This is a genomic window from Microbacterium gorillae, assembly GCF_050990725.1.
Taxonomy (GTDB): domain Bacteria; phylum Actinomycetota; class Actinomycetes; order Actinomycetales; family Microbacteriaceae; genus Microbacterium; species Microbacterium gorillae_A.
Genome location: NZ_CP158844.1, coordinates 3,762,493 through 3,820,163 on the forward strand (window position 1 = coordinate 3,762,493; position 57,671 = coordinate 3,820,163).

Annotated in this window: 44 protein-coding genes (2 of these 44 only partly in view); 11 read left to right on the forward strand and 33 right to left on the reverse strand. The window is 68.6% G+C overall.

Annotated features, from left to right (window positions below; translation table 11 throughout):
- Positions 1 to 186, forward strand: the end of a protein-coding gene (locus ABTV68_RS17460; RefSeq protein WP_433674944.1) for a GNAT family N-acetyltransferase. Its footprint begins 876 nt before the window's first position; 186 of the gene's 1,062 nt are visible here — the last part of the coding sequence; its start codon lies beyond the left edge, outside the window; it ends in the stop codon at positions 184 to 186.
- 96 nt (positions 187 to 282) lie between these two features.
- Here the strand turns inward: ABTV68_RS17460 and tuf are convergent, their stop codons facing one another.
- The 4 genes from tuf to rpsL all read right to left on the reverse strand — a co-directional run bounded on the left by tuf (position 283) and on the right by rpsL (position 4,675).
- On the reverse strand, positions 283 to 1,476 hold the full coding sequence (gene tuf / locus ABTV68_RS17465) for an elongation factor Tu (protein ID WP_433674945.1): 1,194 nt from the start codon (positions 1,474 to 1,476) through the stop codon (positions 283 to 285).
- 161 nt (positions 1,477 to 1,637) lie between these two features.
- A complete protein-coding gene (gene fusA, locus ABTV68_RS17470) occupies positions 1,638 to 3,752 on the reverse strand; it encodes an elongation factor G (RefSeq protein ID WP_433674946.1) in 2,115 nt (704 codons plus the stop codon).
- A 78-nt stretch (positions 3,753 to 3,830) separates the two neighbouring features.
- Positions 3,831 to 4,301, reverse strand: a complete 471-nt coding sequence (gene rpsG, locus ABTV68_RS17475) for a 30S ribosomal protein S7 (protein ID WP_231091546.1) — start codon at positions 4,299 to 4,301, stop codon at positions 3,831 to 3,833.
- Positions 4,302 to 4,306: 5 nt separating this feature from the next.
- Entirely contained in the window at positions 4,307 to 4,675 is a 369-nt protein-coding gene (rpsL, locus tag ABTV68_RS17480; protein ID WP_433674947.1) for a 30S ribosomal protein S12, read from the reverse strand.
- 379 nt (positions 4,676 to 5,054) lie between these two features.
- On the opposite strand from rpsL, the gene ABTV68_RS17485 reads away from it, so the two are divergent.
- The 5 genes from ABTV68_RS17485 to ABTV68_RS17505 are packed head-to-tail and all read left to right on the forward strand — an operon-like array spanning position 5,055 to position 8,142.
- Complete coding sequence (locus tag ABTV68_RS17485; protein WP_433674948.1) at positions 5,055 to 5,387, forward strand: hypothetical protein; 333 nt, start codon at positions 5,055 to 5,057, stop codon at positions 5,385 to 5,387.
- Entirely contained in the window at positions 5,384 to 7,009 is a 1,626-nt protein-coding gene (locus ABTV68_RS17490) for a hypothetical protein (protein WP_433674949.1), read from the forward strand. The genes ABTV68_RS17485 and ABTV68_RS17490 overlap by 4 nt, the downstream gene beginning before the upstream one ends.
- Positions 7,006 to 7,485 (forward strand): hypothetical protein, encoded by a 480-nt coding sequence (locus tag ABTV68_RS17495; protein ID WP_433674950.1) that lies wholly within the window; start codon positions 7,006 to 7,008, stop codon positions 7,483 to 7,485. Before ABTV68_RS17490 ends, ABTV68_RS17495 begins: the two co-directional genes overlap by 4 nt.
- A gap of 2 nt (positions 7,486 to 7,487) precedes the next feature.
- Positions 7,488 to 7,859: a YbaB/EbfC family nucleoid-associated protein gene (locus ABTV68_RS17500; protein ID WP_433674951.1), complete on the forward strand. Its 372-nt coding sequence runs from the start codon at positions 7,488 to 7,490 to the stop codon at positions 7,857 to 7,859.
- On the forward strand, positions 7,849 to 8,142 hold the full coding sequence (locus ABTV68_RS17505; RefSeq protein WP_433674952.1) for a hypothetical protein: 294 nt from the start codon (positions 7,849 to 7,851) through the stop codon (positions 8,140 to 8,142). Before ABTV68_RS17500 ends, ABTV68_RS17505 begins: the two co-directional genes overlap by 11 nt.
- A gap of 59 nt (positions 8,143 to 8,201) precedes the next feature.
- On the opposite strand, the gene ABTV68_RS17510 is transcribed toward ABTV68_RS17505, so the two are convergent.
- The 5 genes from ABTV68_RS17510 to ABTV68_RS17530 all read right to left on the reverse strand — a co-directional run bounded on the left by ABTV68_RS17510 (position 8,202) and on the right by ABTV68_RS17530 (position 12,249).
- Positions 8,202 to 9,521 carry a S8 family peptidase gene (locus tag ABTV68_RS17510; protein ID WP_433674953.1) on the reverse strand — a complete coding sequence of 440 codons (1,320 nt, stop codon included), beginning with the start codon at positions 9,519 to 9,521 and terminating at the stop codon, positions 8,202 to 8,204.
- Positions 9,522 to 9,540: 19 nt separating this feature from the next.
- Positions 9,541 to 10,995 carry a hypothetical protein gene (locus ABTV68_RS17515; RefSeq protein ID WP_433674954.1) on the reverse strand — a complete coding sequence of 485 codons (1,455 nt, stop codon included), beginning with the start codon at positions 10,993 to 10,995 and terminating at the stop codon, positions 9,541 to 9,543.
- Between the two features lie 48 nt (positions 10,996 to 11,043).
- Positions 11,044 to 11,487 carry a hypothetical protein gene (locus tag ABTV68_RS17520; protein WP_433674955.1) on the reverse strand — a complete coding sequence of 148 codons (444 nt, stop codon included), beginning with the start codon at positions 11,485 to 11,487 and terminating at the stop codon, positions 11,044 to 11,046.
- A gap of 126 nt (positions 11,488 to 11,613) precedes the next feature.
- Positions 11,614 to 11,904, reverse strand: a complete 291-nt coding sequence (locus ABTV68_RS17525; RefSeq protein ID WP_433674956.1) for a WXG100 family type VII secretion target — start codon at positions 11,902 to 11,904, stop codon at positions 11,614 to 11,616.
- Between the two features lie 33 nt (positions 11,905 to 11,937).
- On the reverse strand, positions 11,938 to 12,249 hold the full coding sequence (locus ABTV68_RS17530; RefSeq protein WP_433674957.1) for a WXG100 family type VII secretion target: 312 nt from the start codon (positions 12,247 to 12,249) through the stop codon (positions 11,938 to 11,940).
- Between the two features lie 331 nt (positions 12,250 to 12,580).
- Here ABTV68_RS17530 and eccD point away from each other — a divergent pair, with 331 nt between their 5' ends.
- From eccD to ABTV68_RS17545, 3 genes are read left to right on the forward strand one after another with little or no spacing between them, the layout of a single operon-like run.
- Positions 12,581 to 13,924 carry a type VII secretion integral membrane protein EccD gene (eccD, locus tag ABTV68_RS17535; protein WP_433674958.1) on the forward strand — a complete coding sequence of 448 codons (1,344 nt, stop codon included), beginning with the start codon at positions 12,581 to 12,583 and terminating at the stop codon, positions 13,922 to 13,924.
- Between the two features lie 2 nt (positions 13,925 to 13,926).
- Complete coding sequence (gene eccB / locus ABTV68_RS17540) at positions 13,927 to 15,252, forward strand: type VII secretion protein EccB (RefSeq protein WP_433674959.1); 1,326 nt, start codon at positions 13,927 to 13,929, stop codon at positions 15,250 to 15,252.
- Positions 15,249 to 16,547 (forward strand): S8 family serine peptidase, encoded by a 1,299-nt coding sequence (locus ABTV68_RS17545; RefSeq protein ID WP_433674960.1) that lies wholly within the window; start codon positions 15,249 to 15,251, stop codon positions 16,545 to 16,547. Before eccB ends, ABTV68_RS17545 begins: the two co-directional genes overlap by 4 nt.
- 98 nt (positions 16,548 to 16,645) lie before the next feature.
- Here the strand turns inward: ABTV68_RS17545 and ABTV68_RS17550 are convergent, their stop codons facing one another.
- The 24 genes from ABTV68_RS17550 to ABTV68_RS17665 form a co-directional block, all read right to left on the reverse strand.
- The gene (locus ABTV68_RS17550) at positions 16,646 to 17,563 is read right to left on the reverse strand and encodes an FHA domain-containing protein (RefSeq protein WP_433674961.1); all 918 of its coding nucleotides are present in this window, start codon (positions 17,561 to 17,563) and stop codon (positions 16,646 to 16,648) included.
- Positions 17,560 to 21,534 (reverse strand): type VII secretion protein EccCa, encoded by a 3,975-nt coding sequence (gene eccCa / locus ABTV68_RS17555; RefSeq protein WP_433674962.1) that lies wholly within the window; start codon positions 21,532 to 21,534, stop codon positions 17,560 to 17,562. The genes ABTV68_RS17550 and eccCa overlap by 4 nt, the downstream gene beginning before the upstream one ends.
- Positions 21,531 to 22,877 (reverse strand): RDD family protein, encoded by a 1,347-nt coding sequence (locus tag ABTV68_RS17560; RefSeq protein WP_433674963.1) that lies wholly within the window; start codon positions 22,875 to 22,877, stop codon positions 21,531 to 21,533. The genes eccCa and ABTV68_RS17560 overlap by 4 nt, the downstream gene beginning before the upstream one ends.
- Positions 22,878 to 22,881: 4 nt before the next feature.
- Complete coding sequence (locus ABTV68_RS17565) at positions 22,882 to 24,168, reverse strand: hypothetical protein (RefSeq protein WP_433674964.1); 1,287 nt, start codon at positions 24,166 to 24,168, stop codon at positions 22,882 to 22,884.
- 328 nt (positions 24,169 to 24,496) lie between these two features.
- Positions 24,497 to 25,189: a hypothetical protein gene (locus ABTV68_RS17570; protein WP_433674965.1), complete on the reverse strand. Its 693-nt coding sequence runs from the start codon at positions 25,187 to 25,189 to the stop codon at positions 24,497 to 24,499.
- The gene (locus tag ABTV68_RS17575; protein ID WP_433674966.1) at positions 25,186 to 27,120 is read right to left on the reverse strand and encodes a DUF5684 domain-containing protein; all 1,935 of its coding nucleotides are present in this window, start codon (positions 27,118 to 27,120) and stop codon (positions 25,186 to 25,188) included. Before ABTV68_RS17575 ends, ABTV68_RS17570 begins: the two co-directional genes overlap by 4 nt.
- Positions 27,117 to 29,603 carry a transglutaminaseTgpA domain-containing protein gene (locus ABTV68_RS17580; protein ID WP_433674967.1) on the reverse strand — a complete coding sequence of 829 codons (2,487 nt, stop codon included), beginning with the start codon at positions 29,601 to 29,603 and terminating at the stop codon, positions 27,117 to 27,119. The genes ABTV68_RS17575 and ABTV68_RS17580 overlap by 4 nt, the downstream gene beginning before the upstream one ends.
- Entirely contained in the window at positions 29,600 to 30,967 is a 1,368-nt protein-coding gene (locus tag ABTV68_RS17585) for a DUF58 domain-containing protein (RefSeq protein WP_433674968.1), read from the reverse strand. The genes ABTV68_RS17580 and ABTV68_RS17585 overlap by 4 nt, the downstream gene beginning before the upstream one ends.
- Positions 30,964 to 31,929, reverse strand: a complete 966-nt coding sequence (locus tag ABTV68_RS17590) for an AAA family ATPase (protein ID WP_433674969.1) — start codon at positions 31,927 to 31,929, stop codon at positions 30,964 to 30,966. The genes ABTV68_RS17585 and ABTV68_RS17590 overlap by 4 nt, the downstream gene beginning before the upstream one ends.
- A gap of 36 nt (positions 31,930 to 31,965) precedes the next feature.
- Entirely contained in the window at positions 31,966 to 38,013 is a 6,048-nt protein-coding gene (locus ABTV68_RS17595; protein ID WP_433674970.1) for an Ig-like domain-containing protein, read from the reverse strand.
- Complete coding sequence (locus tag ABTV68_RS17600; RefSeq protein WP_433674971.1) at positions 38,013 to 39,134, reverse strand: serine/threonine-protein kinase; 1,122 nt, start codon at positions 39,132 to 39,134, stop codon at positions 38,013 to 38,015. Before ABTV68_RS17600 ends, ABTV68_RS17595 begins: the two co-directional genes overlap by 1 nt.
- 195 nt (positions 39,135 to 39,329) lie before the next feature.
- Entirely contained in the window at positions 39,330 to 39,992 is a 663-nt protein-coding gene (locus ABTV68_RS17605) for a spermidine/putrescine ABC transporter substrate-binding protein (protein WP_433674972.1), read from the reverse strand.
- Between the two features lie 170 nt (positions 39,993 to 40,162).
- Positions 40,163 to 40,627: a hypothetical protein gene (locus tag ABTV68_RS17610; RefSeq protein WP_433674973.1), complete on the reverse strand. Its 465-nt coding sequence runs from the start codon at positions 40,625 to 40,627 to the stop codon at positions 40,163 to 40,165.
- Complete coding sequence (locus ABTV68_RS17615; RefSeq protein ID WP_433674974.1) at positions 40,627 to 42,171, reverse strand: hypothetical protein; 1,545 nt, start codon at positions 42,169 to 42,171, stop codon at positions 40,627 to 40,629. Before ABTV68_RS17615 ends, ABTV68_RS17610 begins: the two co-directional genes overlap by 1 nt.
- 135 nt (positions 42,172 to 42,306) lie before the next feature.
- Positions 42,307 to 42,477, reverse strand: coding sequence for a hypothetical protein (locus ABTV68_RS17620; RefSeq protein WP_433674975.1), 171 nt, complete (start codon positions 42,475 to 42,477; stop codon positions 42,307 to 42,309).
- A gap of 186 nt (positions 42,478 to 42,663) precedes the next feature.
- Positions 42,664 to 46,545: a DNA-directed RNA polymerase subunit beta' gene (gene rpoC, locus ABTV68_RS17625; protein ID WP_433674976.1), complete on the reverse strand. Its 3,882-nt coding sequence runs from the start codon at positions 46,543 to 46,545 to the stop codon at positions 42,664 to 42,666.
- Positions 46,546 to 46,601: 56 nt separating this feature from the next.
- Positions 46,602 to 50,093: a DNA-directed RNA polymerase subunit beta gene (locus ABTV68_RS17630; protein WP_433674977.1), complete on the reverse strand. Its 3,492-nt coding sequence runs from the start codon at positions 50,091 to 50,093 to the stop codon at positions 46,602 to 46,604.
- Between the two features lie 236 nt (positions 50,094 to 50,329).
- The gene (locus tag ABTV68_RS17635) at positions 50,330 to 51,148 is read right to left on the reverse strand and encodes an alpha/beta fold hydrolase (protein ID WP_433674978.1); all 819 of its coding nucleotides are present in this window, start codon (positions 51,146 to 51,148) and stop codon (positions 50,330 to 50,332) included.
- 44 nt (positions 51,149 to 51,192) lie between these two features.
- Complete coding sequence (locus ABTV68_RS17640; RefSeq protein WP_433674979.1) at positions 51,193 to 52,119, reverse strand: hypothetical protein; 927 nt, start codon at positions 52,117 to 52,119, stop codon at positions 51,193 to 51,195.
- A gap of 192 nt (positions 52,120 to 52,311) precedes the next feature.
- Positions 52,312 to 53,031 carry a hypothetical protein gene (locus tag ABTV68_RS17645; RefSeq protein ID WP_433674980.1) on the reverse strand — a complete coding sequence of 240 codons (720 nt, stop codon included), beginning with the start codon at positions 53,029 to 53,031 and terminating at the stop codon, positions 52,312 to 52,314.
- 2 nt (positions 53,032 to 53,033) lie between these two features.
- The gene (locus tag ABTV68_RS17650) at positions 53,034 to 53,216 is read right to left on the reverse strand and encodes a ribbon-helix-helix protein, CopG family (RefSeq protein WP_433674981.1); all 183 of its coding nucleotides are present in this window, start codon (positions 53,214 to 53,216) and stop codon (positions 53,034 to 53,036) included.
- Between the two features lie 97 nt (positions 53,217 to 53,313).
- Complete coding sequence (locus ABTV68_RS17655) at positions 53,314 to 54,156, reverse strand: biotin-dependent carboxyltransferase family protein (protein WP_433674982.1); 843 nt, start codon at positions 54,154 to 54,156, stop codon at positions 53,314 to 53,316.
- Positions 54,153 to 54,770, reverse strand: coding sequence for a 5-oxoprolinase subunit B family protein (locus tag ABTV68_RS17660; RefSeq protein ID WP_433674983.1), 618 nt, complete (start codon positions 54,768 to 54,770; stop codon positions 54,153 to 54,155). Before ABTV68_RS17660 ends, ABTV68_RS17655 begins: the two co-directional genes overlap by 4 nt.
- Positions 54,767 to 55,534 (reverse strand): LamB/YcsF family protein, encoded by a 768-nt coding sequence (locus ABTV68_RS17665; protein ID WP_433674984.1) that lies wholly within the window; start codon positions 55,532 to 55,534, stop codon positions 54,767 to 54,769. Before ABTV68_RS17665 ends, ABTV68_RS17660 begins: the two co-directional genes overlap by 4 nt.
- 266 nt (positions 55,535 to 55,800) lie before the next feature.
- Here ABTV68_RS17665 and ABTV68_RS17670 point away from each other — a divergent pair, with 266 nt between their 5' ends.
- Positions 55,801 to 57,120, forward strand: a complete 1,320-nt coding sequence (locus ABTV68_RS17670) for an APC family permease (protein ID WP_433674985.1) — start codon at positions 55,801 to 55,803, stop codon at positions 57,118 to 57,120.
- 132 nt (positions 57,121 to 57,252) lie between these two features.
- Positions 57,253 to 57,671: the 5' portion of a hypothetical protein gene (locus ABTV68_RS17675; protein WP_433674986.1), read on the forward strand. Its footprint extends 193 nt past the window's final position; only the first 419 of its 612 coding nucleotides appear in the window; the start codon lies at positions 57,253 to 57,255; the stop codon falls past the right edge of the window.

Here is a 57,671-nt window from a genome sequence, read left to right on the forward strand (position 1 = left end):
ACCTGGCGGGGCACCGGGCTGGCCACCACCCTCCTCACCGAGACGCTGCGAGCGATGCGGCGAGCGGGGTTGGAACGGGTGGTCCTCGATGTGGACGCGGAGAATCCCAGTGGCGCGGTCGGAATCTACACGCACCTCGGGTTTCGCGAAGCGGACCGCGCGGTCACGTACGCGCGGACGTTCTGACCGCCGGGACAGATCCAGCGCGCTGAGGCGGCACAGGGCAAAAACGAAACCCCCCTGGTTTCCCAGGGGGGTTTCGTCAGAACTCAGTAATCGAAATTACTTGATGATCTTGGTGACGGTACCGGCACCGACCGTACGACCACCCTCACGGATGGCGAAGCCGAGGCCCTCCTCCATGGCGATCGGCTGGATCAGCGCGACCGTCATGTCGGTGGTGTCGCCGGGCATGACCATCTCGGTGCCCTCGGGCAGCGAGATGACGCCGGTGACGTCGGTGGTACGGAAGTAGAACTGCGGGCGGTAGTTCGTGAAGAACGGGTTGTGGCGGCCACCCTCGTCCTTCGACAGGATGTACGCGGTGCCCTCGAAGTCGGTGTGCGGGGTAACGGAACCCGGCGCCACGACAACCTGGCCACGCTCGACGTCGTCGCGCTTGGTGCCACGGAGGAGCAGACCACAGTTCTCGCCGGCCCATGCCTCGTCGAGCTGCTTGTGGAACATCTCGATACCCGTGACCGTGGTCTTCTGCGTCGGGCGGATGCCGACGATCTCGACCTCGGAGTTGATCTTCAGGGTGCCACGCTCGGCGCGACCCGTGACGACCGTTCCACGACCGGTGATGGTGAAGACGTCCTCAACAGGCATGAGGAACGGCTTGTCACGGTCACGCTCGGGGTCCGGCACAGAGTCGTCGACGGCCTGCATGAGCTCGAGGATGGCCTCGGTCCACTTCTCGTCACCCTCAAGGGCCTTCAGAGCGGAGACGCGAACAACCGGAGCGTTGTCGCCGTCGAAGCCCTGCGACGAGAGCAGCTCGCGAACCTCGAGCTCGACGAGCTCCAGGATCTCCTCGTCGTCAACCGCGTCAGACTTGTTCAGCGCGACGAGCAGGTAGGGAACGCCGACCTGCTTGGCGAGCAGAACGTGCTCACGGGTCTGTGCCATCGGGCCGTCGGTGGCGGCGACCACGAGGATCGCGCCGTCCATCTGAGCGGCACCGGTGATCATGTTCTTGACGTAGTCAGCGTGACCCGGGGCGTCAACGTGCGCGTAGTGGCGCTTCGGCGTCTCGTACTCGATGTGCGAGATGTTGATCGTGATACCGCGCTGACGCTCCTCCGGAGCCGAGTCGATCGACGCGAAGTCGCGCTGAACGTTCGTGTCCGACGGGTACTTGTCAGCGAGCACCTTCGAGATCGCGGCAGACAGCGTGGTCTTGCCGTGGTCGACGTGACCGATCGTACCGATGTTGACGTGCGGCTTGGTCCGCTCGAACTTGGCCTTAGCCACTGGGTCCTCCTCAGGACATTCGTGTAGCGATTCCGGGCACTGGATTGCGACCGGCTCGATACAGGGGTTGATTTCAGTGTAGTGGAGACAGCGTCTCCGAGTCTGTGAAGTTATAAGCCCGCAGGCACCGGGGACGGCAGATGCCGCCCCCGATCAGGCGATTACTCGCCCTTAGCCTTCTGAACGATCTCCTCGGCGACGTTCTTCGGAACCTCAGCGTAGGAGTTGAACTCCATCGAGTAGACGGCGCGACCCGAGGTCTTCGAGCGCAGGTCACCGATGTAGCCGAACATCTCCGACAGCGGAACCTGAGCGCGGATGACCTTGACGCCCTGGGCGTCCTCCATCGACTGGATCTGGCCACGACGCGAGTTCAGGTCACCGATGACGTCACCCATGTACTCCTCCGGAGTACGGACCTCGACGGCCATGATCGGCTCGAGGATGACCGGGTTCGCGCGGCGAGCCGCCTCCTTGAAGCCCATCGATCCTGCGATCTTGAATGCCATCTCGGAGGAGTCGACGTCGTGCGATGCACCATCGACCAGGGTGGCCTTGACGCCCACCATCGGGTAACCGGCGAGGACACCGACGTTCATCGCGTCCTGGAAGCCCTGGTTGGTGGGCTCGATGTACTCGCGCGGGATACGACCACCGGTGACGGCGTTGACGAACTCGTACGTCTTGTCGCCCTCGACCTCGAGCGGCTCGATGTTGAACTGGATCTTCGCGAACTGACCGGAACCACCGGTCTGCTTCTTGTGCGTGTAGTCGTGCTTCTCGACGGTCTTGCGGATCGTCTCGCGGTACGCCACCTGCGGCTTGCCGACGTTGGCCTCGACCTTGAACTCACGCTTCATGCGGTCCACGAGGATGTCCAGGTGCAGCTCGCCCATTCCCTTGATGAGGGTCTGGCCGGTCTCCTGGATCTGCTCGACGCGGAACGTCGGGTCCTCTTCAGCGAGCTTCTGGATAGCGGTACCCAGCTTCTCCTGGTCAGCCTTGGTCTTGGGCTCGATGGCGACCTCGATCACCGGCTCCGGGAAGGTCATCGACTCGAGCACGACCTGCGCCGACGGGTCGCTCAGGGTGTCACCGGTGGTGGTGTCCTTGAGGCCGATGACGGCGTAGATGTGACCGGCGGTCATCGACTCGACCGGCATCTCCTTGTTGGCGTGCATCTGGAAGATCTTGCCGATGCGCTCCTTCTTGCCCTTGGTCGAGTTGATGACCTGGGCACCCGAGTCGAGGTGACCCGAGTAGACGCGCACGTAGGTGAGACGACCGAAGAACGGGTGCACGGCGATCTTGAAGGCCAGGGCCGCGAACGGCTCGTCCTTCGAGGGCTTGCGCTCGATGACGATCTCTTCGTCCTTCGGGTCGTGCGCCTCAACGGCGGGCACGTCCAGCGGGGACGGGAGGAAGTCGACGACGGCGTCCAGCATCGGCTGCACACCACGGTTCTTGAAGGCGGAGCCACACAGGACCGGGTACAGCTCGCCGGCGATCGTCAGCTGGCGGATGCCGGCCTTGATCTCCTCGACGGTGAGCTCTTCGCCACCGAAGTACTTCTCCATGAGCTCGTCGCTGGTCTCAGCAACGGTCTCGAGGATGACGGTGCGGTACTCGTTGGCCTTCTCCACGAGGTCAGCGGGGACCTCCTGGATCTCATACTTGGCGCCCATGGTGACATCACCCTTGGCGTCGCCGGGCCACACCAGTGCGCGCATGTTGATCAGGTCGACGACACCGACGAAGTCGCTCTCGGAACCGATCGGCAGCTGCAGCACGAGCGGCTTGGCCTTCAGGCGGTTGATGATCGTGTCGACGGTGAAGTAGAAGTCGGCACCCAGCTTGTCCATCTTGTTGACGAAGCAGATGCGGGGGACGTCGTACTTGTCCGCCTGACGCCACACGGTCTCGGACTGGGGCTCAACGCCCTCCTTGCCGTCGAACACGGCGACGGCACCGTCGAGGACGCGCAGCGAGCGCTCCACCTCGACCGTGAAGTCCACGTGACCCGGGGTGTCGATGATGTTGATCTGCGTGCCGTTCCAGAAGCACGTCACAGCAGCGGAGGTGATCGTGATGCCACGCTCCTGCTCCTGCTCCATCCAGTCGGTGGTCGCGCCACCGTCGTGGGTCTCGCCGATCTTGTGGTTGACGCCCGTGTAGAACAGGATGCGCTCGGTCGTCGTCGTCTTGCCGGCATCGATGTGGGCCATGATGCCGATGTTGCGGACCTTCTTGAGGTCGGTGAGCACTTCTTGTGCCACGGGGTCTTCCTTACGTGAAGTGTGCGATCAGGATCCGCTCCGCCCGGGCGCAGTGCCCGAGCGGAGCGGAAGAGCTCATTACCAGCGGTAGTGAGCGAAGGCGCGGTTCGACTCGGCCATCTTGTGGGTGTCCTCGCGGCGCTTGACCGCGGCACCCAGGCCGTTCGAGGCGTCGAGGATCTCGTTGCGCAGGCGCTCGGTCATCGTCTTCTCACGACGACCCTTCGCGTACGACACGAGCCAGCGCAGCGCCAGCGTGTTGGCACGGTGAGGCTTGACCTCGACCGGAACCTGGTAGGTCGAGCCACCGACACGGCGGCTGCGGACCTCGAGGGTAGGACGGACGTTGTCGAGCGCCTTCTTGAGCGTTGCGACGGCGTCCTGGCCGCTCTTCTCCTCGACACCCGCGAGGGCGCCGTAGACGATCGACTCGGCGAGCGACTTCTTGCCGTCGACGAGGATCTTGTTCACGAGCGACGTGACGATCGGTGCGCCGTAAACCGGGTCGTTGACAACCGGGCGCTTGGGGGCGGGACCCTTACGAGGCATTGGTATCAGCCCTTCTTCGCGCCGTAGCGGGAACGAGCCTGCTTACGGTTCTTCACGGCCTGGGTGTCGAGTGCACCACGGACGATCTTGTAACGGACACCGGGGAGGTCCTTCACACGACCACCACGAACGAGCACCATCGAGTGCTCCTGGAGGTTGTGACCCTCACCGGGGATGTACGCGGTGACCTCGGTCCCGTTGGAGAGCTTCACACGAGCGACCTTGCGCATCGCCGAGTTCGGCTTCTTCGGGGTGGTGGTGTACACACGGGTGCACACGCCGCGCTGCTGCGGGTTCGCCTTCAGGGCGGGAGCCTTGGTCTTGCTGACCTTCGGCGTCCGTCCCTTGCGAACCAACTGCTGAATAGTTGGCACTTCTTCTCCTTGTTTGCTGCACGGTGACAGCGTCGTGTTCTCATCCCCCGCAGTGAGGAGATTTCTCTCCGTGTCGAGGGGGCTTCACGTTCATCCACGGGCGCGGCAGACTGGCTGCCCTGCTGGTGTGGATATGCCGTGGGGGTGACCGGATCGCCGGTCGTTCCCGAGAGCGTGGGCCGATGCTCGCTCTCCCGTGCCGAGGCACACTCGAACGCGCGCGCGGACGCACACCCAATCAACTATACGCGCTCCAGGACGGACCGGGCAACGCGCCCGGGTTCGCGCACATCCCCTCCCCGAAATCCGGATCGCGTGGGAAAGTAGAGAGGCATGGCGCGCGCAGACGCCAGACACCACGGACATAGGGGGTTCCGCGATGACAGCAGGAGGTGGCGGCGTTGCCGGCCGCACAACCATCATTCTCGACGCCGAGGTGCTTCGTGCCCAGATAGCGTCGCTCTCCGAGCACGGCGCGATGATCACACGTGCGGCGAGTGACGCGGGCAGCACGATGCCCGGCACGGCATTCGGCGCGATGAACGGCTATCTGCCCGGACCCATCAACGAGCTCGCCGGACAGGCGGACGCGCTGCTCTCGGTCGTCGGTCAGATGTTCGATCGGATGCGGGACGGGGTCGACGGGATCTTCACCGCGTTCGACACCATCGAAGCCGAGGCGTCCGCGAAGATCGGGGAGCTGGAACCGTGAGCGGCACCGCCGCGGTCGCGGCGCGCCTGCGCAGCGACGACTGGTGCGGCGGGATGCCCCGCAGCGCCACCGACGGATGCGCATCGATCCCCGGTTTCACGGGGTGGGCGCTGAAGTACATCCAGCCGCTGCAGGACTGGTTCGACGATCTGCTGGGAGATCCCGCCGCCGTCACCGCGTTCGCCAACGACTGGGACCGCATCGCCGTATCCACGCAGGCAGTGGCAGACCAGCTGGACAGCGATCGCAGCCGCCTCGAGGAGTTGGACGGCAGATCGATCCGCAAGCTCCGCGAGCGCTACGACGATCTCGCCCCGGTCATTCAAGATGCGTGCGAATGGTCGTCGGCCACCGCCGCCGCACTGCGGCTCGCGTCGACCATCGTGACCGCGACCCGCGAGTTCATCTGCAGCATGCTGACCGCAGCCGCAAAGCTGTGGGACGCGATGTTCGACGGCAATCCGCTGGACTTCTTCGATGATCTGCGGAAGTTCGCCGAGGCGGTGTGGGAGCTGGTCGAAGCCGGCAAGAACCTGGTGGATCGACTGATCACCGCGCTCGGCCAGCTCGTCTCGCTCATCGTGTCGCTGATCCCGCTGCTGCAGGAGGCGCTGGATCGGCTTCGCGTCATCCTCGCCGGCATGGTCCCCGTGATGGCGACCGCACTCGGAGGCTTCCTCGGCGGTCCCATCGGCGCGATCTTCGGGAACCTGCTCGGAGGCGCCTTCGGTGACCTGGGCAAGGACACTCCTGATGCGGAGGAACTCGATCCGGAGGATCTGGACGCGCAGCGACAGCGGTACTACCAGGATCTGATGGACCGTGGCCAGGTCAGCTCTCCCGTCGACCTGCTGGAGCAGAACCGCCTGATCGACAAGATCAGCGGCGGGGACGGCACCGCTATCAGCGTCCAGACGGTGCGCCGGCCGGACGGTTCCGAGTACACCCTCGTGAACCTCCCCTCGACTCTCGACTGGGGGCTGCTGAAGAGCCTGATGGGCGACGCGGCCTGGAGCGACGTCCTGAAGGACTACGGCCCCGTCAACGACCTCGACTCGAACATCGCGCTCGTCCTGATGGACAAGATCCCGGGGCTGAAGACGCAGTACGAGCGTGCGGTCCTCAACACGCTGCACGACGCGGGTGTGAAGCCCGGCTCCGATGTGGTCTGGTCCGGATTCAGCCAGGGCGGCATCATGGCCGGCAACCTCGGCTCGGACCCGTCCAATGGCTTCAACACCATCGGCATCGTCACCAACGGCTCGCCGACCGATCAGTACGACATTCCGAGCCACATCCCGGTGCTGCAGGTGGAGCACACCACGGACCCCGTTCCCAAGCTCGACGGTGATCCGACCGGGCCGTACACGAATCCCTGGCCGCTGCCCCCGGTAGGCCCGCCCCTGACGAAGCCAGACAACATCGACTGGGTCGTCATGCCCACGCCGACCGACGCGGTGGATCCCGAAACCGGAGAACCCGTCGGCATGCCGGCGCACGACGCCGGGACCTATCGCGACTCGCTGCAGGACTACATCAACCGCGGTGGCCAGTTCCAGAACGACTGGTCGTTCCTGGACGGCGAGATCACGAACACCTACGTCGGGCAGACCCACGAATGAAACGATCAGCTCGCTTCCTGACCGCGATCATGCTCGCCGGCGCCGCCACGGTTTCGCTCACCGCATGCCTACCCGAATTCGACGGCGGGTCCCTCTCCGGGCCGAGTTCTCGTGATCAGATCGTCGCGGATATTCAGCAGGCGCTGGAGGACTCCGGTGAATTCGACGGGGTCGAGGTCTCGAAGGGCAACCTCACCGTGGGCTGGGACCTCGATGTCGCGGTCACCACGGATGAGCCGCTCACCAGCGACCAGCTGGACCTCATGCTGCGCACCGCCGGTGAACGCATATCGGGCACGAACATCTCATCTGTGACGTTCCTGCACACCCCGCCCGGCACAGTGCTGGGCGACAACATCCATGTGGCGGCGCGCGGCCTCGATCTGGTGGATCAGCTGGAGCGCAATGGCGCTGCACTGGTGCTGTCGCGCAATGAGGTCATCAACTACGCAAAAGCACAGGCAACGGAGGGATGAGCATGACGGATTACGCAGCAGAGGTCGAGGCGGCCCGAGCGAAGGTTCAGCAGCAGTTCGACGAGGCCCGCACGCGGCACGCACTCCTTCGTTCCGCGATCGACGGCGCCGAGGGCGCGACGGGCACGGCGCGCTCGCCCCGCGGAGAGGTGACGGTCGTCGCCGGGGCGGACGGCACCATTCGATCCGTCGTGCTCACCGAGGCGAACGTGCCGGCGAGCACGCTCGGGCCGCTCGTCACACGCACCATCGCCGAGGCCCAGCAGGCCGCTCGCGACGCCGCGGCCGATCGAATCGCAGATGCAGTGGGTGAGGACGCGTCCATCGTCGCTCAGCTGCGCGCTCCCCGCGGAGGTGACGACCGTGTTCGATGAGATCAAGGTGGACGTCGGCGCGATCATCGACCAGGCGGTCGCGATGGAGAAGAGCGCGGAGTCGCTGCAGGAAGCGTCCGCCACACTGTTCGAGAAGCTCCGCGAACTCCAGGAGAGCACGGCGGGTGGCGCGTCCGAGGCGGCGTCCACGATGACGCTGGACACGATCGGAAAGATCGAGGCCCGTGCCGGCAAGCTCACCCGCAACGCGAAGGTGATCCGTGAGCTCGCGGCGCTGTACGACGCTGCGGATCGTGAGGGCGCACGCTCTTTCGGAGACTGAGCCTTTCGACAGCTGAGCATCGAGGGCGCCCGCCGGAGCGGGCGCCCTCGATCGTTGCGTCACCGGTTGTCAGCGGTGGGGCGCGGGCGTGTCCGTGTCGCCACGACGATGACCACCACGATGACGATGACCATCGCGCCGACACCGCCGCCGATGAGCCACGGCACAACGGTCGCGGGCGAAGTGCCCGACGCCGTGGATGGCGCATCTGAGGTGGGCTCTGCGACCGCAGCGGGAGACGATGGAGCCGACGTCGCAGGTGCCGATTCCGTCGGTGCCGCAGTGCCACCGGCAGCCGCAACCTGCTCCGCGGTGGGCACACCCATCGACTTGTTCATCAACGGATTCACGTCGGGCAGCGCGGTCGGATCCGTGGCGAGCAGGTTCCGCAACGAGACGGCACCATAGCCGTAGCCATTGGTCGCGTCGAACGGTATGCCGTCGACGGCGTTCGCGGTCGACGAGATCAGCGCCTGGATGAGCTGGTTTCCCGTCGCCGACGGGTGCTTCTGCAACAGCAGCGCCAGCGAGCCGGCGACGATCGGGGCCGCGTACGACGAACCGGAGCCCAGAGACATGCCCTCCCACCCCGTGCTGTCCGCCGGTCGGAGAATCTTCACACCCGGGGCGACGACGGTGACTCCGGGCACGATCACCGGCGTGACCTCGTCGTCATCTCGTTGCAGCTCACCATCTCGCCCCACAGCCGCCGTCGACACGACACCGTTGTAGCCCTGGGGTGAGAGCCAAGTCTGCTGCGTAGAGTTGTTCGGCGTCGATGCCACGATCACCACGCCGCGAGCGAGGGCTTCGGCGACGACGGCAGTGTCCGGTTCCGGAGCGAACTCCTGCCCCATCGAAACCGACACGATGCGATTGCCGTCGCGAATCGCGCGCAACACTGCGTCCATGACGCCGCTGCGCCCTTCGGGCGCGTCGAGGCAGGCGTCGTCACCGGGGCCCACGGAGTAGAACGTCACATCTGCGTCCGGCGCGATGCCCTGCATGGGAATCTCACCGACAGGACGTGCCAGCAGCAACGCCGCCATCGATGTGCCGTGAGTGGTGCCGTGATCCGGAGTCTGGCTGACGGGCTCTCCACCGCTGAGACAGCTGCTCCCTGGGCTCACCGTGAGCGAAGCGCCGCTGAAGATGTCCAGCTCAGGGTTGATCCTCATGTCGACGACGCCGATCTTGACCCCCGCACCGGTCAATCCCTCCGCGCGCGCATCGTCGACGTGCATCCCGGAATACCACCAGTTCGGGTCCTCCGTCGCTGCGGACGCCGGAACCGCGGCTCCGAGGCTGAGGCCGAGCACGACGACAACGGGCACGACGCGGCGAGCGATGAGAGCCCACCGGTCCTGTACCCGCGTCACTATCCTTCGGCGTCCGGTCTCAGAGTTCGCGCCCACCGGCACCGGCCGCCTCCGATCGGGGTGTCGGGTCATCGTCGCCCTCGAGCTGCGGGGCACGCAGGCCAGACAGTCCGGGACGTGACTTCTTCTCCGTCGCGCCGCCGGCGCCCATGCCACCCATCATGCCCAGTGAGCCGCCCCGGCCCGCAGCGCCCGCGGCTGCACCGGCACCCGCGCCCGCAGCGCCCTGGCTGCCGAGGAGCCCCGAGCCGAGCCCGGGGCCGCCCGTCTGCATGAGCTTGGCTCCCGCAAGAGAAACGGCACCGCCGGCACCGCCCAGCACAGCCGCGGAGCCGGCGCCACCGCCCACACCGCCGAATGCACCCGAACCGCCGACTCCCGAACCCGATCCGAGGGTGCCGACTCCCGCACCGGCTCGCGAGGAGCCCCAGCCGTGAGATCCGCCACCCATCGACGAGTCGGACGTCAGGCCACCGCGCCCACCCGGTCCCCACGTGCTCGGATCGTTGGGGTCGTACCCCGGCGGGTAGTCGGAGTCAGGCAGCGACAGCGTCGGATTGTCTGGCGACCAGGGACCGACATCGTCCGGGTTCTGCCACGTCGGGTCGTTGGGATTCTGCCAGGTCGGGTCGTTCGGATTCACCCAGATCGGGTCGTCCGGGTTGGAGAGCGTCGGGTCGTCCGGGTCGTATACCGGGCAGTCCGGCAGCTCTACCTGCGGTGGATCGAACCTGATGGGATTCGGGAACGTCGGCGGCACGGGGTCGTTCCCACCATCGTCGGGGGTTGGAGGGTTGTACGTGAACCCGGGAGGGAAGTCGGTTCCGGGCGGGTCCGTCGGATAGCTGTCGAACGAACCCGTTCCGGGATCACCTCCGCCGTCCGGCAGCGTGTAGTCTTCGTCGTCCTCGTCCTGCACACCGCCGGGCCCGTTCGTGACGACGCGTCGTTCGCTAGTGAAGCTGGCAGACTCTTCATCCATCGCCACGCTGACGGCCTGCACGCCTTCCCGTGCGCGAGCGTTGCGCTGCGCTGCGAGAAGGTCGTTCACCTTATCGACGACACCATCGGCAACCGTGAAGGAGAAGGGTCCGAGCGCCCAGGTCGTTCCCACGGCAGCTCCGCGCAGGAGGGTCTCCTCCCACCAATCCAGCTTCTCTGGGAACCCGGATTCCAGCTCCCGTAGCTGTGTGTCTGCGGTGTGCAGACGCCGTTCGTTGGCCCGGTCCACCGCGTTCATCACTCGAAGAACGTCATCGCGGATGGCCATGGCATCCCGCGCGTCCCTGTCGAATGCGGTGGCAGCCGCCTCGGCGGCCGTTCCCTCCAGCCCTTCCTTCGCCGTGCTTCCGAGCGCCAGCTCGATGTCATACAGCGCTGATTCGATCTCTCGAGCGTTCGGAAGGGAGATGTGCGCCTCAGACGACGCCAGACGCCGCAGCTCCGCTTCCCAGTCCATCCCCTGTCTCTTCATGAGCGGCCCCTCCTTGTCACGTCACGAACATGCCTCTGTGCCAGTGGCTTACGCATATTCGTCCTTCGCGTTCTGCGTCGAGGCATCGGTGCCGCCGTCTGTCGGGACCAGTTGAGGGCCGACCGGCGCGCCGGCCGGCGTCACTGGAACTCCGGTCACGCTCTCGATCTGGCCGACGAGAGCTTGAGCGGCCTGACCTGCGGTCGCGTCGGTGCTCATCAGGTCGGCAACCGCGGCCTGAAGATTCGAAACGTTGGCCGTGACGTTGTTGTGCAGTGCCGCGGCATCCGCACCGCGGGTCTTCAAATCAACCGTGAGCTGCGCCACGAAGCGGGTCAGCGCGTTCACGCCGGAGCCGCCTTCGATCTGCGACATCGTCTGCGAGATCCGGGACAGATCCGTGCTTGCGCCGTTCCCGTCCATCGCGCTCAGCAGGCGCTTCACTCCGCTGGCGACGGCCTCTGGGTCGACGCCGATCTTCGGACCACTCATGATTCCCCCTGGAACACTGTGTTTGTCGGCGGACTACCGCCATCGGAAGTGATGAGCGGGACGGAGCGAAAGCTCCGTCCCGCTCATGGCGATCCGCCGCGAAGACGGATCACTGGGTGTTCGGGATCAGATCTCGAAGCGGCCCTTGGACTTGTGGTCGCTGCGGAGGTAGTCCATCTTGATCGCGTCGGTCTGCTGACCGATCTGGATCAGCAGCGCGTTCATCTGGTTGATCGAGCGCGACCAAGCGGCGTGAGCGGTGTCGTACGCGACCTGCGCGTCACCCTCCCACGAAGCCCGCAGCGTGGAGACCTTCGAGTCCAGGTTCTCCAGAGCCTGGTTGATGGCCTTACCGCGCTGGTTGATGTCGGAAGACAGCGCCTCAAGCGCTGCCGGGTTGACGGAGAAAGAGTCCATGATCGTCAATATCCTTCGAAGTGTCCGGGTGGCTCAGGCGAGAGTCGCGCCCAGGCCGCCGATGATCTGCTGGTTCGACTCATCCGTCGCCGCCTGGTCCGAAGCCGTACCCCGCAGAGCACCCTCCAGCGTCACCAGCACCTGGTTGATCTTGCGGGCCTCAGCCTCCCACCGCTCCACCAGGTTGAAGTACTGGTTCGCCGCCGGACCCGTCCACAGCGGACGTGTGGCACCAGCCGCACCATCCACCGCACGCACGTTCGCCGCGATCGCCGCGTTCGTGTCATTCACCGCACTCGCACCAGCGAGTAGCGCACCCGCCTCAGCAGAGATCTTCTCAGCCACAACACACCTCCGTATCATCCATGTCAGTGCAGAGCGGTTGCCGCTGCACTCACAGCCCCCCTTAATGAGCCGCGCGAGCGCGACCGAGGCCATTCATTGACAGGGCTGACGATAGATCGGCTCCGGCACGGCTGCAACTCCCCGTGCGCGCGAACGGCGCGCCAATCGACCGCAGACCCGGAGATTCCGCGGCACGTCGTGTTCGTGAGAACTTTCCAATCTCCGAGCCGCGACAGGACTGATGCGCGGCGGAGCGCGCCGACTACAGTTGAGGTGTATGCCCGCGCGAGACGAGTAGTTCGCCGCGGGAGATCACTCGGGAGGGGGCCAGGTGAGCGCAACACGCACTTCCGCGACGCCGATCGTCCGCGTCACGGTGCAGAGTGAAGGTCGTCGTCTGGATGTGACGGTGCCCCGTCAGGTGCCGCTCATCGAGATCATGCCGGGCTTCGCGCGGAGCCTCGGCGTGCTCGATCCCACCATGACGTCCTCGGGATACGTGCTGCAGGCCGCCGACGGAACCCCCCTCGACCCGGCACGCACCCTGGCCGATCTGGATATCGCCGACGGTGATGTGCTGTCGCTCACGCGCGGCGCATTCGTCGCAACCCCGCGTGTCTACGACGACATCGTCGAGGCCGTCCTCGATGTGACCGGCGAGCAGCGCAGCTGGAGCGCCCGGGACAACGCCCGTACCGCGCTTGCGGTCAGTCTTGCGTTCCTCGCCGTCTGCGCGGTTCTCCTGCTGCCCAGCGGCCGGGGCGTCGTGCTGAACATCATCGTCGCGGCCATCGGCGTGGTCGTACTCTTGGCGACCACCGCGTTCCTGGCACGGCTGCGTCAGCCCGAATCCGGTGCGGCCATGGGAGTCGCGGCGGCGGCTTTCGGGGCGGTAGCCGGCTATCTCGCCGTCCCCGATGAAGCCAACCTGTGGGGCTGGCCGCTGGCGGCCGCCGGAGCCGGAGCCGTCGTCGTGGGTGCTGCCGCGCTGGCGCTGAGTCCGCACCGGCCGGCCGTGCAGTACGTTCCGATCGTCACCGGCGCGGCCGTCGGCCTTCCCGCCCTGTCCGCGGGGCTGCTTCCCACGTCCGCGACCTCGTCCTACACGATGATGATCGCCGTGGCCGGAGCCCTCGCCAACGCACTGCCCTGGTTGGCGCTGTCCACCACCCAGCTGCGGGTGATCTCCCCGATGACCGATGCGGAGATCTTCGCCGACGCGCCCGCGATCGACGGCAGCGACGTGCAGCGTCGCGCCTCCGCCGGGCACCGCTCCCTCACGGCGCTGCGCACCGCGCTGGGCCTGGCGATGCTCGCTGCAACTCCGCTCGTGGCAAGCGACAACCCGTGGTCCGTGCTGTTGTGCGCGCTGGCCTTCGCGGGGCTGATGTTCCCAGCTCGGATGAGCTACTCGCGCGCGCACGTTCTGGTTCTGCTGGCGCTCGGATCCGCCGGCATCGCCCTGACCTGCCTGGTCGGCGCCCTCACGCAGCCCGCCCTGGTTCCGGTGATCGTCACGGCTCTCGCCGCCGCAGCGGCGGCCACCATCGTCCTCACGCTGCTGGCTCCGGGAGCGCGTCTCCGACTCGCTCGCTTGTCCGACACCGTCGAGGTCATCGTGCTGGCACTGGTGCTGCCGGTGGGCCTCGTGGCGTCCGGCCTGCTGGGGAGCTGACGGTGGCCAGCAAGAGCGAGCTGCTGGACGCACAGAACTTCTCGCGCCGACGTCTGCTCACCGCCTTCGTGAGCGGTGCCCCGGGCGGCAAAGAGCTGGAGCCGGCGAAGCCGCTGCGCGGCGTGATCGTGGGCATCGTGCTGTCGGTCGTCGTCGTGCTTGTGGGCTGGTTCCTGAGCTTCGCGAACAAGGCGCTGCCCGAGGACTGGGGCACCGGACACCTGATCATCGACACGACCACCGGGTCGCGCTACGTCACCTCGGACAACACGCTGCACCCGGTGCTGAACATCGCGAGCGCCCGACTGATGCTGTCCGCCGAGGCCGCCGCGAAGCCGATCGAGGCGTCCGGCAGCCTGTTGGCGGGCAAGCCCGTGGGTGCGACCGTGGGGATCCCGGGCGCCCCCGACACCATGCCGACCCCGGACCAGCTCATCAACACCGGATGGACCGCCTGCATCGCCGATGACACCGGCGGCGTGGACGCGAGAATCGACGATTCGCCCCGAGCCACCGTCGCGGCAGCGGGAACGGCGATCGTGGCGCGAGCCGATAAGACGCAGTGGGTGGTCACCGGCGGCGTCCGCTTCCAGCTGCCCAAAGAGGACGTGGACGGTCTCCTCCGAGACATCGGGCTGGGTTCGGCTCCGCGCGTGGACGTCTCGGCCACCTGGCTGAACTTGTTCGCCCTCGGCTCCCCCCTCACTCCCACCAGCGTCCGCGATGCGGGCCGCGCGCTCGTGGGCAGCGAGCTGCGGGTGGGCGATGTGGTGCACACGACCATCACCGATTCCGACGCACGCTATCTGGTGATGTCGGACGGCAGCCTGGCCGAGCTCACCCCCTTCGGACTGGCGCTGTATCAGCACGGTCCGAGCTACTCTCCCGAGCGCAACTACGACGTGGACGCGCCCCAGGTGGCCAGCCTCCCCACGTCCGCGGAGCCTGCCCAGCCGGAAGACTGGCCCACAGCGGCTCTGACGCCCGCCGAGGGCACGCCCTGCGCGCTGGCGGAGACGACCAGCGACGTGGCGAACACGGTGCTCGCCACCGCCGATCCTGAGGTCGAGCTGTCCGCCGGCACCACCGTTCAGCCGAGCATGGGCGCGCTGGTTTCCGTGGCGGGCGCGGACGCGGGGGCGGCATCACTGCTGATGCTCATCGACCCCACCGCCACGCAGTACGCCATTCCCGGCTACGACGACGAGCTGCTCGCGCAGCTGGGATACACCGCCGGGGACATCGGACACGCGACGCCGGAGTGGATGGCGCTGTTCGAGAGCGGTCCGGCCCTGACCCGCGCCGCAGCCGGCGCCACCAGCGGATGAGCGCCGCGCGCCGGGTGATCTGCGCGCTCGCCGTCGCTGCCGGAACCCTCCTCGCGGGTGCCTCCCCTGCTGTGGCGACGCCGACGACGACGTCCGCCGCGCTGGTTCCCGACGCCGCTGCCGCCGATTCCTGCGTCACCGGCGCGCCGGCGTTCAGCCCCGAGCCTCCTGCGGCCCTCACCCTGCTGCAGGCCGAGCGGGCGTGGAAGATCACGCGCGGTGGCGGCGTGCTGGTGGCCGTCGTGGACTCCGGCATCAATGCAGCCGACCCGCGTCTGGCTCCCCGGATGGCCGGCGGCGTGAACCTCGTGAACGACGGCACCGATCCGCGCGGGTACACCGACCTGCTCGGACACGGCACGGCGATTGCGGGGATCATCGCCGCGCAGCCCGACAGCCGCTCCGCTCTCGTCGGACTCGCACCGGACGTGCGGCTCTACTCGGTGCGCGTCTACGCGAACACGGGTGAGGAGGCCGACAAGGCCGGCTTCGGCCCGGACGTGCTGCGCCTCGCCGCGGGGATTCGCGCGGCCGCTGACTCCGGCGCGCAGATCATCAACGTCTCGCTGTCGACACCTTTCTTCTCCGCCGAGATCGACGAGGCCGTGGCCTACGCGGAGCGCGCGGGAGCGCTGGTGATCGCCAGTGGCGGCAACGTGGAGGCCTCGGACACCGAGATCACGATCGGCGATACGCAGGCCGATGCCGCCGATGCACGCTACCCCGCCGGGTCTCCCGGCGTGCTCGGCGTGACCGCCACCACGGTCCCCGGAGATGCCGTGACGGACGCCAGCATCCATGGCCCGCATATCGCGCTCGCGGCTCCGGGGCAGGGCGTGCTCACCCTGGGACTCAACACCGGCGACTGCTTCTTCAACGACGATCCCAAATCCAGCTGGTCCACCGCCTACGCCAGCGCCGCGGCCGCCCTGGTCGCGGCGGCGTATCCGCGGGAGACGCGGGAGGAGTGGGCCTACCGGCTCACGGCGACCGCCCTGCGCGGCGATCCCGACGCACGCGACGATCAGATGGGGTGGGGGATCATCCAGCCCGCCGCCGCCCTCGCGCTGCTACCCGGCCCCGACACCCGGGGTCCCGTGAGCCCGTTCGTGCCGGAGCAGGAGGCATCCGCAACGCCGACGCCCGAGACGATCGTCATCGCCGGGCCGAGTGATCAGCACGAACGGGACATGAGCCGCGTCGTCCTCATCGCGGTGCTCAGTGCCGGCGCCCTGGGCTTCATCGGCGTCATCTCGATCGCCCGCAATCGCCGCGAGCGCGAGCAAGCCGGGTGAGCGCGAGCAAGCGGGGTGAGCGTGAGCAAGCGGGGTGAGCGTGAGCAAGCGGGGTGAGCGTGAGCGAGCGGGGTGAGCGCGAACGAGCGTCGGTTTACTCAGTCTTCGAGCGGACGAATCACCCCGCGGACGCCGCCCAGCTGGAACTCTCCGGCCACGGGGACGCATGCACCTGGAGCCAGACGTGTCGGCGCACCGCCCTGTATCGAGGTGATGACGCCGTTGGTGGAGTGCAGGTCGGTGATGAACCAGATATCCCCCGAGCGCAGCAACTCCGCATGACTCTTCGACAGCTGTCCGGAACCGTCCACGAGCGGGAGGAGCTTCACGTCCGGGCTGTCCGATCGTGGTGCTCGGCCCACGACGATGCGCTGAGCATCGAGCGCGTGACGTGAGCCATCCGCGAGGATCAGCTCGTAGCGGCGGGAACGGGTCGGGGTGCTGGTCGCGGCGGGGATCGCTTCCGGGGTCAGGGGCACCGGGATCTCCGGAAGAGCGGGTGCCACCTGCTCAGCAGGCATCGTCCCGGTCAGCGGCACGCCGCGAACGCCGGGGCCGACGGCTCCGGCGGCCTCCGTTGTCCGTCGCCGCCTGATCGGTCCGTCCGACGCGGGCTCCTGGCGTTCCCGCGAGCGGGACTCGGCGGCCCGTACCGGCACGGGCTCTGCCTCGCCGCGTCCGGCACGAGCGGCGGCGAGGATCGACCAGACCACCGGCACCAGCGCGCCGAGGACCGCGAGCGCGGGACCCCACCCCCAGCGCAGGCCGATGCGATACAGCGCACGCCCCTTCACCCACAGCGCGTAGAGCGTCACCGGGGGAATCAGCAGGAGGCCGGCGACGTACGCCCCTTCCTGCCCCATGCGCAGCAGTTCGCCGTCTCGGACGATCGGAAGCCAGCCGCGCCAGCGTTCTCGTCCGAGACGGGCGAAGAGCACGCTGGCGGCTGCACCGTCGGCGATGCCCAGGAGCAGCAGCACGACTCCCGCACTGATGAGGACGATTGGATCGATCACGTCGACCGCGGCGGCTGATAGGCCAGCTGAGCGGCGAAGATGCCCTGGTCGCGGCTGGACACCTGTGCCCGTCCCGGCGCGGACGGCACGGGCTTCAGACGGCCGATGAGCTGCCCCTCCTCCGGGTTGCCGCCGAGCAGGATGCCCGTGACGCCGAGGTCGGTGAAGCGCTGCAGGATCGGATCGAATGCTGCGCGCGCTGCACCACCGGTGCGACGTACCACGATCAGGTGGAGGCCGATGTCGGCCGCCTGCGCGAGCAGTGGCTGCAGCACCGCGATGGGGTTGCCCTGGCTGGTGGCGACGAGGTCGTAGTCGTCCACCAGGATGTAACCCTCCGATCCGGTCCACCAGGAACGGTTTCGCAGCTGTTCGGCGGTGACGTCGGGACCCGGGAGTCGGGACTGGAACAGCGCCGCCAGCTCCCCCATGCCCTGCATCGTCATCTCGTGGGACGTGAGGTAGCCGCCGAGGAACTCCTCGGGGATCTCCCCCAGGTTGGCGCGGCGGTAGTCGACGAAGAACAGCTTCGCCTTGCGGTCCGGGTGCAGACGCATGACCTCGTGCGCGATCGCCCGCAGGAAGGAGGATTTGCCCATTCCGGCGTCACCGTACAGGTACAGGTGCGACTCGGTGCGCAGGTCCACACCGAACGGAGCCAGCGCGGATTCCTCGATGCCCAGGAGCGTGCGCGGGTCGCTCTCGCCGGCGACGCCGCGCACCTGATCCAGGGTGACCAGGGTGGGAAGCAGCCGGAGTTTCGGTCCCTGCGGACCGCGCCACGCGGCTGTCGTCCGGGCCACCAGATCGTCCACGCCGTCCATCAGCGTGTCCGGATCGCCCGAGGAGTCGATGCGCGGCAACGCGATGAGTCCGTGCAGCTTCTGGGGCGTCAGCACGTGTCCCGGCGAGGATGGCGGCACGTTCACGGCCAACTTGCGGTCGATCTCGCTGTCCGCGGGATCGCCGAGCCGCAGCTCGATCCGGCTCTGCAGCGAGTCCTTCACGTTGGCGCGGATCTCCAGCCAGCGGTTGGCGGTGATCACGACGTGCACGCCGAAGCCCAGACCGCGAGCGGCGATCGCTTGAATCCGGGGCTCCAAATTCTCGAACTCGGCGCGCAGCGTTCCCCAGCCGTCGATGAGGAGGAAGACGTCGCCGAAGCCGTCGTTCACCCGGCCCTCGGCGCGACGCCGTCGGTAGGTGTTCATGGAGTCGACGCCGTTGTCGCGGAAGAAGATCTCCCGCGCGTTCAACACGGATTCCACCTCGGCGACGACGCGACGGATGGCCTCCTCGTCGGTGCGCATCGCGACTCCCGACATGTGCGGAAGATCGCGCAGGCTGACGAAGCTGCCGCCGCCGAAGTCGAGGACGTAGAACTGCACCTCCTGCGGCGTCGCGGTGAGCGCGAGGGAGGTGGTCAGCGTGCGCAGCAGCGTCGACTTGCCGCTCAGCGGGCCGCCGACGATGGCGAGGTTACCGCCGGCACCGGCGAGCGAGAGCACCAGCTGTTCGCGGCGCTGCTCCAGGGGCACATCGACGATGCCGATCGGCACCTCGAGCGGACCGCGTGCGCGCCAGGACGGAGAGACCAGACCGAGGTTCGGATCCACGACCAGGTCCGGCATCAGCTCGTCGAGCGCCGCCGGAACCTTCAGCGGCGGCAACCAGACGCGGTGCGCGAGCGGCCCCCGCCCGGCCATACGCGACACGGCGATGTCGATGGTGGATCGCTCCTCCTTCGGCGCCTCGGACATCACGACCGGAACCACCTCTTCGGAGTCCTCCTCCGGCTCCCACTGCGGACGCGCGGTGAAGGCCATGATCTCCAGCGTGCTCTCGCGTGCTTCGCTCGGCGCGCTGCCGTGGCGCATTCGCGTCTTCGGCGGCCCGGAGACGTAGGCGGCACGGAACTGCGTCATCGTCTCCTGATCGCTCTTCAGGTAGCCGACCCCCGGCTCCTGCGGCAGCGTGTAGGCGTCGGGAACGCCGAGCACCGTGCGCGACTCCGCCGCGGAGAACGTGCGAAGACCCACGCGGTAGGACAGGTAAGTGTCCAGTCCCCGAAGCTTTCCCTCCTCCAGGCGCTGCGAGGCGAGCAGCAGGTGGATCTGCAGCGACCGGCCGACGCGGCCGATGTTGATGAAGCTCTCCACGAACTCGGGCTTCGCCGCCAGCAGCTCGGAGAACTCGTCGGCGATGATCAGCAGGGCGGGCAGCGGCTCCAGGTCGGTGCGCCCACCGCGGCGCGCCTTCTCGTAGTCGTTGACGTTCGCGAAGTTCCCGGCGGCGCGCAGCAGCTCCTGGCGTCGCACCACCTCACCGGTCAGCGCGTCCTGGAAGCGGTCGACCAGGCCGGTCTCGCTGCCGAGGTTGGTGATGATCGCCGAGACGTGCGGCATGTCGGCCATGCCTGCGAAGGTGGCACCACCCTTGAAGTCCACGAGCACCATGTTCAGCTGCTCGGGCGAATGGGTGAGCGTGAGGGCCAGCACGAGAGTGCGCAGCACCTCGGACTTTCCGGAGCCGGTGGCTCCGATCAGCACGCCGTGCGGGCCGGAGCCCTGTTCGGCCGCTTCCTTGATGTCCAGGTAGATCGGAGCGCCCTCCGTGGTCTGCCCGATGGGCACGCGAAGGCGATCACGCTGCGGCCGGCGCTGCCATGCCTGATCGAAGTCGATCTCACGCACGTCCGGCAGGCCCAGCAGGTCGACGAGCTCCGCCTGGCCGCTGATCTGGGGAGCTCCGCCCCCGGTCTGGACGATCTCCATGGTGCGCAGCGGCAGCAGCCGGCGGGCTGTGGCCTCCGCCAGCACGACGGACAGGTCGTCGGCGACGAGCCACTCGGACTTCTGGCGCACCCGCACCAGCTCCGCACGGCGATCCTTCGCATCCTTCGCCGGGAGCGCGATGCGCAGCACATCGGGATTCTCCAGCGCATCCCACCGCGTCGGCAGATCCAGCACCGTGATTCCCGAGACCGGGTCCAGGCCGACAAGCGGATCCGCACGCGGGATGGGCACGCCGTCGCTGACGATCAGCACGTGACGCCCCGGGGCGCCGGCGGTGCCGAAGCGCGGGGCATCGGCGAGATCCGCGGGCAGGAGTTCGCGCAGCTCATCGAACGAGGACACCACCATCCGCACCGGCCCGATGCGATCGCTGACGCGTGTGGACGCCGCGTGCGGCAGCCACTTCACCCAGTCCCATTCGCCGAGCTGTGCATCCGCGGTGACCACGGCGACGACGAGGTCGTCGGGATCGTGGAGCGCCGCCTGGCCGACGACGATGGCGCGGGCGAGGCCGCGTACCGCGTCCTCGTCCAGCCCCACCAGCTCCACGCGCGAATAGTCGCTCAGTCGAATGGTGGCCGGCAGCGCGCGCTGAATCTCGTGCGTGAGCATGAATCGGTGCGCGGCGGACGCCGCCACGGGATCCAGCTGGGCGAGCGGTGGGAGATCGGGGGCCTCCAGCGTGATGCACAGCGGCTGATCGTTCGTCCCGAGACGAGTGAGCAGGAAGTCGTTGTCGGTGCGCGAGCGCTCCCACACGCGGATGCCGTCCTCCACGAGGAAGGTGAGGGTGCTGGGATCGGGGGACGTCCAGTTGGCGTTGCGGCGCTGCTGATCCGCTGCCGTGCGCACGGTGGTGCGCAGCTCCCCCAGGTAGGCCAGGTACTCGCGACGCGCGGCCAGCACCTCGGCGTTGTGCTGGGAGCGCTGACGCATGCCGTTGAGGACCACGAATCCCACCGCCGAGAGCAGGAACATGCCACCCGTGATGTAGCTGCGCGGTTGGTCGGGAGCCATGCTGATGACCATCACCACTGCGCCGAGGGAGGCGAGCATCGGCAGCATCGACTGCAGGAGCCCCGCGCCGCCCTCGCTCTCCTTCAGCTCGGGAGGAGCCTCCATCGGGATCTTCCCGCTGGGAACGCGCGGGGGCGCGAGTCGGGAGCCGCGGCTCATGAGTCTTCCTCCATCAGTCGGCTGATCGAGAACCATCGATCGCCCATACGGACACGCACGCCGTCGTCCACCGCCACGCGCTCGCCCGGGCGCAGCGGTGTGGCGGTGCCGTCCTCGCGGATGAGCGAGGTGCCATTGGTGGAGCCGAGGTCGGTGACCCAGGCTCCCGAACGCGCCTGCTCGAGGCGTACGTGGTTCTTCGAGATCGTGCGCGAGGGGTCGTCGACCCGGACCGTGAGATCGCCCTCGACCGACGCGCTCGGGGTGCGGCCGAGGTTCGCGACGGCCCGCGCGGGGAGCAGCTCGCGCTGTCCGGTGTCGAAGATCAGCAGCACACCACCCGGCACCACCCGCCCCGTGGCTTCCAGGGCGCTCATCCCTTCGCCGCGCACGGGCACCTCACGCGGCGCCGCGTCGGAGGGCGCCTGCTCGCCGGTGTCGCCGGTGCTCCTGGAACCGCCCGTGGTGGCACCGGTGGTCTCCAGCGCTGCGAAGCCCGCATCACCGTCGATGACAGCGCTCGCGGCGCGCGCGGGCTGAGGCTCGGCGTGCGCCGTCGGTGCGCCGCGATCCGGCAGCGCGACCACCACGGTTCCCGCCGCCCGATCACCCAGGGAGCGTCGGCGTCCCGTCCGATCCGCGAGCGCGGTCAGCTCGACTCCCCACGCGCCGATCACGGCAACCAGACCCCCGGCCAACGAGGTCAGTCCGCGCACCGTCGATCGCCCGAGCCCGGGAGAGCGTGGTGCGTGCTCCTGTGCGACGCGCACCCGCATCAGAAGCTTTCCCGCGCTCGCGCCGGTGCGGGCCTCGATCACCACGAAGATCACCGCGACCTCTGCCGCCACCACCACGCCGAGAATCCAGGAACTCGTGAGCCAGGCCGTCAGCACGCCGGCCGCCGCGATCAGCAGCGCGTCGATCGTGAACGCTGCGAGTCGGCGACCGACACCGGCCGGGCTGCCGGAGAACGCGGCACCGAGCGGATCGTCGGGGTTGATCGTGGGACGCTCGACCGCGGTCGGGCGCGGCGTGCTCGCGGGTTCAGGCAGGCGGCGTGTCCGTGTGCGGGTATGCGCTCGCGCGGAACTCGGTTCCGGCGTCGGAACAGGCGCGGCCGCGGGCTGCGGCCAGGGCGTTGCGGGTTGCTGCGGCAACACGGGCTGGGCGGCCGAGACGTGTGCGGGCTGCGCCGGGGGCTCCGAGCGCGTCAGCAGCGGTTGCGGGTTCCCCGCGGCGGGGATCACAGCGGGCGCACCCTGCTGTGGCGCACGGCAGTGCGGACACACCGCCGCGTCGGCGGGAATCGACCGCCCACACGCCCAGCACAGCTTCTCAGCCATCAACTCACCATCCTCGAATGATGTCGACCATGCCGCCGGCCACAAGCCCAGCGGGAAGACAGAGGGCCACGGCGATCGCCTCGGTGATGTCGCCGAATCGGGACCAGTACAGCGAGCGCAGCCCGCGCGCCACGGGCACCGACCCGACGCTGACGAGCACGGCTACCGCCAGGAGACCGATGGTCACCAGAGACCGGGTGTCCGGGCTCAGCACGCCGAGCAGACCGATAGCGAGCACCAGGAGGACGTACCCGGCGGTCACCCGCAGGGTCCATGCGATCGCGGTCACACCCTGGCTGCGCGCGCTGAGCGCAAGCACCAGGACGAGGAGGCCGGCGAGACACAGGCGCCCGATCATCTCCATCAGGCGCTCCGGAGCGAGCGGCCACAGCGCGATCGGAGAGAACACGACGATCGTCAGACAAGTGGCGATGGTGACGGTTTCCAGCCGCGCGCGCGAGCGGAGCAGGAGGTTTCCCACGCGTGCCCCGTCCACGCGGACCACCGCCTCCGGCATCTGCTCGCGCACAGCCCAACGCACCTGTTGGTGTCGCTCGAAGTCGATGAACATCCCCGCCGGAACGTCAATCAGCATGGCGGGCAAGGCGCGAAGCACGAGCGGGGCAGCGCCCACGCAGAAGGCGGCGGCGGTCGCCTCCGGCAGATCCAGCATCGCGGCGACGATGTGCACCACTCCGATGCCGGTGACCACGGCGCCGACGGCGGTGAGCTGGGCCCGGTCGCCCGGGAGCTTCGCGAGCGTCGCCAGGCCGAACGAGTACACGGCCACGAGCGCGCACACCGTCGCGATCGTCACCGCCATGCTGAACGACGACGGCGGGGACAGCACAACGCCGGCACCCACCAGCAGCGCGGCGGGACCGAGCGATGCGGCACCGATGGCGCGAGCTCGGCGCGTGAGCACGACGGCAGCCACGATCGCCGCCACGATGATCACGGCGCCGACGACCATCGGCCAGCCGGCGAGCGCCGCGGGCGGTGCGAAGGCGAGAAAGACCGACAGCACGACGCCGACGGCGCCCATCGCCCACCAGGCCGCCACGTTCTCGGAGCCGCCGCTGTGGCGGCGGGTTCCGCGTCGACGAGCGCTGGTCTCGGGGGCGTCTTCGGTGATCAGGGTGACGATGTCTCCGTCGCGGAAGGCTTCGATTCCCTGACTCGCCTCGACCGGGACGACCCCGCGCTCACGGAACAGCCGGGTCTCCGGGCCGGTGCGCACGCCGATCGCCGCCAGCACCTCACCGACCGTGTATCCCGCGGGGAGAACCACATCGTGGCGGGCATCCCCCGCGCGGATACCGATTCGGCGGGCGTCGGCGGCGGCTGGCGATGACGAGGCGCTCAGAGTTCCTCGGCCTCCTGCTGCCGCGCGTGCAGCGTCTGCTGCGGTGAGTGCAGCGCCCGTTCGGCGCCGACGTCCAGCATCAGTGCACCCATACTTCCCCCTTACCGAAAACGGTGATGCCTCACGCCCCGAAGTGCGTCGGAAGCGAGACGGTGCGAGTCGTCGGGCAGCCGCACGCTCATCGGAACAAGCCCTCCGACACTAACATCTCCACGCAGACGGGCACAGGTGTCGTCGCCGGGGGCACCGGGGCTCAGAGCAGGCCGGTGAGGATCGCGATGATGCCTGCCACCCCGGCAAGGACGATGACACCGCCGACCGCGATCACGGCGATCAACGTGCGACGCGAGTCGGCTCGGCGACGTGAGTCCGCCGCGGCCGTGTTGACCGGTTCGCGTGGCTCACGCGCCACCGGCTCCAGCCTGTTGACGGGCGCCGTCTCGATCACCCGCGGCCGATAGGGCGCGCGGAGGATCGCCGGTTCCGGCGTGCTCGCCACGCGGCGGCGGACCTGATCGTCGACCAGCGGTTCCGTCGGAGTGCGCTGAGGGCTGATCGGACGGCGCTCATCATTGCTCGAGACCTGCGACCAGCGGAGGATCGGGTCCTCGTCACCGGCGGGCGCGCTCGGGTCCACGCCGGTCCGTCTGCGCGGCACCGCGATCGTGTCGTCGTCGGAGTCTGCGCGGCTGTCGCGCTCCCGCGATGAGAGCAGCGTCTCGTCTGGTATCGCGTCCGGGATCGATCCGTGACGCCGTGCCGAACGCACCGTCTCATCCGCGGCTCCCGCGTGCGCGTCCTCCGCCGCTTCAGATTCCGCAGCGTGATCCCGACGGTGACGCCGGCCGAGCACCGTGTCCTCGATGTCCGCCGGCGGCGAGACCGGGCTCGGGCGACGCGATCCGAGCAGGGTGCTCTCGTCCAGGTCGTCCGGGTGGTCGGTCATGCGGTGGCCCGGGAGATCCGCAGCTCCGCGTCGCCCAGCAGGAAGCGCTCCGTCAGGACGGCCGGGATGCCGGGGCGCAGCTCCTGCTCCGCGCCGCTCTCGTCAATGAGGAACACGCCGTTGGTCGAGGCGAGGTCGGTGATCCACCACACGCCGTCGATGAGATCCAGCCGGGCGTGTGTCTTCGACACGGTGCGCGTGCCGTCGGCGACCGGCACGTTCTGAACACGCTCGTCTGATTCCGCGGGTCGTCGGCCGAGGACGATGGCTTCCGACGTGAGCGCGATGTCCCCGCCCAGCGGAGGTGTGAGCGTCCACACCGGACGGCGACGCGACGCGAGCTCGGTGGCCTCGAAGTCGTCATCGTCGAGAGCGGAGACGAACTCGCGTGCCTGGGCGGACACGGATTCGCGCGCCGCACGTGGTGCGCCCGCATCGGGGGCGCCGACCACGGCGGAGACCTCCTGCGAGTAGTCGAGAACCGACTCGCTGAGTTCGGACGGCGCCTCACTGCGGCGCATGGGAGCGAAAGCCGAATCTGCGACCGGGTTCGCTGGCGGCCCCGGGATGACGATCGGACGATAGGACTCGTCAGGGTCGACCGCAGGCCGATCCACCGGAGGTGTCAGGCCGGGCAGCGGCACCGCGCTGGCACGCGCGTCGGCCACGACCTCCGAGTCCTCGCGCATCCGCGTGGCGCCTGCGGCGGAGGCCGAGTTCTCTGGCGCAGCAGGCGGCTCTGCCGCGGCAGGCGTCTCTGCCGGAAGCACGGGCGGCCCGAACGAGGGCGACCCAGCGGGGCCTGCATCCGAGACCGCGGGCGGCGCGACGTTGACTGCTGCCGGTGGCGCCCAGGGCGCTGCGGCGGGCGAAGGAGGGAGGATCGGCGGCTCGGCGACGGGCGGCGCCAGCTCCTCCGGTGCCGGGGTGACGGCGGGCGCGACAGGCGCATCAGCACCGGCCTCCGGTGTGACGGGCGCATCGGGCGCATCGGCGACGGCCTCCGGCGCGACGGGTGCGACAGGCGCGAGCGGTGTACCTGCGGATGGCGGTGCGTCGCGATACTCGAAGAACGTCGGGGCGAGTCCCGGCGCAGAGGACGCCGCGCCGTAGGGGTCCGCAGCCGGTGCCGCCGGCTCGGGAACGTAGGGTGCCTCGGTGAGAGACGCGGGAACCTGTGACGCCGGTTCCGGTGACGGATCGGACGCACCGGGGACCTCAGCGGACGAGGCGAACAGGTTGCGCCAGTCCGGAGTCTGTTCGGCCTCGATCGGAGCAGGCAGGCTCACGCTCAACGGCGGTGCCGGCGGATAAGACGGTGTCGCCGCGGCGGGCGCACCGGCGACGGGCGTACCGGGGACCGGCCCCGGCATCGCGGGCGGAGTCGGCGGCGCCCAGGAGGCTGCCGGAACATCAGCGCGGACGGTATCCGACACCGACTCCCCGAGCCGCGGAGCGAGCGGCGCCGCGATCTCCGTCGCGTCAGAGACGCCGTTCCACTGCGTGTGCTGCGGGTTGGACAGCCAATCCAGGTCAGGACGCGGTGAGGTCCCGCCCGCCGTGGGCGCTGGCCTCTCGGGCTGGGGACCGTCCCAGTGGGCGTTCCCCCACCCGAGGACGGTGAGATAGGCCGGCGCGCAGACGGCCGCCAGCACGCCCCAGGCGGGAGAAAGGCCGAAACGCGGGCTGAGCTGGATGCCGACCACCAGGAAGACGATCGGGATGAACGGCGGAATCAGGCACAGCAGCGCGAGCCACGGCGTGATGCCGGCGAGCGAGCACAGCACCCACACGTTGTACACGGGTATCCAGGCGGGCCAGGTCTCCACTCCCGCCTTGCGGAAGACGGCGACGGCCGCGAGCGACATCCACAGGTACAGCGGAATCGCCAGGATGAGGCTCGCGGTCAGCGCGATGATGTCTGCACTCATGACATTCCAGCGCCGCGCGGGCGGCGCTTCCTCCTCTCCGAAGCTCGCGCCGCGCCCGATGCATCGGTGCGGACGGCGCGTGCGGACGTCTGCCGCAACAGTGACTTCAACGATACGGCGGCGCGCAGCCGACGCCACCACCCGACGGAAGATCGCAGTTCTCGCCGCTCATCAGCCACGATCTGCCAGAACTGCTCCGACTCCTGCGGAGTGAGCTGTTCGTCGGAGAACACGGCACGATCGGCGAGCGTCGCAAGCTCCCCCGCCTGCGGGGTCGCGTAGAGCGCGGCCACCTCATGGCGCGTGCGCGCCGCAGGCATGGGTCGCCCGGTGTCCACGGCGGTGTCGACGTACTCTTCCCAGCCGCCGGCGACGGCGCTCGCGGGCTCCGCCAGCCGACGACCGCGCCGCCGCACGGCCTTCGCGATCACCACGATGAGGAACGGCGACAGCACGGCGATCACGGCCAGGAGGCTGATCGCCACTGTCCGCACGAGAGTCCAGTCGACCGTCTCGGGCGCGGGCGGCGGTGTCGGATCCTCGGCGCTCACGGCGTCCTGGTTCTGCGGATCCGGCGGCGACACCTCGTCGGCGTTGCGCGGGCGCACGTCCGTCATCACCTCAGGGTCGCGCTCGCGACGGTTCTGGGTCTCCACGGATGCGGTGTGCTGCGGGCTGGTGTCCACGCTCACCCACGTGCCGGGTGCCGGCGCCACCTCGATCCAGGCGGATAGATCACCCGCACGGCAGGCACCGCCCTCGCAGGAGGGCAGCGTCGGGTCGTTGGTGCGGAATCCGACGACCACGCGAGCGGGGAACCCGAGCTGCTCGGCGATGAGCGCCGCCGCCACCGCGAACTGCTCGTCATCGCCCACGGCAGCCACCAGCGACGCGCCCGGCGCCTCCAACGCCGCTTGCGCGGCGCGTTCGTTCAGCTGGGCGAAGAGCTTGTCGATGCGCGCGAGCGAGTGCCCGGCCGCCGACGGCCGGAAACTGTAGTCGCCGAGTTCGCTCATCCATGTCGGCGTCGTCCCGTCGGCGATGGTCAGAGCGTGGCTGAGGTAGCCGCGCTCTCGCAGGGCGCCGATCACCGCCAGGAGTCCGGCACCGTCACGGGAGGGTGCCTGGATGTCGAGCCAGCGCTGCATCTCGGCCGGGAGCTGCACCTGCGGCGCTGCGCCGGGAGCGGGCAGCGTCTGCAGATCAGGAGACGTCGGAGTGACGGCGGTGACCGTGTATGAATCCCCGGTGGCGACCCCGGCGGCCTCGACGGCGCTGCTCGTGCGCGAGTCGTAGTAGAAGCCATCGGCCAGCGTCGGAGCGCCGGAGCCGCTGAAGGCGACCTGACGCAGCGCGCCGAAGGTGGGCAGCCACACACCGCGCAGCGCCTCCACCGTGAACGTGACGGTGGCGGACTCCCCCGCCGGGGTGTCCAGCACCGAGGGAACGCGCTGGAACGAGCCCTCTGCGCCCTCGCCCAGTTGATAGGTCTGCCCGTCATAGGCGCTCAGCGTGGCGAGGCGAATACGGTCCGGCAGAGCGTCGTCGCTGGCCATGCGAAACAGCACCTGCGGGAAGCGATCGTCCGCGAACGAGGAGCGGTAGGTGATGAGCGGGCTGATGGCGTCCTCGCCGGTGAGATCCGGACCGATGGAGGTACGCAGCACCTCCCGCACCCGGCTCTCGCCGATGGGACCGGTGGCGGCCATGCCCGCAGCCAGGGCGACGACCACCATCGCTCCGGCGAGTGCCGTCCGTGAGATGCCGCCGCGCGAGCCGCGGCGAGAGCCGTGGACTCCCGTGGCACGCTCGGCACGACGAATCGCCTCGCGCCGATCGTCTCGTCCCCGCCACGACAACCACAGCACGCTCACCAGCAGCGACGCTGCGCCCACCGCCGTCTCGACGGGAGCCGGAAGCGTGAACGGCCCGAGCTGGAGCGGAGCCGACGTGCTGGTGCGCCCGAAGAGGAGTCCGAAGACGGGCATGAGGGCCGCGACCGGAACGGCGAACCCGGAGCGCGCGGCGGGCAGCCAGCTGAGCCGCAGGGCGATCCCCGTGCTCAGGAGGAAGACGATGATCGCCGGAATGAGCAGGTTGCGATACGAGCCCACCGGCAGCGGCGTGGTGATGAGATCCTTCCACGCTGTCGCGGGCGCGAGCAGGACATCCACGACGCCGTCGGGCCAGATCCGCCCAGACGCCCAGCGCTCCGGTACCCCGAGCGCGATCCCCAGGATGAGCCAGGCCGCCACGAGAAGCAGTGCCACGAGCCAGGCGGGCAGTCGCCGCCAGGCCCAGAGCGCGGCGATCGCGGCTCCCGTGAGGATCGCCGCTGCCGCGGTCCACAGAAACGACACCGACGCATAGATCGGCCACGCCGCCATGACGCCGAGCGCGGCCAGCACACCGACGAACACACTGCCGGCGACGACCGTTCGGGCGGTGGGCCGACGTCCCTTCCGGCTCAGCGCGTCGCTCATCGCACCGCCCCTCGTCCGAGCAGGGCACCGAGGTCCTCGAGCACGCCGATCGTCATGACATAGAGATCACCGATCGGGCGCACGCGGGGGTGGGCGGTCTCGTTGCAGACCACGGCGACCACCGTGGTCTCCGTCCCATATGCGAGCGCTGCTCGTCGCACGCGCTCCAGCGGGAGGCGGGATCCGCACACCAGGAAGACGATCGAGAGACCCGCGCTCTCCTCGGCCTGGAGCGCGCACACCTCTTCGAGCGCCATCGTGTTCTCCAGCGAGTCCACGAGGCAGAACTCGTCCAGCAGTCCGCGCGGGCTCACGGCACCGAGCTGGCGGAACGCACGCAGCCGCCCCCGGACGACGCGCGGGATCTCGGCACCGGCGACGATCTCAAGATCACGCCCTTCTCGCAGTGACTGCACGCCGAGCGATGCGGCGGCGCTCACGGCGAGCTCGTACTCGTCTTCGTCCAGGTAGTCCGCGACCGCCACGCTCAGGGCGATGGCGGTACGCGCACGGCGCGACTCCTCGAACTGACGCACCATCAGCTGGCCGGTCTTGGCGGTGGACTTCCAGTGAATCTGCCGCTGAGCGTCGCCCGGGGCGTACTCGCGGATGGCGTGGAAGGAGATGTCGGAGTCCACGAGGCGCGAGGTGGGGTTTCCCTCCAGGTCGCGGATGATGCCGGCGCTCGTGGCGGGGACCGGGACAGTGCGCGGGTGCACGTACAGCTCGTGGACGTCCGCCCACTCGTGTTCCCGGTGCAGCAGCCGCAGCGGATCGGCACGCACCGTGGTGGCGGGACCCACACGGATCACACCGCGACGCGGCGTGGGGATCTCCACGTCCTCGGTGACCTCCGCGTCCGGGCGCAGAAGTGGCACCTCCACCTCGACGATGCCATCGCCCACCGGGAGATCCAGCCGAGACGGCAGCGCCGCGCGCGTACCGGTGTTGCGCACCGTGACCCCGGTGCTGACACTGCCGCCGGCGACGACACGATCCGCCGTTGGGTGCACGCGCACGTCGTAGCGACGCGCGCCGAAGAGGAACGGAACGGCCAGCAGGAGCAGCACAATCGAGACGATGCCGGCCACGATCGCCTCGGCCCACCCCAGCAGCCAGCCGAGAGAGAGACCGCCGAGAGCGACGACCACAGCGATCCAGCCCGCCGGCGTGACGGTGCGCGACACCTCGTCGCGTACTCGTCGCAGCACCGCACCCGCCTGGCGCGCCACCGCCAGCACCGCCAGCGACGCCCGCAGGAACGCGCTGCGTCGCCCCGCACGAACGTGAGTGCGGGTGCGCGTGTGGGTGTGCGATCGCGACCGGGACTGGGAGTGCGATCCGCCGGTGAACTCGTCGGTCATGCGGATGCGCGCTGCACGGGCGGCGCCACCTCCAGCATCACCTGGCCGATGACGGCTTCGGCCGTCACTCCGTCGAACTCCGCCTCGGGGTGCAGGATGAGGCGATGCGCCAGCACGGGGCCGGCCAGCGTCTTCACGTCATCGGGAACCACGTAGGTACGACCCTGGCTGGCGGCACGCGTGCGCACTGCGCGCGTCAACGCCAGCGCGCCGCGGATGGAGACGCCGAGGCGCACCTGGTCGGCACCGCGGGTGGCGTCCACGACGCGCGCGATGTAGTCGAGGACGAGCGCATCGACGTAGACCTCCTGCGCGAGGTCCGCCATCGAGACCATCGTCTGCGGCGTGACCACCGGATGCAGCTTGGCGGTCTCGATCGCGGCGCCGTCCAGGATCCGCAGCGTGGCTGCGTGATCGGGATAGCCCAGCGAGGTCTTCATGAGGAAACGGTCCAGCTGCGCCTCCGGGAGTCGGTAGGTGCCGGCCTGCTCCACCGGGTTCTGCGTCGCCACGACGAGGAACGGGGTGCCGACGCTACGGGAGACACCGTCAACGGTGACCGACCCCTCCTCCATCACCTCGAGGAGCGCGGCCTGCGTCTTCGGGCTCGCCCGGTTGATCTCGTCCGCCAGCACGATGTTGGCGAACACCGGACCCGCGTGGAACTCGAACTCGCCGCGCTTCTGGTCATACACCGTGATGCCGGTGATATCGCCGGGCAGCAGGTCGGGGGTGAACTGGATGCGGGTGTGCGTGCCCTGCACCGACTGCGCGAGAGCGCGTGCCAGCGAGGTCTTGCCGGTTCCGGGAACGTCCTCCAGCAGCACGTGTCCGTCGCTGAGCATGGCGGTGAGCACCAGCTCCACCACCGGGCGCTTGCCGAGCACCGCCCGCTCGACGTTGTCGGCCAGCTGGCCGAACGTCTGTGCGAACCAGGTGGCCTGCTCTTGCGAAATGGTCATGTCGTTCCTTGATCGTGCTGTCGTCGTATCGTTCGTTCAGCGGCCGCAGTTGCCCGAGACGTTCGTCTCGTCCACCGGCGCGAGGCCCCAGCCGGCGCCGTCCCAGTCCACGTGGACGACGATGCCTGTCACCCTCGTCGCCTTCAACGGGACCGTCCCGGTCTCGGGCTCCTTCGTGGGCGTCGATGTCGGCGACCCGCTCGGTCCGGGGGTGGGCTCGGGTGCAGGATCATCGATCGACACCTCGTTGCCCTTCTTGTCCCAGTACTGGGCCTTCGAGGCGTCGAAGGACACCTTCGGCTTCTTGCCGCCGCCCTCCCAGTCGAAGGTCACGTCGACGTCGCCGCCGGCCTTGCAGACCACGTCCCACGAGGCCCACACCTGGTACGGGGCCGAGCCCTTCGCAGGGGTGACCGCGCCCCAGTCCGTGACCCGCTCGGGGAACTCGGTGCTCCGCCAGCGCACGCGGATGCCGGGATCCGATCCGAAGATGCCCGAGTCCGTCCCGTCGAACTCCGCGGTGTATCCCGGCTCGACCTCGCCCGTCGGAGCGGCCGTCACGATCCAGTTCATTCGACCGTTGGCAGACTGGGGTGCCGGATCCACCCGGAACGTGTAGCCCTTCGGTGGCTGCTGTCCGCCGAGGATATCCAGCGGGGTCTCGGCGGTGCTGGTGCCGAAAACGGTGCCATCGAGGACGCTGTCCACGCACACCTGGTATGTGTACTTCTTGTTCGCGGGGACCTTCTCGAACACCCGGGTGGGTTCGGTGGCGGTCGCCGTGCAGGGTTCGCCCTTCAGGACGATGCCGTACAGCAGCTTGCCGCCGGTGCCGCCCGGTGTGGCGGTCGCGGTGACGGTCACGCGAGCGGTGCGGAAGTCGATCTCCTCCGACGTCGCCGTCAGCGAGACGGTCGGCGGCTTGCCGATGCCGTTGGTGTTGGTGCTGATCGACTGACCGGTGGTCTCGCCCTTGCCCTCGCCCTTCGGCACAGCAGCGCTCGTAATGGGCTGCACAGACACCAGCGTGGCGGTGTTGGATCCGACCGCGAACTCCGTGGTGATCGTGGGCTGATTCTTCACGTCCACCACGAGTTCCTTCGCGGTCGCGGCGGTGATCCGCAGTTGGTCGGTCCCCTCGGTGTCAATGCCGGTAATCGTCAGCAGGACCTTCTTGCCGTCGTTGACCAGATCGACCACCGGCACACCCGTCACCGACGCCGGTGCGGCCGGCGGACGGTACGCCCATGCCACCGTCGAGGCACCGGCGCGCGAGTTGCCCACGGAGTTGACGGCGACCACATCGTAGGTGAGCTGCTGGTCGTTCGGCGCCTCGAACGCGGGGCACACGCCCTCGGCGTTGCAGGTGACCACCGCGGTGCCGCCCGTGGTGACGGCGTAGCCGCTGACGGCCGGGTAGGACGAGCGGGCCGCGCCCGGGTCGACGCGCAGCGTGACGGACCTGTCGCCGAACGCGGACTGCGAGATCGAGGCGGGAGCCCGCGGGTAGCCGAGCAGATCAAGGGTGATGGTTCCCTGCCGGTCGCCGTTGGTCGTGCGGTCCTGGGCGTCACGCAGCTGGAACACCGCCGTGCACGTGCCGCCCGGGGCGTCCTGGCCCCAAGACGCCGTGACGTTGTTCTCATCCGCTACCTCGAAGGACACCCCGGCGCACGCGCTGGAGGCCGACACCGACACCAGGACGAGCGGCGTGCTCGGCAGCGGGTTCACCTCACCCGCAGCCCCGGTCACCCGCATGGTGCACGAGGACCCGGCGGCCTGGCTGCACTGCTGCTGGACGTTTCCGGCGCGCGGCAGCGTGGACGGTGCCTGGCCGACACGGAGGATGAGGCGGGTCGGTGCGACATCGGGGTGACTGGTCACCGAGACCAGGACGGCGGTCTCTCGTCCCGGCAGCGCCGTGTCGGCTGCGCGGAAACTGACCACGCTGCCCTCCTGCGAGACCGTGAAGTCGCCCGCCGGCGCGTCGATGGCGTAGCGGATGTTCGCGTTGTCCTCGCGGCCCTCCCACGACGTGATGCTCGCGAGATCGAAGGAGTCGCTGGCTCCCGGAGTCACCGTGACCGAGGCTGAGCGCAGGATCGGGACCGGAGCAAGCGCCTGCACGTGGATGGGCACCGAGAGGAAGGCCCAATCCTCCTGCCCGGCGGCGCGCACCGGGACGACGCACATGTCGTTCCACGGGGGTCCTTCACCGGCGGTGTACGTGATGTTGGTGCCGCCGGACGGCGTGCACGCCGCCTGCGCCCGCACGCCCGTGGCCGCCGTGTTCGGACTGACCTCGAGCTCGCTGGTGCGGCTCATCACCACAAGGGATGCCATATCGAAGGTGATCGATTCCTTCTCCCGCACCTCCTGAGCAGCAATGCCGGGCCGCAGCGACACCGTGACATCATCCGCCGCCGGCACCCGCACGAAGGCGTACGTGGTGATCGGCGTGCCATCGACGAGGTCGCCGGTCACGGCGAACGGGACGACGCGAGCTTTGTCGGTCAGCTCACCCGAGACGCTCTGGCCGTTCACCGACACGTCACCGGTACCCTTGCCGCCCCAGGCCTTCAGGCTCAGCGTGGAGGTATCGCCTCCAGTCCAGGTGACCTTGCCCGAGAGGACATCGACGCCGGACGCGAAGCTGTCGCGGTTCTGCACCGTCAACAGCGTGTCGGTCACGATGGGATAGTCGGGCACTGTCTCGCGCACCACCTTCACCACGATCAGTCCCCGACCCGTGTTGCCGGAAGACGATGTGACGTCGTAGAGGAACGACATGGTGCCCGTCTCCGTGCCGGCAGCGATCGTCACGACGGAGTCGTCCATCGTGCGGATGAGGGAAGACCAGCGGTCGTACTCCGGGTTGGGTGCGTCGCCCTGCAGTCGCTCGGAGAGGTTCGGCGTGACCTCGGTCAGCGCCAGCGTGCCGTTTGTGGGGTCGATGTCATTGTCGATCGGACGGACCCGGATGATCGACTCGGCACCCTGCTGCACCTGCACATAGTCGGTGAACGTGATCGGGCTGGGGTTGGACTGCTGATCCAGCACACCGACGCGCACGGTGCCGGTCCGCTGCTCACCGAATGCGTCGACGACCTGGTACGTGAAGGAGTCCTGACCGCCCGGAGAACCCGGAGTGGAGACGTAGACGATGGCCGCGCCGTCCGAGGAGATCGCTGCCGACCCCCGAGCCGGCTGGGTGAGGATCCGGTCGAGGCGCACATCATCGCCGTCGGGATCGACGCCGTAGGGATCGAAGTCGATGCGCACCGACTGACCCGACAGCACGCGCCCGGCCAGCAGCTTGGGAGCCGGTGCATGGTTGGCCTCGTCGCCCAACACCGTGACGGTGACGGTGGCGGTGTCCTTCAGCGACGGCGCACCGGCAGGCGCGATCGCGTACTCCACCGTGTACGTGCCGGGTGTCGTGGGTGCGAGGTAGCGCAGCGTGTCGCCGGCGGCGAACGCGAGCACGTTGGGTCCGGACGCCGTCACCGACGACGGGTCGAGGAACAGCGCCGCACCGGACGGAGCCACATCGTTGTCCAGCACCGGGATGTCGATCTGCGATCCGGCACGAACCACCACTCGGTCATCGACCGCGATGGGGGCCAGATCCAGCGCGGGTGGCAGCAGGTACACCGTCGCCTGACCGGTGATCGTGGCACCGGCGTCGGAGGACCCGTCGCTCACGGTGTAGTTCACGACACCCAGGCGACCCGGATCTCCCGTGCGCGTGGACCCGGTGACCCGGATGAAGTTCTGCGCGACGGCGTCCACCTGGAGGCTGGCACCTTCGTCGGGAATGACGGTCAACCCGCTCATCAGCAGAACGCGCCGCGTGGGGTTCGATACGGCAGCCAGCACGTCGACCGTCGCGTCCTCCTGGGGACGCAGGAACGCCACGACCGGGGCCGTCGCCAGCTGTGCGGCGGCGTCCGCGCCGAGCAGGGTGACGCGTGCGGTCGCGCTGGCTTCCGAACGACCATCGCTGACGCTGTACTTCACGCGATAGGTCCCCGGCTGCGGTGCCGAGAAGTCGAACGAGGTGCCGGATGCGCCCAGCGAGGCCTGTGCGTCGGCGTCGTCCAGCACCTGCACGCTGGTGACCGAGAGCTCCCCCGCAGTACCCAGCACGTGACCCGAGACATCGATCGGCTCGTCCATGCCCAGGCTGTCGACCACCGTGAACGACTGCGCGGACAGCACCGGCGTGGGCGTGACCTTCACCTTCAGCGTGCGCTGCGCGGTGCCGCCCCGAGTATCCGCGACCGTCACCTCGACCGGCACCACCTGAGTGGTGGAGTCGGAGGGGTCGGCGTGCTGGAACACCACCTCGCCACCCGGAGTCACGGCGGCCGTCGCGATGCCCTCCGGAGCGTGCGCCGACAGCAGAACCAGCGGGTCGCCCTCGCCGTCCACCCAGGCGTTGAGAACCGGCACGGTGACGGTGCCTCCGGGGCTGACTTCCGGTTCGGGCCAGGTCGCAAGGCACCCCTCGACACCGCACCACTCGGGAGCGGTGTTCTCGTCCCCGCTCACGGCCGTGAGGGTGACGGTGGTGGACTCGGAGAAGAGGCCGTCTGCCGACGTGCCGTCCGTCACGCGGTAGCTGAACGTGGCCGATCCCTGCGCGTCCGCGGTCAGCGTGACCGCCAGGCGTCCGCCGCCGTCGGTCACCGTGACGGTGCCGAAGGCCGGGTCGAGACCGGTGATCGATCCCGGGTCCACGCTCAGCACGTCCTGGTTGGGGTCGTGATCGTTCAACAGCACCGGCAGGGAGGAGATCGCTCCCGGGCGGACGCCGAACGCATCCGGCTCCGCGACGGGTGGCTTCGGATCGAGCACCACCTCCGACTGGATCTCGCTCTCCTCGGCGTTCTGATCGTCTGCGTCCTCGACGACCCAGTTCTGGCTGGACGGCAGCAGTTTCGCGTCGGGTACGGTCCAGACCCAGCCGGAACGGGTCTCGTTGAGGATGAGAGCGTCCGCCGTTCCCGCGAACACCGGGCGACGCGTATCCTCGAGCACCTGACCGCCGAAGTCGAGTGGCTGCTGTCCGGTCCCCTCGCGCCAGAGGACACCGGAGTCGCTCGCCAGCCACGCGGCGACCGTGGTGTCTCCCAGGCTCGTGGGTCGCGCCGGTGTGCCGATCTCCTCGTCGGAGGTGCCGACGACCCGCTCCACAGCGCTGCCGTCGAGCGGCACACGGTACAGGCCCGACGAATCGGCGATGTAGGTGTCGGTGCCCGACTCCTGTGCCCGAGCGAGCACGACGGATCCGACGGGCTCGATGCTGCGCTCGACATCGACGCCGCGCTCGACGATGGTGCCGCTCGCGTCGAGCACCACCCAGTCGTCACCGACACCCGTGATCGCCGGCTCTTCGCCGATGCCGGCGGCTGCATCCGTCCCCAGTACTCGCCCGTCGGGCACGCTGTAGCGCAGCACCGACTCGGTCGCGGCGGTATAGGCATAGACCACACCGTCCGGGCTCAGCGCCACGGCGTCGGCCGTGTACTCGGGGGCGTCGGACGCTGCTTCCGTGGGAGACGCGCTCGGCCCACCGGGCTCCTCGGAGGGTTCCGGGTTCGGATCGATCCGCGAGGGCTGCGCATCGGTCAACAGTCCGGCGTACACGCCCCCGGTCTCCGTCCGATAGACCACGTACTCCCCCGCAACCGTGACCTCGGTGGTTCCGGCGGGGGTCGCCGTGGACGCGGCCAGCGCCTCGTCGTCGAGATCGGCCGGCATCGCGGCGTCGATCGGGGTGAGCTTGCCGTAGCTTCCGGAGTAGAGGTACGCGCGCTCAGCCGTCTGCGCGATCGCGGACGGGTTGGCGACTTCTCGCACGGTGTCCAGCTCACCGATGGCCGTGTTGACGCGGGCATAGCGATGCCCATCGGCGGTCTGCAGGGCCCAGATCGCGGCGTCGACCGGCGGAGCCTCATGGGCGTCCAGGCCCGGCCACACGATCGTGGCTCCCACGACGGCGGCAACCGCGAGCACGCCGCCTCCGACCGCGAGGATCGGGCCGCGACGCGAGGGAGTGGTCGGTGCGTTGGAGGACATCAGAGCATTCCCGCCAGGAGGACGCCACCACCGATGCCGGCGGCGAGGAGAATGACGGCACCCGCCACGATCCACCCCCAGCGCACCCCGCCACGACGCGGGGCGCCGATGCCCTCATCGTCGGAACGGGCATAACCGGACAGCTCCGCATTGGGTCGGGCCTTGCGGCTGGACGGGGTGGGGACGTGGGCCCGGATGTGCCCGCGGGCGGACGAGTCCTCGAAGTCGACGCCGGGGGCGGCCCACACATCCTCGGCCACCTCCAGCGGAGTCATCGGCAGCCCGAGCTCCACCTCAACAGCGCGGAGGGCCTCGGCGAAGGCCAACGCGCTGGGATAGCGCTCACGCGGCGCGCGCGCCATCGCCGTCGCAAGCACGCCCTGGATCGAATCCGGGACGTCGGCGCGGGTGATCCGCGTGTACGACGCGCGCAGGATGCGCCGGCGAAGCTGGTCGCGCGAGTTCTGTCCCTGCTCGGCACGCTCGAACGGCGAGTGACCGGCGAGCAGTGAGTACACCGTGGCGCCGAGTCCCCAGACCTCGCTGGCGACATCGCCGGAGGTGTGCTCGGCGATCACCTCGGGGGCGGTCCACGGCACGGACATCGCCATCATCCCGTCCGGGGTGGCACGAGCCAGCGACGACGAGATGCCGAAGTCCGCGAGCACGGGAGCACCGAACGCGGTGTTGAGGATGTTCCCCGGTTTGATGTCGCGATGGACGAGTCCCGCACGGTGCGCGGTCTCCAGGGCCCCGGCCATCTTCACCCCGACCGACAGCGCCTCGGCCACGGGAATCCGTTCGCTGCGATAGCGCGGAGACATCGAACCCGGGCAGTACTCCATCACGATGTACGCCCGTCCGTCGGCGGAGATGCCCGCCTGGTACACGGTGACGATCGACGGGTGGGCGGAGAGACGTGCCAGCACATCCGCTTCGGCGTTGAACATGCGCAGCAGCTCGGCGTCGGCGACGTCGCTCGGCAGCACCTTGACCGCCACCGAACGTCGGGGCATCGCCTGTTCGTAGAGGAACACATCGGCGAATCCGCCCGAGCCCAATGGGCGGACGAACGTCAGCCCGGCCAGCACCGGGGGCGCAGAAAGCACGCGCTTGGCCACCGCCACCCCCTTTTACCTCGTACCGGCCACGCATGATCGTCGTACGCACCATCCGCGTGTCGGCCGCGGCGGCACACCCTCGACGGGCGTGAAATCCGGATGCCGTCATGGTAACAGGGACATCCCCCGCCGTCCCCCGGCTCCCACTCATGCGCCGCCGCCACCGGGCGCTCTGGACGCGGGCCGGTGTACGGTTCAGGCGTCGGGGAGCGTGCCGTCGCGAGGGTCGAAGGGGGCGTCGAGCGACCTCGCGAGCTCCGCGATGATGTCCGCGATCTGCGGTTCGACGTAGTCCTGGATCGCCTGCGAAATCCGCAGTCGATGCCCCACGAGGATGCGACAGACCTCGCGGCCGACCATCGTGGCGTATTCGTCGGCGAGTGCGACCTCCTGCCGGAGGGCGACCTTCTCCTCCTCGGTCAGCGGCGGAAGCGCGGGAACATCGGCGTCGACCTCTGCCGCAAGCCCCGCCACCGTGAAGAGGAAGGGTGCGCCGGGCTCCGGGTCGGGATCCAGGGGCATGCCCTCGAACTCGGGCTCCAGGTCGTCTCCGGGCCGGTAGCGCCGGGCGCGGTTCCGCGCGGCCTGCTGATCGAGCTCTGCCTGCAGCATCGGCAGGTTCCGCGCGGTGTACTCGCCCACGGCAGCGTCGATCACCGTCTTCATGCGCGTCGAGATCCCGTGCTGTACGCCGTGCGGAACATCGGTGCCCAGGCCCGCGGCGAGCAGAATCGGCGACCCGAAGCAGCGCTTGCACACCGCGGTGCGTCCGCGATGGCTCTGGGGGTGCCAGCGAGGCACCCAGCGGAGCCATGCGTCCACCGCATGGCTCACCTGCGCCTCGAGCTCCCGCTCCACGATCCCACCGTAGGGCAGGAATGGCCGATCCGGACGGATTCACGCCCGAGATGTGCGCGGGTGTGAACGGGCTGTTCCGAAATCATGACGAAGCGCCCAGAACATGTGCGAGGTGCCGGATCACTCTTCCTCTCGCGGCACGTTCCTACGCTCGCGACGTCGAGGGACGGCTACTCGTCGTCGTCGTGCTTCTCCCAGGGCCACTGCGGGGTGCCGCTGCCCGAGCGGAAGCCGACCACGGTGAGCGCACCGGCGACGATTCCCGCGAGAAAGACGAGCACGCTGTATCCGCTGAGCACCAGATGCGAGGCGACGCCCGCTGCCGTGCCAGGCAGGGTGAACAGCGCCGCAACGGTGACGGCGAGGAGGTGAACCGCGGCCGCGAACAACCCGGCGAGCGCTGCGGTGCCGAGTCCCGGTCGGTTCAGGGATCGGGAGAGCAGGGTGCCGGCGAGCGCGATCGTCGCTGCCGCGATGCCGATCACGCCGGGCAGCGGGCCCAGGCCGGGTGCGGCGATCACCTCGGTGTCGGTGGCGTAGCTGAGGCCTCCGAATCCGGCGATCACCAGCGCGACGAAAACGACCGCGCCCAGCCCCGTGTAGACGAGGGGCCGGGCGCGGTTCGTGTCAGTCATCAGTTCGCGAGCTGCGGGCCCGCATCGAGGATGCGCTGGAATTCCTCCTGCGCCTCTGCGTTCGCGGCGATCACCTTGCGGCCACGACGTGCGATCCAGCCACCGAACCAGACCGGCAGCTCGCGACCGATGACGAGGGCCACCAGGCCGGGAACCGAGAACACCGACTCGCGCGCCAGTTCGAGAGCCTGCGTCGGCGTGATCGTCCACGGGTTGGCCGCGATGATCTGACCGAGCACGTGCCCGACGAGGGACAGCAGGCCCACGAGGAGGCCGAAGACCACCCAGTACCCCCACTTGGCGGTGTTGAGGATGGCACCGAGCAGCCAGAACGCGAGGAAGAACGTGGCGACGGGGATCCAGAAGCCCGGCGACGCCACCTCGGTCAGGGCGGCCTTCCCGAGTGCCTCGAAGCTGGTGAGCACGTCGCCACCGCGCGGGAGCAGGGTGACAGCCAGGTAGATGACCGCGAAGACGACCGTGGCGATGAGTCCGACCACACCGGAGAATCCGCGGTTTCCGCGCTTGGCGGGCTCCTCCGGGGCCTGCACGAAGATCTGCGCGGGGCCTGCGGTGACTCCGGTCGCCGCGGGCTCCGCCACAGGGGTCGTGGCGGCGGTGGCGGCAGCCGCCGCGGCGGCGGCAGGCGGAGTGAGCGCGGTGGTCGGGGCGTCCACCACCGTGGTGGGCGCGTCCGTCACGGCGGTGGGCAGCGACGCGGCGGCCTCGACGATCTCCGGGCGGTCGTACCAGGGGGTGTCGTCGTCATCGTTCATCGCGGCTGCGGCGGCACGCGCGCGATCGACGTCGGAGGCGACAGACGGCGCGGGGGCCTCGGCAGCGGCGTTGGTTCCCGCGACCGCTGCGTCGGCGGCTTCCTCGGCCGCGCGTGCGCTCTCCGTGGCTGCAGCAGCTGCCGCAGCGGCATTCCACGCGGTTCCGTCCGCGGAGCGTTCCGCATCGGCGGTGGCTTCCGGTGCGTCTTCGTCAGCGAAGGACGCGGGCGTGAGATCGGCATCGGCCGAGGTTCCGGCGCCGTCGGACGAGGCGTCGGCGGCAGACGGCACGGCTCCGGACTCGAGCGAGGAGCGATCATCGGTGGACTCCGAGGCATCACCCGACGACGGCGTCCCGAACGATGCGGCGTCCTCCGTGGCCGAGGCGTCAGACGCGGCAGCAGGAGACGACGAGGCGTCGAGCGGGGACGCACCGTCCGCCGGCGACGCGTGAGACGAGACGGCATCGGAAGCAGCGGCCTCCGACGTTGCAGCAGCACGTGCAGCATCGACGTTGTCGGCCGCGACGACGGATGCGGGTGCCGCCGGGGGCATGGGTGCAGCCGCGGGGACGATGCCGGCGTTGGCGGCGGCGAGTTCGTCGGCGATGCTGGCGGCGAAAGCCGCGTCGTCGTCGGTCTCTGACGCGCCGCTCGGCGCGTTCTGCTCGTCCGCGGCGGTGTCCGCGTTCAGCTCAGCACCCGTGTTGGTCTCCTCCACGGGCTCGCCCGCGGCGTCCCCGGAGGGCGAGTTCGGCGTTTCGCTCATCAGACTTCTCCTCGACGTGCTGGACGGTGCACTCCTGCGGCGCATTCGTGCCTGCTGTGCATTTCAGGGTAGTGGGGGCACCGGTCATTGGCCCTGAGGCTTGCCGTAGTCGCGCCGCGGGCGTATGTGGGTCGCTCAGCCCAGTCCCCGCATGAAGTCGCCGAGGGCTTGGAACATCGAGCCGATCCAGACTCCGGCCGCGGGCCACATCGGCAACGCGATCACGAACAGCACGACGACCACAGCAGCGCACAGCACGATGCCGATGATCATCATCGGCACATTCCGTCCCCCGACTCGCCCCATGCCCTCCACGCTACGCCCCACCTCCCCCTCACGCACACCGAACCCCGCGAGACTTCCGTCTGTGGGCGAGAATCCATGCAACGCGGCGATTGTGGCCCACGGACGGAAGTTTCGCGGGCAATGGTGTGGACGCAGGAACGCCGCAGGCCCCCGGCGGTAGCCGGGGGCCTGCGGATCACATCACACTCAGTTGTAAGTGCCGGGCGTGGTGAAGTTGTCGTCCGTCGAGAAGCTGTCGAAGTCGACGTAGCTCAGGTCATCGCCCGAGTACGCACCGTCCGACGCGAAGATGCGGTTGGGGTACCGCTCGCTCTTCGCCTCTTCCGTCGCCTCGACCACGACGTTGCGGTACTTCGCAAGTCCGGTTCCGGCGGGGATGAGCTTACCGATGATGACGTTCTCCTTGAGGCCGACGAGCGGGTCGCTCTTGCCCTCCATGGCCGCCTGCGTGAGCACGCGGGTGGTCTCCTGGAAGGAAGCGGCCGACAGCCACGACTCGGTCGCGAGCGACGCCTTCGTGATACCCATCAGCTCCGGACGACCCGACGCGGGACGCTTGCCCTCGGACACGGCCGCACGGTTGATGTCCTGGTAGCGACGGGTGTCGACCATCTCACCGGGCAGGAAGTCGGTGTCGCCGTGGTCGACGACCGTGACCTTGCGCAGCATCTGGCGCACGATGACCTCGATGTGCTTGTCGTGGATCGGCACACCCTGCGAGCGGTACACGCCCTGAACGCCACCGACGAGGTACTTCTGCGCGGCACGGGCACCCTGCACGCGCATGACCTCCTTCGGGTCGAGCGTTCCGACCTGCAGCGCCTGACCGACCTCGATGTGCTGTCCGTCCTCGACCAGGAGCGTGGCACGCTTCAGGACCGGGTAGACGTACGGCTCGTCACCGTTGTCGGGCGTCAGGATGACCTTCTTCTGCTTCTCGGTCTCCTCGATGGTGATGCGACCGGTCGCCTCGGCGATCGGGGAAGCACCCTTCGGAGTACGAGCCTCGAAGAGCTCCTGGACACGGGGCAGACCCTGGGTGATGTCGTCAGCAGACGCGGAACCACCCGTGTGGAAGGTACGCATCGTCAGCTGGGTACCGGGCTCACCGATCGACTGGGCCGCGATGATGCCGACGGCCTCACCGATGTCCACGATCTTGCCGGAGGCCAGCGAACGGCCGTAGCACTGCGCGCAGACACCGACGGCGGAGTCGCAGGTCATCACCGAGCGGACCTTGATGTTCTCCACACCGGACTCGATCAGCTTGTCGATGAGCACGTCACCGACGTCCTCACCGGCGGTCGCGATGACCGTGCCCGAAGCGTCGACCACGTCGACGGCGAGGGTACGGGCGAACACCGAGTTCTCGACGTTCTCGTCGCGCACCAGGGTGCCCGTCGAGTCCGCCTTCGCGATGACGTAGTCCAGACCCTTGCTCGTGCCGCAGTCCTCTTCGCGGATGATGACATCCTGCGAGACGTCCACCAGACGACGGGTCAGGTAACCCGAGTCGGCGGTACGCAGAGCGGTGTCAGCCAGACCCTTACGAGCACCGTGCGTAGCGGTGAAGTACTCGGCCACCGACAGACCCTCGCGGTACGAGGAGATGATCGGACGCGGCATGATCTCACCCTTGGTGTTGTTCACCAGGCCTCGGATACCAGCGATGTTACGGATCTGCAGCCAGTTACCACGAGCACCCGACGACACCATGCGGTTGATGGTGTTGTCCTCGGGGAAGTTGGCGCGCATCGCCGCCTGCACCTCGTCCGTCGCCTCGGTCCAGATCTTGATCTGCTCCTGACGACGCTCGGTGTCGGTGACGAGGCCCTTCTCGTACTGAGACTGCACCTTGGAGGCGAGCTTCTCGTACTTCGAGATGATCTCGGCCTTGTTCGGCGGGGTGAGGATGTCGCTCAGCGCGACGGTCACACCCGAACGGGTGGCCCAGTAGAAGCCGGCGTCCTTGATCCGGTCGAGCGCCGCGGCGACCTCGACCTTGGGGTACTCCTCCGCCAGCTTGTTCACGATCTGCGACAGCTTGCCCTTGTCGGCCTGCTCGCGGACGAAGGGGTAGCCCTTCGGCAGCGTGTCGTTGAAGGTGACCTGACCGAGCGACGCGTCCACGAGACCGTGGGTCTCGTAGCCCTCCGGGGCGTCGCCCTCGAGGAACGTCAGACCCGGGATGCGGATGCGGACCTTGGCCTGCAGGTCGAGGGTTCCCTCGTCCTTGGCCATGATCGCCTCGGCGACGGAACCGAACGCACGACCCTCACCGAGCGCACCCTCCTTGACCGTGGTCAGGTGGTGCAGGCCGATGATCATGTCCTGCGAGGGCAGGGTGACCGGACGACCGTCGGACGGCTTGAGGATGTTGTTCGACGCCAGCATGAGCATGCGGGCCTCGGCCTGTGCCTCCACCGACAGCGGCAGGTGCACGGCCATCTGATCACCGTCGAAGTCGGCGTTGAACGCGGCGCACACGAGCGGGTGCAGCTGGATGGCCTTACCCTCGACGAGCTGCGGCTCGAAGGCCTGGATGCCCAGGCGGTGCAGGGTGGGGGCGCGGTTCAGCAGCACGGGACGCTCGCGGATGATCTCCTCGAGCACGTCCCACACCTCGGGGCGCGTACGCTCCACGGCGCGCTTGGCGGCCTTGATGTTCTGCGAGTGACCGAGGTCGATCAGGCGCTTGATGACGAACGGCTTGAACAGCTCCAGTGCCATCTGCTTGGGCAGACCGCACTGGTGCAGCTTCAGCTGCGGGCCGACGATGATGACCGAACGACCCGAGTAGTCGACGCGCTTTCCGAGCAGGTTCTGGCGGAAACGACCCTGCTTACCCTTCAGCATGTCGCTGAGGGACTTCAGGGCACGGTTGCCGGTACCGGTGACGGGGCGACCACGGCGGCCGTTGTCGAACAGGGCGTCGACGGCCTCCTGCAGCATGCGCTTCTCGTTGTTGACGATGATCTCGGGGGCACCGAGGTCGATCAGGCGACGGAGGCGGTTGTTGCGGTTGATCACGCGACGGTACAGGTCGTTGAGGTCGGAGGTCGCGAAGCGGCCACCGTCCAGCTGCACCATCGGGCGCAGCTCCGGCGGGATCACCGGGACGACGTCGAGCACCATCGAGGCCGGGGACATGCCCGTGGCCAGGAACGAGGAGACGACCTTGAGGCGCTTGATCGCACGGATCTTGCGCTGGCCCTTGCCCTCGGAGATCTGCAGGCGCAGGGACTCGGCCTCAGCCTCCAGGTCGAAGGTCTCCAGGCGCTTCTTGATGGACTCCGCACCCATGTAGGCCTCGAAGTACTGACCGAAGCGGTCCTGCAGCTCGTGGAAGACGTCGTCCTCCGGCTTCAGGTCGCCCACGGACAGCGTGCGGAAGTCCTCCCACACGCGCTCCAGCTTGGCGATCGCCTCGTCGGTGCCCTTGCGGGTCAGCGACATCTCCTTCTCGGCGGCGTCCTTGACCTTCTTCTTCTGGTCGGCCTTGGCGCCCTCCGCCTCGAGAGCGGCGAGCTCCTCCTCCAGCTTGCGCAGGCGGTCGGCGATCTTCGCGTCGCGGCGGTCCGCCAGAGCCTTCAGCTCGAGGCGGATGTTGCCCTCCTGGGTCGCGAGGTCGCGGTGACGCGCGTCCTCGTCCACCGAGATGACCATGTACGCGGCGAAGTAGATGACCTTCTCGAGGTCCTTCGGCGCCATGTCCAGCAGGTAGCCGAGGCGCGACGGAACGCCCTTGAAGTACCAGATGTGGGTGACGGGTGCGGCGAGCTCGATGTGGCCCATGCGCTCGCGACGGACGGAGCTCTTGGTGACCTCCACGCCGCAGCGCTCGCAGATGATGCCCTTGAAGCGGACTCGCTTGTACTTACCGCAGGCGCACTCCCAGTCACGGGAAGGGCCGAAGATCTGCTCACCGAACAGACCGTCCTTCTCGGGCTTCAGGGTGCGGTAGTTGATCGTTTCGGGCTTCTTGACCTCGCCGTGCGACCACTGACGGATGTCGTCAGCAGTTGCCAGGCCGATGCGAAGCGAATCGAATGTGGTGGCGTCGAGCACGTGTTCTCCTGTGTCGATTCTGAAATCTTGTGGTGGTGGAGGGATCTGACCGGGGGTCAGATCTCTTCGACCGAAACGTTCTCGAAGCGGCTCGAGATGTTGATGCCGAGCTCTTCCGCGGCGCGGAACGCCTCATCGTCGGTGTCGCGCAGGTTGACGGGCTGGCCGTCGGCGTTGAGCACCTCGACGTTCAGGCAGAGCGACTGCATCTCCTTCATGAGCACCTTGAAGGACTCGGGGATGCCGGGCTCCTGGATGTTCTCGCCCTTGACGATCGCCTCGTACACCTTGACGCGGCCGAGGATGTCGTCGGACTTGATCGTGAGGAGCTCCTGGAGCGCGTATGCCGCACCGTAGGCCTCGAGGGCCCACACCTCCATCTCACCGAAGCGCTGTCCACCGAACTGCGCCTTACCACCGAGGGGCTGCTGCGTGATCATCGAGTAGGGACCCGTCGAACGCGCGTGGATCTTGTCGTCCACCAGGTGGTGCAGCTTCAGGATGTACATGTAGCCCACGGAGATCGGCGCCGGGAACGGCTCGCCGGAGCGGCCGTCGTACAGCGTCGTCTTGCCGGTGTGGTCGATCAGGCGCTCGCCGTCACGCGTGGGAAGGGTCGAGTCGAGCAGACCCGAGATCTCCTCCTCGTGCGCACCGTCGAACACCGGGGTGGCCACCTTCGTGCCGGGAGCAGCCTCGCGGGCCTCGGCCGGCAGCAGCTTCGCCCACTCCGGGTTGCCGTCGACCTTCCAGCCCTGCTTGGCGATCCAGCCGAGGTGAACCTCGAGCACCTGGCCGAAGTTCATTCGACCCGGGATACCGAGCGGGTTGAGGATGATGTCCAGCGGCGTACCGTCGGCGAGGAACGGCATGTCCTCCACCGGCAGGATGCGCGAGATGACGCCCTTGTTGCCGTGACGGCCGGAGAGCTTGTCACCCGCGGTGATCTTGCGCTTCTGGGCGATGTAGACCACGACGCGACGGTTGACGCCCGAGCCGAGCTCGTCGTCGCCGTCCTCGGCGTTGAACTCCTTGACCGCGATGATGGTTCCCTGCTCACCGTGGGGCACCTTCAGCGACGTGTCGCGGACCTCGCGGCTCTTCTCGTTGAAGATCGCGCGGAGCAGGCGCTCCTCGGCGGAGAGCTCGGTCTCACCCTTCGGGGTGACCTTGCCGACCAGGATGTCGCCGGGGCGGACCTCGGCGCCGATGCGGATGATGCCGCGCTCGTCCAGGTCCTTCAGCAGCTCCGGGCTGACGTTGGGGAGGTCACGGGTGATCTCCTCCTTGCCGAGCTTCGTGTCGCGGGCGTCGACCTCGTACTCCTCGATGTGGATCGAGGAGAGGGTGTCTTCCTTCACCAGGTCCTGGTTCAGGATAATCGCGTCCTCGTAGTTGAAGCCTTCCCACGTCATGAAGCCGACGAGGAGGTTCTTACCGAGGGCGAGCTCACCGTTGTCGGTCGAGGGACCGTCGGCGATGACCTCGCCGACCTCGACGCGCTCACCGGCGTTGACGATCACGCGCTGGTTGTAGGACGTGCCCTGGTTGGAGCGGTCGAACTTGCGCAGGTAGTAGTCCTGCGTGCCGCCCTCGTCCAGCTGAACCGTGACGCGGTCTGCGGAGACCTCGGAAACGACACCGGCCTTCTGCGCGGTGACCACGTCGCCGGCGTCGATGGCCGTGTAGCCCTCCATACCGGTACCCACCAGCGGCGAGTCCGAACGCAGCAGCGGCACAGCCTGACGCTGCATGTTGGCACCCATGAGGGCGCGGTTCGCGTCGTCGTGCTCGAGGAACGGGATGAGCGACGTCGCGACCGACACCATCTGGCGCGGGGAGACGTCCATGTAGCCGATCTCGTCGCGCGGGAAGAGGTCGACCTCGCCACCCTTACCGCGACGGGCGAGCACGCGCTCGTCGGCGAAGGAACCGTCCTTGTTCAGGACGGCGTTGGCCTGCGCCACGATGTAGTCCTGCTCTTCAGCGGCGGTGAGGTAGTCGATCGTCTCGGACACCTTGCCGTCGATGACCCGGCGGTACGGGGTCTCGATGAAGCCGAACGCGTTGATGCGCGCGAACGACGCCAGCGAGCCGATCAGACCGATGTTCGGGCCTTCCGGCGTCTCGATCGGGCACATACGGCCGTAGTGCGACGGGTGGACGTCGCGGACCTCGACACCGGCACGCTCACGCGACAGACCACCGGGACCCAGGGCCGACAGGCGGCGCTTGTGGGTCAGACCCGCGAGCGGGTTGTTCTGGTCCATGAACTGCGACAGCTGCGAGGTTCCGAAGAACTCCTTGATCGCGGCGACGACGGGGCGCACGTTGATCAGGGTCTGCGGCGTGATTGCCTCGATGTCCTGCGTGGTCATGCGCTCGCGAACGACGCGCTCCATGCGGGACAGACCCGTGCGGACCTGGTTCTGGATGAGCTCGCCGACCGCGCGGATGCGACGGTTGCCGAAGTTGTCGATGTCGTCGACATCGATGCGGATCTCCGCCGGCTTGCCGCTGCGGACGCCCTCGTAGGAGGTCTCACCGGCGTGCAGGCGCACCAGGTACTTGATGGTGGCGACGATGTCCTCGACGGTGAGCACCGACTCGGTCAGCGGCGCGTCCAGGCCGAGCTTCTGGTTCACCTTGTAGCGGCCGACCTTGGCCAGGTCGTAGCGCTTCGGGTTGAAGTAGAAGTTGTCCAGCAGCGCGCGGGCGGCCTCAGCGGCGACCTGCTCGCCCGGACGGAGCTTGCGGTAGATGTCGCGAAGCGCGTCCTCCTTGGTGAGGATGGTGTCCTTCGACAGGGTCTCCTCGATGGAGGGGAAGCCGGCGAACTCGGCGAGGATGTCCTCGCTGGAAAGGCCCAGGGCCTTGAGGAAGACGGTGACCGACTGCTTGCGCTTGCGGTCGATGCGCACGCCCACCTGGTCGCGCTTGTCGATCTCGAACTCGAGCCAGGCGCCGCGGCTCGGGATGACACGCGCCGACACGATGTCCTTGTCGGAGGTCTTGTCGGGGGTCTTGTCGAAGTAGACACCCGGCGAGCGGACGAGCTGAGACACGACGACACGCTCGGTGCCGTTGATGATGAACGTGCCCTTGTCGGTCTGGAGCGGGAAGTCGCCCATGAAGACCGTCTGGGTCTTGATCTCACCGGTCTGGTGGTTCATGAACTCGGCCTCGACGTACAGCGGAGCCGCGTACGTCTTGCCGCGCTCCTTGCACTCCTCGATCGAGTACTTCTCGGGCTCGAGGTACGGGTTCGTGAACGAGAGCTGCATGGTCTCGCTGAGATCCTCGATCGGCGAGATCTCCTCGAAGATCTCCTCCAGACCGCTGACCTCGGGGACGTCGGTGCGTCCCTCAGCCTGCGCCTGCGCGACGCGAGCCTTCCAGTTCTCGTTGCCGACGAGCCAGTCGAACGACTCGACCTGCAGAGCGAGCAGGTCGGGGACGGTCAGCGTGTCGGTGATCTTGGCGAACGAGACGCGCTTGTGAGCGCGGCCGTTCTTGGGGTTGGTGGATGCGTTGCTCGCAGCTGCCAAGGGAATGACCTCCATGGGCCCCGGCCGGGCCTCGTGATTCCTTGTCGTGAGATTTCTCGCTCGCGTACATCCCCGAAATCCGAGCCGACCTCACGATCGGAGACACGGAAACAGCCGACCACCATATGAGGGCAGGAGGATGCGAGCGCAACTACCCACGATACACACGGATTAGCGACACGTCCAGCGTTGATGCTTGAAGGTTCCTGAGACTCGGTGTATAACCACGCGCGGAATCAGCTCTGTGTCATCCAACCCGCGAGGATCGTCCGGAATTCCGCCGGCTGCTCGATCCACGGATAGTGACCGCAGTCGGCGATCCATACCTGCTGGGCGCCGAGAGCCTCGGCATAGGCGAGCGTGGGACGCACGCCACTCAGCATGTCTTCCGCCGCTGCGACCACGAGCAGCGGAGGGAGATCGGCCGCCAGGATCTGCGCCGGCGCATCATCAGGGATCGCCGAGAACCAGCCGAGCGTCGCCGCGCGCGTGGTGGTGCCCACCCGGGCGTGCTGCTGCTCGAGATCGGTCCAGTGCGCGTAACCCAGCGGCGCTTCCTGCTGCCACGCCTGTTGGAACTCGGCTTCGGTGTCGGGGAGGTCCGCGGGCGCGGTGAGGGCGTGGTCGATGATCGGATCAGCGCGGCGGGCAGCGATCTCCGCGATGTCGTGCTCCGTTCCGGTGAGCCACGCCGCCGCCGGAGTGACCAGCGCCGCGCGGCGAATGCGTCCGGGGTGACGCGTCATGGTCGCGAGGGCCACGCGGGTGCCAGCGGAGTGAGCGAGGATGTCGGCCCGGTCGAGTCCGAGATCGTCGAGGATCGCGACGACCGCGTCGCTTTCGAGCCACCACCCTGGCGATGCATCTGTGGTCGCTGCAGTGCCACGGAAGTGCACGATGATCAGCGGCCGAATGCCGCCGAGTCCTGCAAGGTCCCCCAGGTACTCCGGTTCACGGCACGGTCCGCCAGGAAGGACGATGACCGGCTCCCCTGTCGCGTCACCGACGCGTTCGTGGGCGATGGATGATCCGTCAGCGAGTCGCGCGTAATCCACCTCTCAACCCTATCGACGAAGGCACGCATGGCGAGACGACGGGGTCACGCGATGGTGTGACGCTCCAATCGGCGTCCGGGGGCCCGCGACGCGTTGATCCCGTCTCGCACTGGCAGCACCGTGACGGGGGTGGACCACGTCTGCGCCGGCTTGTTCAGCAGCCATCCATCGCCGAGGGTGATCGCCGCGTGTTCGACGGCACCATCGGCGCCGCGCCACACGAGAACCGTGCCAGGGTTCTCGTCATTGCCACCCGCGATGGTCGCCTCCTGCAACCAGCGCTCGAAGGGTGCCCGCTGCATCCACGTGCTCTCGGCGCCCTCGACACCGGCGGCACCCATGACCGTCCCGAAGCAGTTCGGCCCGCTGCGAGCCGGAAAGCGCCCGGCGATCCGACGTGCCTCGGGGAGGATGGACCGCGCACGACGCCACGTGGCCTCCGACACTTCACTGTGCTGAGACGCCGGCCAACCGTCCTCTACCCAGCGGATGGCCCGCGCAGTGTCGCGTTCACGGCTGCGTTCGGGATGCTTCCCCGGCCAGCGATGCTTCGTCGGCTGCGCAGCCCGCGCTTCAGGAGTCAGCAGGCGTGCCCCACGCCTGTCGAGCCAGATCAGCGAGGTGCGCTCCGGCTCGTCGTCCGCGCCCGGCGCGTCGGTGGGGGTCGGGTCGCTCGCGGCGTCCGAAGTCGAGCGTAGGGCGACTCCATCGGCGGAGCGCACGACGTCTCCCTGATCCGGATGGTCCCCGGAGGGTTCCACCTCCGCGGCGTAGACGCCGGTTCCCGGTACCGCGTAGAGCTGGAACGTGTCGCGCAGCTCGGGGCTGAGCCGACGCGAGCGCGCGACTCGCTTCACCACTCGCGCCTCATCGGCTGTGAGCAGGAACGGCTGCACGGCAGGCATTACCCACCCTCGCCACCGCGCCAGTTGGGCGTCGGTGACGCGGATGCCGAGCACCGTCGCCGTCATGGCCCCGAGCCTACCCGCCGCCCCGCCGTCCCCGAACCTCGGAATCGGAGCCGCAGCGCCGCGCCCGTGCTGCTCTCAGAATCGGTAGCTTCGGTCCACCTCCCGAGCCGGAACTGAGACCAACACGATGACTGGTCTCGACTCCGGTATTGGATCCGGCCGTGTGCTGCATCTGCTGAGACCAGCGCCGCCTCAGGCCTCCGCGTGGATCTGCAGGGACCGCCCATCCGGATCGGTGAGCTCGAGCATGGTGCCGAAGGTGGTGTCCACCCGCACCTCATGTCCGGCTGACCGCAGGGCGGCGGCCAATGCCTGCGGATCGCCCGTGGTCGACAGCGTGAGATGCACCTGCGCCCCGGGAGCGTCCGCGAGCAGAGACACCGTCTCCTCCGGCCGCGCGATGTGCACGCCGACCGATCCGTGATCGGCGCCATACGCCACGAAGCTGTCGTCGTCGGGGCTGCTCTGGTGCAGGCCGAGCTCAGTGAGAAACTCGCCGTAGGCTCCACGAGGATCAGTGAATCGCACCGGGCAGACGCTGATGCTTGGGTCGGGGAGCGCCTCTAACGTCTCGTACCCGTAGAAGTCGTCCCGCTGAGCGTTGACGATCACGCGGTCTCCGAGCGGATCGACGATCTCGATCGAGCGACCCCACGCTTCGTCCACCGGGGCGACGTCGAATCGCACGGCGACGGCATCGAGATCGTCGGTCTCGAAGGTGAGCTCGGTCGATCCTGCGGGGGCTCCGTTCGCCGCATTCGCCGTTCCGTGCAGCAGCACGTCTCCGGATCCCGAGCGCATGACCGCCCACTGGGGACTCGATACGACAGCGACGAGTCCCAGCTGCTCCAGAAGCGCGCGCATCGCCGCCACATCATCGCTGAATCGAATTGCCTGCACGGTGATGGACAAGATCACTCCTCCCCCGCGCTCTGCGCACGATCCAAATACTCGCCGAGTGCCCGCTCCACCAGGGCTGACAGACTCCTCCCCTCATCGATCGCGCGATGCTTCACCGCCACGATCAACGGACGCGGAAGGTACACGTTGAACTGCGCTTTCTCCGCGTCTCTCGCGGCGTGCTGTTCGGTACTCATGCTCGAATGCTAGCAATCTAATGTCTCCATCGCCACCGTCGTCTGCGGTCGACGAACCCGCCACGGACGTTCGTTCGCACAACAGCGCGACCGGCGATCAGCCGCGGAGGCGGAGGGTGGCGCCAGGCCGCAGCTGTCCGATCGCATCCAGATCCAGCACCACACCGATCACGGGGTAGCCGCCCGTGACAGGACCGTCGGCGAGCAGGATCGTCGGAACTCCGGATGGCGGCACCTGAATCGCGCCGGGGATCACGCCCTCACTGGGCAGCTCTGCTGTGCCCCGGTGGCGCAGCAGCGGCCCGTCGAGTCGCACGCCCACACGATCCGCCGCGGACGAGGCCGTCCAGGTCTCCCCCGTCAACAGATCCCAGGCTTCGGGCGCCAGCATGTCGCGGCGAGGACCCGGCACCACCCGCGCCTCGACGTGGTCGCCCGGCACGCGCCACGGAGCGATGTCCACCAGATGCAGCGGAAGCGTCGTGCGCCCGATGACGAGTTCGTCGCCGACCTGCAGCGGCTCCGGCCCCAGCCCCGCGAGAGTGTCACGGGAGCGCGAGCCCAGCACCGGGGGCACCGCCAGTCCGCCCCGCACCGCGACATAGGCTCGGATGCCCCGAGTCGCGAATCCGAGCTCGAGAACCTCGCCGGCATGCAGCAGGTGCGGTCGCCAGAGGTCCGCGGGGTGGGAGCCCACTGTCAGAGGCACCTCCGCCCCGGTCACCACGATCCAATGATCGCCCGTCGCTCGCAAGCGCAGTCCTCCGAGCGGCACTTCGATTCCCGCGGCGGACTCGCGGTTGCCGACGAGACGCTGCGCGATCCGATGCGACGCGTGATCCATCGCACCGGACGAACCGACACCGATCGCCCGTAGCCCGAAACGCCCCAGATCCTGCACTGTAGTCCCAGGACCGGCAGCCTCGACCCGCAGGCTCACGACACGTCCCGAAACCGCACGCGCGCGCCCGGCGAGAGGAGTGCGGGAGGTGTGCGCTCGGGGTCGAAGAGCACGACATCCGTGGTGCCGATCAGCTGCCATCCACCTGGTGTCGCGCGCGGATACACGCCGCTGAAGCCGTCCGCGAGCGCGACCGAGCCGGCCGGCACGCGGGTGCGCGGCGCAGCCAGTCGCGGCACTCGGTGTGGCCAGTCCTCGGCGACGAGGTAGCCGAACCCGGGCGCGAACCCCGTGAACGCGACCCGCCAGCGCGCGCGCTGATGGTCATCGATCAGTGTCGCCACCGAGACAGCCGCCGCGTCGGCCGCGGCAGAGAGGTCGGGACCGTCATAGCGGACGTCGATCTCGATGAGAAGCCCGGCGTCTGCGTCATCGACGTCAGCCGCATGGGTGAGCGCACGGTCGATCCAGGCACGCACGGCCGACGGCGCGATGCTCGACGGATCGAAGCACACCAACACCGTCTCCGCGGCGGGGACGATGTCCGTGATTCCCGCGGATGGGACGCCTAGTGCCGCCTGCAACGCCAGCACATCCGCTGTCTCGATCAGCACGGCAGCGGGACCGAACGAGCGCACGACCGGCGCCATCATGGCCGCCAGGGCGCGCGGATCATGACACCCGCATCGGTCAGCGCGGCGCGCACGGCGCCTGCCATCTCCACCGCCGCCGGGGTGTCGCCGTGCACGCACAGAGACGCCGGTCGCATCGCGATTCGACTGCCGTCCACGGAGACGACCGATCCCGTCAGGATCATCTCCACGGCCCGGTCGGCGACCTCGGTGGGATCGTGCATCAGATCTCCGGGAGCGCCGCGCGGCACGAGTGTGCCGTCGGCCCGGTAGCCGCGGTCCAAGAAGGCCTCGGCGAAGAACGGCAGACCCGCGGCCTCCGCGGCGCGGCGAATCTCCCCATGCAGACCGAGCACCGGCACCGCACGGCCAAGCTGGGTCGAGAGATCTGCGATTACCGCCGCGACGTCCGCTGCTTGGGCTGCATCGTGCACGATCTCGTTGTACAGCGCTCCGTGTGGTTTCACGTATCGGATGTCTGCGCCGGCGGACACGAGAGCGTCGAGCTGACCCCGAATCGACGCACGCAGCTCAGACGATGCGAGGCGCTGGCGTGTGCGCCCGAATCCTGCGCGATCGGGGTACGACGGATGCGCTCCGATCGTCACACCGTGCTCGCGGGCGAGGACGACCGATGCCCGCATCGACACATCGTCACCGGCATGACCGCCGCAGGCGATGTTCGCGCTGCTCACAAGCCGGAACATCGCGGCGTCGTCAGCGGTGGCCACGCCGTCAACGGTCTCGCCGAGATCGGCGTTCAGATCCACCGCGAGCGCAGTCATGTCTTCACCCTACGACCCTCGTCGTGTTCGCGATCCGCGTTGCTTCAGACGCCTCTCCTTCCACGTGGACGCATCACACCGGGGCCGTGACGTGCGGCGAAACCAGGCGAATGCGCTCAAACCATGGCCAAAACCCGGGATCGCTCCTGCACTCGCCGCATGCTCATCGACTCACGACCCACGACCCCACGACAATGGCAGAATCCGGCGGGCGAGTGACCGAATCAAGCGCGCCGGATGTCGGTGGGCGGCGACACGATGGAGGGGTGAGCACACGCACCCGAGACGGCCGCATCGGCCTCGCCGAAGGCATCGCCCTGTACGTCGCCTCCGTACTCGGCACCGGGCTGCTGGCTCTGCCCGCGCTGGCCGCTGAGGCCGCGGGCCCCGGCTCGATCCTCGCCGTCGCCGCCGTCATCGTGCTCGCCGTCCCGCTGGCCGGCACATTCGCCGCGCTCGCGGCGCGCTACCCGGATCCGGGCGGCGTCGCCAGCTACGTGCGACGCGCGCTCGGGCCGACGGCAGCGCGCATGACGGGCTACTGGTTCATGTTCGGCGTCGCTGCGGGCGGGCCGGTGGTCGCCGTCCTTGGTGCGCAGTACGTCGCGCTCACGGCGGGCATCGACGCGAACGCCGTCCCCTGGCTCGCGTTCGCTTTCCTCGTGGTCCCGCTCGGCGTGAACGCGTTCGGTGTCCGGACGGCCGGTGCGGTCCAGCTCGTGCTCACCGCGCTCCTGGTGGGAGTGGTGGTCACGGTGGTCTGGGCGGCGGCTCCCGCGGTCGAGCCGCAGAACTTCACGCCCTTCCTGCCGCACGGGCTCGGCGGTGTGGGCACGGCCGTCGTCTTGTTCGTCTGGGCTTTCGCGGGTTGGGAGGTCGGCACCCACATCTCGGGCGAGTTCCGGAATCCGCGCCGCGCGGTCCTCGTCGGAACCGCGGTCACCCTGGTCCTCTCCGGTGCCTGCTACCTGGTGCTGCAGGTTGTCACCGTCGGAGCGCTCGGCACAGCGGCTGGCACAAGCGCCGCGCCGCTGCTCGATCTCGCCTCCCTCGCCGATTCGCCTGCCGCGCGCATCGCGGTGGGCGTGGTCGGGGGAATCGTGGCGCTCGGCGTGCTCAACGCCTATCTCGCCGCCTTCGCCAAGCTGGGGGCATCGCTGGCGGAGAACGGCGACCTGCCTCGCTGGTTCAGTGCCGGGGCTGATGCCGGCGCCGTGCCCCGCCGCGCGCTGGTCCTCACCGCAGTCGTGATGGTGGTGTACTTCACCCTGGTCCTCGCGAACGGACTGGACCTCACGCCGTTCGTGCTGGTGCACACGTCGAGCATGACGGCGATCTACGTGCTGGGGATGATCGCCGCGGTATGCATCCTCGATCGCGGGAGCCTCGGATGGTGGACGGCCATCGTGGCGGCCGTGCTGAGCGCAGGTCTCCTCGTGCTCGCCGCAGGTTCACTGCTGCCCGCGATCTCTCTCGCGCTCATCGCCGTCATCATCGCGCTGATCCGCCGGCGGGGCCGGCGCCCGGGCACCACCGTCGCGACCGACACCCCTCAGGCCACGTCCGACACGGTTGCGCCGGTCTGAGACTGTCGGTGTCTCGACGCCTGACCCCGCCGACGACGGACGTGCCGTACGGGCAGCGGAGCGATTCCGGTGCCCTGCTATCGTCGGCCCCATATGCCGCGGGCGCGACCGCGGCCGACAGAGGGGAATCTCATGGGTTGGCTGTTCCGGAACAAGAAGAGCGCGGAGCCGGCGCCGGCACCGGCGGTTGCTCCGGAGGACCTCGTCGTCCCGATGCTGTCCGGTCAGAGCTGGAAAGACGCGACTGCGGCGAAGCTCGCCCAGATCCCGGACTTCCCGGCCGGGCAGCATCCGTTCGCCCAGCCGCTCACGGGCGAGGTCTACGTCACTTACGCCACCGATCCCGGCCCCTCGTGGGAGATCGTGAACATCGACGAAGTGCCCGCCTACGGCGGCGCGGCGTCACTCCACGACCGGGCGCTGGCCAACCTCGCCCGCCGCGGTGACATCGAGGTCGAAGGCGGCGGCGGGCGCTATCGCCTGACCGTTCCCGACGAGATGGATCTGACGGCCTCAACCCTCCTCGCGCCCGCGCGATGGCGCGCGGCCGT

Excerpts from the sequence above, each read along its gene's own strand:
- ABTV68_RS17515 (WP_433674954.1), bottom strand. The coding sequence starts at position 10,995 with ATGAAGAGACAGGGGATGGACTGGGAAGCGGAGCTGCGGCGTCTGGCG.
- ABTV68_RS17500 (WP_433674951.1), top strand. The coding sequence starts at position 7,488 with ATGACGGATTACGCAGCAGAGGTCGAGGCGGCCCGAGCGAAGGTTCAG.
- ABTV68_RS17610 (WP_433674973.1), bottom strand. The coding sequence starts at position 40,627 with ATGACTGACACGAACCGCGCCCGGCCCCTCGTCTACACGGGGCTGGGC.
- ABTV68_RS17615 (WP_433674974.1), bottom strand. The coding sequence starts at position 42,171 with ATGAGCGAAACGCCGAACTCGCCCTCCGGGGACGCCGCGGGCGAGCCC.
- eccCa (WP_433674962.1), bottom strand. The coding sequence starts at position 21,534 with ATGAGCCGCGGCTCCCGACTCGCGCCCCCGCGCGTTCCCAGCGGGAAG.
- ABTV68_RS17545 (WP_433674960.1), top strand. The coding sequence starts at position 15,249 with ATGAGCGCCGCGCGCCGGGTGATCTGCGCGCTCGCCGTCGCTGCCGGA.
- ABTV68_RS17640 (WP_433674979.1), bottom strand. The coding sequence starts at position 52,119 with ATGACGGCGACGGTGCTCGGCATCCGCGTCACCGACGCCCAACTGGCG.
- ABTV68_RS17575 (WP_433674966.1), bottom strand. The coding sequence starts at position 27,120 with ATGAGTGCAGACATCATCGCGCTGACCGCGAGCCTCATCCTGGCGATT.
- ABTV68_RS17560 (WP_433674963.1), bottom strand. The coding sequence starts at position 22,877 with ATGGCTGAGAAGCTGTGCTGGGCGTGTGGGCGGTCGATTCCCGCCGAC.
- rpsG (WP_231091546.1), bottom strand. The coding sequence starts at position 4,301 with ATGCCTCGTAAGGGTCCCGCCCCCAAGCGCCCGGTTGTCAACGACCCG.
- ABTV68_RS17520 (WP_433674955.1), bottom strand. The coding sequence starts at position 11,487 with ATGAGTGGTCCGAAGATCGGCGTCGACCCAGAGGCCGTCGCCAGCGGA.
- ABTV68_RS17525 (WP_433674956.1), bottom strand. The coding sequence starts at position 11,904 with ATGGACTCTTTCTCCGTCAACCCGGCAGCGCTTGAGGCGCTGTCTTCC.
- ABTV68_RS17485 (WP_433674948.1), top strand. The coding sequence starts at position 5,055 with ATGACAGCAGGAGGTGGCGGCGTTGCCGGCCGCACAACCATCATTCTC.
- ABTV68_RS17620 (WP_433674975.1), bottom strand. The coding sequence starts at position 42,477 with ATGGGGCGAGTCGGGGGACGGAATGTGCCGATGATGATCATCGGCATC.
- ABTV68_RS17495 (WP_433674950.1), top strand. The coding sequence starts at position 7,006 with ATGAAACGATCAGCTCGCTTCCTGACCGCGATCATGCTCGCCGGCGCC.
- ABTV68_RS17665 (WP_433674984.1), bottom strand. The coding sequence starts at position 55,534 with ATGACTGCGCTCGCGGTGGATCTGAACGCCGATCTCGGCGAGACCGTT.
- ABTV68_RS17590 (WP_433674969.1), bottom strand. The coding sequence starts at position 31,929 with ATGACCATTTCGCAAGAGCAGGCCACCTGGTTCGCACAGACGTTCGGC.
- ABTV68_RS17585 (WP_433674968.1), bottom strand. The coding sequence starts at position 30,967 with ATGACCGACGAGTTCACCGGCGGATCGCACTCCCAGTCCCGGTCGCGA.
- ABTV68_RS17595 (WP_433674970.1), bottom strand. The coding sequence starts at position 38,013 with ATGTCCTCCAACGCACCGACCACTCCCTCGCGTCGCGGCCCGATCCTC.
- ABTV68_RS17580 (WP_433674967.1), bottom strand. The coding sequence starts at position 29,603 with ATGAGCGACGCGCTGAGCCGGAAGGGACGTCGGCCCACCGCCCGAACG.
- ABTV68_RS17660 (WP_433674983.1), bottom strand. The coding sequence starts at position 54,770 with ATGATGGCGCCGGTCGTGCGCTCGTTCGGTCCCGCTGCCGTGCTGATC.
- ABTV68_RS17650 (WP_433674981.1), bottom strand. The coding sequence starts at position 53,216 with ATGAGTACCGAACAGCACGCCGCGAGAGACGCGGAGAAAGCGCAGTTC.
- ABTV68_RS17570 (WP_433674965.1), bottom strand. The coding sequence starts at position 25,189 with ATGACCGACCACCCGGACGACCTGGACGAGAGCACCCTGCTCGGATCG.